The sequence below is a fragment of the Corallococcus sp. bb12-1 genome, assembly GCF_026626765.1.
Classification (GTDB): Bacteria; Myxococcota; Myxococcia; order Myxococcales; family Myxococcaceae; genus Corallococcus; species Corallococcus terminator.
Window position 1 is genome coordinate 230,340 of the sequence record NZ_JAPNJZ010000005.1, and the last position, 57,671, is coordinate 288,010.

3 protein-coding genes and 1 pseudogene (2 of these 4 cut by a window edge) are annotated in these 57,671 nt (G+C 71.0%); all 4 read right to left on the minus strand.

The window, feature by feature from the left end; translation table 11 throughout:
• Positions 1–11,872, minus strand: the 5' end (the start) of a protein-coding gene (locus tag OV208_RS10230) for a non-ribosomal peptide synthase/polyketide synthase (protein WP_267573649.1). 18,836 nt of this gene lie to the left of the window's left edge; the window shows 11,872 of its 30,708 coding nt (coding positions 1–11,872); it begins with the start codon at positions 11,870–11,872; its stop codon lies beyond the left edge, outside the window.
• A 338-nt stretch (positions 11,873–12,210) separates the two neighbouring features.
• The gene (locus tag OV208_RS10235; protein ID WP_267573650.1) at positions 12,211–57,300 is read right to left on the minus strand and encodes a non-ribosomal peptide synthase/polyketide synthase; all 45,090 of its coding nucleotides are present in this window, start codon (positions 57,298–57,300) and stop codon (positions 12,211–12,213) included.
• A gap of 121 nt (positions 57,301–57,421) precedes the next feature.
• Positions 57,422–57,553 (minus strand): annotated as a pseudogene (locus OV208_RS41230) (hypothetical protein); the annotation flags it as partial.
• A 23-nt stretch (positions 57,554–57,576) separates the two neighbouring features.
• On the minus strand, positions 57,577–57,671 hold the 3' portion of the coding sequence (locus OV208_RS10240) for a non-ribosomal peptide synthetase (protein ID WP_267573651.1). 1,300 nt of this gene lie beyond the right edge of the window; 95 of the gene's 1,395 nt are visible here — the last part of the coding sequence; its start codon lies off the right edge, out of view — the gene reads right to left on this strand; its stop codon occupies positions 57,577–57,579.

A 57,671-nucleotide genomic window follows, 5' to 3' on the forward strand; every position in this document is an offset into this window, starting at 1 on the left:
GCAGCTCCGTCAGCGAACGCGCGAGCCGGGCCGACGTGTGCATCAGCACCGCGCCGGACTGCTTCGCCAGCGCGAGCAGCCCCTCCACGCCCTGTTCGCCTTCCACCAGCACCTGCTCCTGGCGGGCGGCGCCCTCCGCCTCCATCCGCTCGCGCACCGTGGCCAGCCGGCGCAGCCCCTCCAGCACCACCGGGGTCTCCAGGCCGAAGTCGAGGAGCGCGGCCACCTCGTCCACGTCCGCCTCGCGCACCTCGCGCAGACGCGCCAGGCCGCTCTCCACCGTGCCGATGAGGCCCGTCGTCTTCGCGTGGTGCTCGAAGGTGTGCTCCAGCAGCGCGTTGATGTCGTCGGGGGACAGCTTGTCGATGTCGCCCTGGAAGCCCTGCGCCCGCAGCAGGGACGTGGAGATGTCCGCCGAGCTGCGGAAGTAGTCGAGCAGCGGCTGGCGCACCGTGCGCAGCACCTCCTGTTCGTCGTCGCCCAGGTACGTGTGCAGCATGCAGGTGATGTGGCCCCGGCCCGGGTGGCCGTTGCGGCGCCACGCGTCGCGGTAGAGGGCCACCTTCGACTTCAGCTCCTCCAGCGAGTGCGACATCAGGCCCGTGAGGACGCCCGCGCCCAGCTCGCCCGCGAGGCGGAAGGTGTCCGGGTTCACCGTGGCCGTGAGCCACACCGGCAGCTCCTTCTGCACCGGCTTCGGACGCAGCGACAGCTCCACCGTCGTGCCCGCGCCCGCCGGCCGCGTCACCTTCTCGCCGCGCCACAGCGCGCGCAGCGTCTTCAGGTTCTGCAGGAGGATGTCGCGACGGTTCTCGTAGTTGGCCGGCGCGAAGGTGAAGTCGTGCACGTGCCAGCCCGTCGCCACCGACAGGCCCACGCGGCCCTGCGACACGTTGTCCACCACGGACCACTGCTCCGCGATGAGCAACGGATCATGCAGGGGCAGCACCACGCTGCCGGAGCGCAGGCGCAGGTTCTTCGTGACGGCTGCGAGCGCGGCGGAGATCACCGCCGGCTGGGGGTAGAGGCCACCGAAGGAGTGGAAGTGCCGCTCCGGCGTCCACACGGCGGAGAAGCCGTTCGCGTCCGCGAACTTCGCGCCCTCCATCAACAGCTCGTACTTGGGCCCGGTGATCGAGTCCTCATCGTTGGCGAAGTAGATGAGGCTCAGGTCCATCGCCTTCGCGCGGGGACCGCCGCCTTGCAGGTTCACCAGCTTCGCGGTGACCTGCTCCGGTGGGAACACCACGCGCATCCCGCGTGAGAGCGCCCACAGCGCTTCCAGGTCCGGCCGGTCCGGTGCCGCCTCGCTCGCGGCCAGCCACGTGCCGCCGTCCGTGGGGGACAGCCGCGCGTCCAGGCCAGCGAAGAACTCCGACAGCTCGCGGTGACCCAGCGCCCACGCGGCCTGTCCCGCGCTCCGGGGCAACAGCCACGCCAGCGCGTCCGCGTTCGCGGCATCCTCTTGGGTGAGCGAAGGCTCCTCGGACGCGAGGACATCCTCCACGAACAACACGCGCGAGGACTCCACGCGCACGGAGGTGACGAGGTCGCGGGAGGTGATGAGCACCGGCACCCGCGCACCGTCGGTCGCGTACCCCGGCAGGCCGCCCAGGTCGGAGGGCCCCAGCGCGACCCCCGCGCCACCGGCCTCCAGCACGCCCCACAGCGCGGCCAACTTCTCTGGCGAGGAGCGCAGGCTCACGGCCACGGGGGTCCCCGCCTTCACGCCGAGCGACTTCAAGCGCGCGGCCAGGGTGCCTGCCCGGGCTCCCAGGGAGGCCCAGCTCCAATGCTGCTCGCCCCGTGACACCGCGACGGCGTCCGACTGACGGGCGCGCCGGTCCGCGAGGAGCGCGGGCACGGAGGTGAAGCCGGCCACGGTGCGGGGACGCGGCCATGCGCGTCGCTCGGCTTCCGTGGACAGGGGCAGGCGGGAGAGCAGGGTGTTGGGGTCGGCGATCGCCGCGGACAGCAGCACCTGGAAGTGCTCCATCAGGCGCTTCACGGTGCCCGTGTCGAAGAGCTCCGTCGCGTACTCCAACGCGCCGTGGAGGCGGCCGGTGGACTCGAAGAGCACCAGCGTGAGGTCGGCCAGCGTGGCGCCCCACTGGACGGGCGTGTCGGGCACCTCCACCAGCGAGCCGCGCATGCCCTTGAGTTCCAGCGTCGTCGCGCCCGCGCTGGCGCCGGAGTGGAAGACGAACACGGAGTCGGCCATGCGGCCCCGGCCAATGTCCTTGCCGGGGATGAGCGCTTCCACCAGGTATTCGAAGGGCACGTCCGGACGCGCCTGGGCGTCGTTCACCTCCTCGCGCACCTGGGCGAGCAGGTCGCGGAAGGTCAGGTCGGCCGAGAAGCGGGTGCGGAACGCGGCCGAGTGCGCCACGTAGCCGATGAGCGGGAACAGCTCCGGCCGGGTGCGGTTGGCGATGGGCGTGCCGACGATGAGGTCCGACTGCCCGCTGTAGCGGTGCAGCAGCGTCTGCCACGCCGCGAGCACGGTCATGTAGCCGGTGAAGCCCTCGCGCTTCGCGAAGGCGGACAGCTCCCGGGCGAGCGTCGACGGGAAGTCGAGGTCCAGGCGCGCGGAGGTGAGCGGGCTGTTCGCGGGCCGGGGCCGGTCGGTGGGCAGCTCAAGCTGCCGGGGCATGGCCGCCAGCCGCTGCCGCCACCACTGCTCCTGCTCGGGCAGGCGCGCTTCGGCGATGCTCTGGCGCTGCCAGGCACCGAAGTCCGCGTACTGGAGGGGCAGGGGCGCCAGGGGAGACGGACGGCCTTCGATGAAGGCGTCGTAGAGCTGGCCCAGCTCCTGGACGAAGAGCGCGATGGACAACGTGTCGCAGACGATGTGGTGGATGCCGGCCACCAGCAGGTGGTGCCGGGCGTCCAGGCGCACGAGCGCGGTGCGCATCACCGGGCCCTGCACGAGGTCGTACGGCGCGGCGGCGTCCTCGCGGGCGAAGCGAAGGGCCTCGGTCTCGCGCGTCTCCGACGGGCCCTGGAGTTCCACGCGCGTGAGCGGGACGCGCATCGTGGCGTGGAAGCGCTGCACGGGGCGGCCGTCCACCACATCGTACGTGGTGCGCAGGGCCTCGTGGCGCTGGACGATCTCCTGGATGCCACGCTCCAGCACGTCGGCGTCCACGACGCCTTCGAGCCGCAGGACGAACGGGATGGTGTACGCGGACAGGCCGGGCAGGTGCTGCTCCAGCCGCCAGACGCGCTCCTGCACGAAGGACAGGGGCAGGGGCTCCGTGCGCGAACGGGGCACCAGGGGCAGCTCCGCCGTGACGGGGGCCTGCGGGGCCTGAAGCAGCAGCGGCTCCAGGCGCAGGGCGATGCCGGCGACGGTGGGGGCCTCGAAGAGCGCGGCGAGCGGGAGTTGGACGCCGAACGTGTCCCGCAGTTGGTTGAGGAGCTGGGCGGCCGTCAGCGAGTTGCCGCCGATTTCGAGGAAGTTGTCGTCGCGGCCGACGAAGTCCATGCCCAGGCGCTCACGCCACAGCGCGGCCACGCGTTCTTCCAGCTCGCCGCGCGGAGCATCCTCACGGCCCGCGGGAACAGGGGCGGAGACCACCGCGGAGGACGTCGTGTGCGCGGTGAGACCCGGAAGAAGGGGACGTCCGCCAGAGGGCACGGCGCTGCCCGTTTGCACGGGGGACAGCGATTGCGACATTGCTGCACCGGATGCGGTGACAGCCAGGGGCTCCGGACGCGCTCCTTCCGACGCCACCACGCTGGAGGCAACGAAGGCCCCAGCCGCGTGGGCCGTCGCGTCCACACCCGCAACCGGCTGGAGGGTGCGCTGTCCCGGGGCCATGAACTGGGAGGGCAGGGCGCGGGCGCGCGACTCCACCCACGCGGCCTTCTCCTGGAACACATACGTCGGCAGGCGCAGCCGCAGTCGCTGCTCGTGCGCGTAGAACGCGCTCCAGTCCACGAGGGCGCCCGCGCTCCACAGCTCGCCCATGGCCTGGAGCCAGGACTGGGTCTCCGTCGTCTGCCCGCCCCGGCGCAGCGACGCCAGCGCACGGACGCGGTCGCTGTCCCGGGTCAGGTTCGAGCGGACCAACGGTGTCAGGTCCTGACCGGGACCCACTTCCAGCAGCACCGCGCAGCCCTCTTCCTGGAGCGCGCCCACCGCGTCGCTGAAGCGCACCGGCTGGCGCATCTGCTGCGCCCAGTAGTCGGGATCCGTCAGTTGCCCGGGCCGCGTCAGCGTGCCCGTGAGACCGGACACGTACCGCACAGCCGGCTCCGAACGGCGCAGGGAAGCCACCACCCGCGCCAGCTCCGGCATCAGCGGCTCCACGTCCGCCGAGTGGAACGCATGCGGCGCGGGCATGCGCACCGCCCCCGCCTTGCGCTGGCGCAGCTCCGCCTCCAGCCGCTCCACCTCCACCACCGGCCCGGACACCACGCACCGGTCCGGCGCGTTGACCGCCGCGATCGACAACCGCTCCGACAACAGGGGCAGCACCTGCTCCTGGGGCAGGGCCACCGCGAGCATCGCGCCCGGAGGCAGGTGGTGCATCCGTTCGCCCCGCGCGACCGCGAGGCGCATCGCATCCTCCAGGGACAGCACGGCCGCGACGCACGCCGCCGCGTACTCCCCGAAGCTGTGACCCAACACCGCGTGCGGTGTCACGCCCAGGTCCCGCCACAGCCACGCCAGGGACACCTGCACGCTGAACAGCGCGGGCAGCGCCACGCGCGTGTCCGCAAGCGCCGCCGTGGCCTCCGCCTCCGCACCCGTCGCGGGGGCCAGCAGGTTCGACACCCGCGCGCGCAGAGGTGCCTCCAAGAGCGCGAGGCACGCCTCCAGGTGCGCTCGGAACAACGGCGAGGCGGACGCCAGCTCGCGGCCCATGGCGACCTGCTGCGCGCCCTGACCGGAGAACACGAACGCCACGCGAGGCGCACGCGGTGCGCCCTTCACCGGCGCCGCCGGCTTGCGCAGTTGCCGAGCCAGGTCCTCCGCGTCCTTCGCCACCAGCGCGCGGCGGAACTCGAAGACCTTGCGGCCCATCGCGTGCGTGAAGGCCAGGTCCGCCAGGGACTGGCCCTCCATGCCCGCGAGCACATGTGCCTCCAACTGGCGCGCCGCCGCCTCCAGCGCCTCGGGCGTGCGCGCGGACAGCAGGACGAGCTGGTGGGAACGCGAGGTCGCACCGCTCCGCCGCAAGGGGGCTTCCCCGAGGACGGCGTGGGCGTTGGTGCCGCCAATGCCGAAGGAGCTGACCGCGGCGAAGCGGGGCGTCGCGCCCCGGGGCCACGGCCTCAAGGCGGTGTTGACGAAGAACGGGCCCGCCGCGAAGTCGATCTGCGGGTTGGGCTGTTCGAAGTGGAGGCTGGGTGGGATCTCGCCGTGGTGCAGCGCGAGCGCGGCCTTCATCAGGCCCGCCAGACCCGCGGCCGTGTCCAGGTGGCCGATGTTCGTCTTCAGCGATGCCAGCGCGATGGTGCCCTGGTGCTCGGGCCCCAGGCCGTAGGCGCGCGTCAGGGCCGCCACTTCAATCGGGTCGCCCAGGGTGGTGGCGGTGCCGTGGGCCTCCACGTAGCCGATGGCCTTCGGCGACACGCCCGCGTTGGTCAGGGCCTGCGTCACCACGGCCGCCTGTCCCTGCACGCTGGGCGCGGTGAAGCCGGATTTGTGCAGACCGTCGTTGTTGAGGGCCGAGCCTCGGATGACGGCGTAGATGGCGTCGCCATCCCGGACCGCGTCCTCCAGACGCTTGAGCACCACCGCGCCCACGCCGTTGCCCGACAGCGTGCCCTTGGCCTTCGCGTCGAACGCGCGGCAGTGGCCGTCCGGCGAGAAGATGAGCCCTTCCTGGTGCACGTAGCCCGTGCGCTGCGGCACCGCCAGGCGCGTCGCGCCCGCGAGCGCCACGTCGGATTCGCCCCCTCGGAGGCTCTTGCAGGCCAGGTGCACCGCGACGAGGCCGGTGGAGCACGCGGTGTACAGCAGCGTGCTCTCACCCCTCAGCCCCAGCTTGAAGGACGTCTTCGTCGCCAGGCTCTCGTGCGTGGCGGTGCCCTGCAGCTCCAGGAAGGACGCCGCATCCAGTGGCATCACCTGACGGACGGCCTCCGAGTAACCGGAACCGGAGGCCCCCGCGTACAGCGAGATGGCACCGGGGAAGCGCTCCGGATCCACGCCCGCGTCCTCCAGCGCGGTCCACGCCGTCTGGAGGAACAGCCGCTGCTGCGGATCCGTGAACTGGGCCTCGCGCAGGGACATGTTGAAGAAGGCATGGTCGAACTGCTCCACGCCCTCCAGGATGCCGGCGGCCGGGACGAACGCCGGGTGGTGCCACAGCTCCAGCCCTTCGGGCAGGCCCGGCATGTGCTCCAGCTCCTCCGGCGAGAAGCGCGAGATGGACTCCACGCCTCCGCGCAGGTTGCTCCAGAACTCCGCCACCGTGCGCGCGCCCGGGAAGCGGCCCGCCATGCCGATGATGGCGATGGCACCGGAGGCGCTGGCCTGCGGTGCCCCACGCGGGCGGTGACCCGTCGCAGGGGCCACAACGGACACCGAGCCCTGGGATTCGCGCTCCAGGCGCTGGGCGAGCGCCTCCACCGTCGGGTGTTCGAACAACCACACCACGGGCACGTCGCGCTGGAGTTCCTCGCTCAGACGCGCGGCGATGCGCACCACGGACAGCGACGTGCCGCCCAGGTCATCGAAGAGGTGGTCGTGCACACCCACACGGTCGGTGGACAGCTCACGGGCCCACACCGGGGCGATGCGCTGCTCCAACGGATGGGTGGGCTCCACGAAGCGCCCCTGCCGTCCGGTGGACGCGGCGTCCGGCGCGGGCAGGGCCTTCTTGTCCACCTTGCCGCTGGGATTCAGGGGCAGGGTGGGCAGCGTCACGAACACCGACGGCACCATGTACTCCGGCAGCCGCTGCCGCAGCGCCTCGCGCATCCGCGCGGCCTCCAGCGTGTGGCCTGCACGAGGCATCGCGTAGACGACGAGCCGCTTGTCTCCGGGCACGTCCTCGCGCACTACCGCCGCGACCTCCTGCACCTCGGACTGCTCGCGCAGCGCGGCCTCCACCTCCGCCAGCTCGATGCGGAAGCCTCGCACCTTCACCTGGTTGTCGATGCGTCCGAGGAACTCCAGCACCCCGGTGGGAAGCCAGCGGACCAGGTCGCCCGTGCGGTACAGCCGAGCCCCCGGCAGCGCACTGTTCGCGTCCGGCACGAAGCGCTCCGCCGTCAGATCCGGCCGCGACACGTAGCCTCGGGCCACGCCGTCCCCCCCGAGGAACAGCTCGCCCGGCACGCCCACGGGCACCGGCTCCAGCAGCGCGTCCAACACGTACACCGTCGTGTTGGCGAGCGGCGCTCCGATGGGCACCGAAGCACCCACCTGATCCGGCCGCTCCACCGTGAAGGTCGTGGCGACCACCGAGCACTCGGTGGGGCCATACGCATTGGTGAAGGGCCGTCCCAGCGTCTCCACCGCCTTGCGCACGTGCGGCACGGAGACGATGTCGCCGCCCGCGTGCAGCTCCCGCAGGCGCCCGAGGATGTCCGGCCGGTGCTCCATCAACTGCGAGAAGAGTCCGGACGGCAGGTGGGCGAAGGTGACGCCGTGGCGCTCCACCACGCGCGCGAGCGTGTCCATGTCTCCCGCGGGCACGTGGCCAGGGAAGATGACGAGCCGACCACCGTGCAGCAGCGGGGTCCACAGCTCCAGCACGGATCCGTCGAAGGACACGGGCGCGAAGAGCAGCCCCGTGTCGCGCGTGCCGTAGCGGGAGTAAGGCGACGCATGCGCGAGGCGCAGCAGGCCGCGTTGTTCGACGCCCACGCCCTTGGGGCGCCCACTGCTGCCGGAGGTGAAGATGACGTACGCCAGGTGGCGCGGTCCCACGTCGACCGCGAGCGCGGTGTGGGGCTGACCTTCGAGCGACAGGTCCTCCACGAAGTGGCACGGCAGGGACGCGTCGGGCAGTCGCAGCCGTGCGCGCAGCTCACGCGTGGTGAGCAGCAGGTGCGGTCGGGCATCCTCCAACATGAAGCCCAGCCGCTGCGCGGGATAGGACGCATCCAAAGGCACGTAGGCCCCGCCTGCCTTGACGATGGCGAGCACCGCGACGACGAAGCCCACCGAGCGCTCCAGGCACAGCGCCACCGGCACGTCCGGTCCCACGCCGTGGGCCCGGAGAACATGCGCGAGCTGGTTGGCCCGCGCGTCGAGCTGCGCGTAGGTCAACCGTTCGTCCTCGGACTCCACCGCGACGGCATCGGGCGTCCGCGCGGCTTGGAGCGCGAACGCTGCCGCGACGGTGCTGTCGGAGGGATAGGGGCGGGCGGTGTCATTCCACGCGACGAGCACCTGCTGGCGCTCATCGGACGTGAGCCACGGCAGACGGAAGAGCGGCGCGTCCGGTGCGTCGACCGCGGCCTCAAGCAGCACGCGCAGGTGCCCGGCGAGCCGGGTCGCGGTGTCCGCGTCGAACAGGTCGGTGGCGTACTCCAGCCAGCCCTCGAAGCCCCGCGCTGATTCAGCCAGGGACAGCGTCAGGTCGAACATGGCCGTGCCGGTGTGCACGTCCAGCAGGCGCGATTGGAGGCCCGGCAGAGAGGGCGCATCCACCTGCGCGCCCTGGAGGTTGAACATCACCTGGAACAGCGGCGTGTGCCCGCGATCGCGCGGAGGCTTGAGGGCCTCCACGACCTTCTCGAAGGGCACCTCCTGGTGCGCGTACGCGCCCAGGGCCGTGTCCCGCACCCGGCCCAGCAGCTCCCGGAAGGTGGGCGCACCGGACAGCCGGGTGCGCATCACCAGGGCGTTGACGAAGAAGCCCACCAGCCCCTGGAGCTCCGCGCGGCCCCGGCCCGCGATGGCCGTGCCCACGCTGATGTCGTCCTGTCCCGAGCGGCGCGCGAGCACCGTCTGGAAGGCCGCGAGCAGCACCATGAAGGGCGTCGCGCCCTCGCGCACCGCCAGCGTCCGCACCGAGGCCGAGAGTCCGGCCTCCAGCACCACGGGCACCCGCGCGCCCGTCATCCCGCGCGCGGCTGGACGCGGCCGGTCCGTGGCCAGTTCCAGCAGTCGGGGGGCTCCGGCGAGCTGCTGCCGCCAGTAGTCCAGTTGGGACTCCAGGCGGGCCCCGTCCAGCCATTCCCGCTGCCAGTCGGCATGGTCGGCGTAGCTCAGCGGCAGCGCGGGCAGGGGAGACGGCCGACCTTCGAGCCGTGCCGCGTAGAGCGCGGACAGCTCGCGCACGAGCACCGCCATGGAGGTGCCGTCCGACACGGTGTGGTGCATGACCAGCACCAGCACGTGCGTGCGTGCGTCCAGCGTGAGGAGCGTGGCGCGCACCAGCGGTCCTCGCGCCAGTTGGAACGGGCGGCGGGCCTCCTCGTGCGCGAGGCGGGAGGCTTCGGCCTCACGGGCTCCGGCTGGCAGCGATTCCAGCGACACGCGTGCGAGCGGCAACGTCAGGTCCGGAGCGATGACCTGCGACGGCCGTCCCCGCACCTCCCGGAAGGTGGTCCGCAGGGATTCATGGCGGGCCGCGAGCGCCGCGAGGCTGCCCTCCAGCGCGGCCACGTCCAGCGCACCCTCCAACCGGACCGCCGCGGGCAGGTTGTAGGTCGCATCCCCTGGGGCGTACTTGTCCAGGAACCACAGTCCCGCCTGGGCGAAGGACACCGCGCGTTCGCCTTGCACGTCGCGGCGGCGAGGCGCGTCAGGTACCGGACCCGCTTCCTCCCGGAGGGTCCACAGTCGCTGCGCCAGGGACGTGATGCTGGGTCCCTGGAGGAGCCACTCCATGGGGACGCTCAGCCCCGTGCCCGCGGACACCGCGTGCGCCAGCTCCACCGCGCCCAGGGAGTCCAGTCCGTAGCGCGTCACCGGCGCCGAGACGTCGATGTCCTCGGGGACCATGCGCACGTGCCGGGCGACCACGCCGCGCAGCCACGTCACCAGCTCCTGCTCGGAGACCGGGCCCGTCGCGTCCGTGCCGAACACCGCCGCCTGGGCTGAGGCCGTGCCGGACGCCTGTCCCGTCGATGTCACGTCGTGCTTGAGCGATACGGTGGCCGTGCCCCCGTCTTCCTTCGAGCCAGGGACCGACGAGGCGCCAGGCGCCTCCTGCCACTTCCTCACCTCCTGCAACGTCCCCGTGAGGAAGCCCGTGCGGCACGCGTACCGCTGCACCTTGCCGCTGGAGGTCTTGGGCAGGCTGCCCGGCTCGATGAGCATCACCGCGTGCGCCTGCACCTCGTGCGACTCCGCCAGCCGCTGACGGATGGCGCCGAGCGCCGCGTCCACCGCCTCGAACTGCTGGCGCAGACTCTCCAGCCGGCGCACGTCGATCTCCTGCACGACGACCGCGCGCTCCTCACCGCCCACGTCCACCGAGAACACCGCGCTCCCGCCGGGCCGCAGCGCCGGGTGCGCCGCCTCCACCGTCGCCTCCAGATCCTGCGGGTAGTGGTTGCGACCCCTGAGGATGATGAGGTCCTTGCGCCGCCCGGTGACGTACAGCTCACCCTCGGGCCGCAGGAAGCCCAGGTCGCCCGTGCGAAGGAACGGCCCGGAGTCCTCGTGCGCGATGCGCGCCTGGAACGTCTCGCGCGTCGCTTCCTCGCGACCCCAGTAGCCCCGCGCCACGCTCGCGCCCGTCACCCACACCTCGCCCACTTCGCCCGGTGCGCGCCGCTCCAGCGTGTCCGGATCCACGATGGCGATCCGCTGCTCCAACAGCGTCCGGCCGCAGCCCACCAGCGTCCTCGCGCCCGGTGCGTCCGTGCCCGCTTCCTCCGCGCGGTGATGCTCCAGCGCGCTCCCGGAGATCGTCACCGACACCGGCGGGGCCGACTTCTCGCCTCCGGAGACGATGAGCGTGCCTTCCGCCAGGCCGTAGCAGGGATAGAACGCCTCGCGCCGGAAGCCGCTCGGCCCGAACGCTTCCACGAAGCGATCCAACGTCTCCGGACGGATGGGCTCCGCGCCGCAGAACGCGACCTCCCAGCGGCTCAGGTCCAGCGCGCGTCGCTGCTCGGGCGTGCTCTTGCGCACGCACAGGTCGAACGCGAAGTTGGGCCCACCGCTGATGGTGCCCCCGAACCGCGACACCGCCTCCAGCCACGCCATGGGTCGCTTGAGGAAGGCCATGGGCGACATCAACGCCACCGGGAAGCCTCCGTGCAGGGGCTCCAGGATGCCGCCGATGAGGCCCATGTCGTGGTACGGCGGCAGCCAGATGACGCCCACGCTGTCCGCGCGCGCCTGGAACGCGTGGTGGATGAGCCCCAGGTTGTGCAGCAGGTTCGCGTGCGTGAGCATCACGCCCTTGGGCGTGCCCGTGCTCCCGGACGTGTACTGGAGGAACGCGAGCGACTGCGCGTCCACCTCCGGCGTGCGCCAGTCCCGCTCGCCGCCCTCCGGCAGCGTGTCCGTCGCCATCCAGTGCAGCGCGCGGAAGTCCGGCGCCTGTTCGAAGAGGAAGTCCGACAGCTCCAGGATGCCCGACGTGGTGAGCACCACCGACGCCTGCGCGTCCTGGATGATGGCCCGCAGGCGGGGCAGGGTGCGCTCCAGCCGCATCGGGTCCGGCGGATAGGCTGGCACCGCCACCGCGCCCGCGTACAGACACCCGAAGAAGCCCGCGATGTAGTCCAGGCCCGGCGGATACAGGAGCAGCACGCGCTCGCCCACCGCACCCCGTGCCTGCAACGCCGCGGCGATGCGTCTGGCGCGGACCTCCAGTTCGAACGCGCTGAGCACCGTCTCCTCACCGGCCTCTTCTCCGAGGAAGGTGTAGAGCGGAGCGTGGGCGGAGGGGCCCGCCGCGAGGTTCAACAGGACGCCAGGAAGGGTTCGCGAAAAATCAGGCACGGGGAGCCATCCGAAGTGTCGAAAAACGCTGACACTTCTTAGCAGCCCTTCCGCGTGTGCCTCAGGCACTCACGGTGCCAATGCTTGCTGATACGTACCTGTTGTCTCCAGCCCCATCGAGCCGCGAGCGACGGTGAGGCGGAAGATTCGTCACAGCCGAAAAATCATTTCAGCCAGATCAGGAAGTTCTGTTGCTTCAACACAACCGCGCATCCGGAAGCCCGACGGTGCGGTGAGGCAGGCCAACGTGTGTCACGCAGGGTGAAGGTGTTGCTCGATGATCCCTCGGCCCACGTGAGGCCCGCTCCCCAAAGCAGAGGGAGCGGGCTCGTGCGCCGTCAGCGCTTGCCTGGTTCGCGGAGGGCCTTCTTCAACAGGTCCGCCACGGTCCGCACGGTGGGCTCGCGCAACAGCGTGTAGTGGTTGCCAGGCAGGCGGTGCGACTCCAACCGCTCACCCACGAGCGCGGCCCAGCCGCCGTCGCTCGGACCCGTGTCCGCGAGTTCTTCCGCCTGCACGCGCAGCACCCGCTGCTCCATCGCGGGCGGGTGGTAGCGCCGAGCCGCTTCGAGGTTGGCCTCGAAGACGCGGAAGAGGGCGAGCGGGTTCGCGCTGTCCACTCCGGGCGGGAGCGCTCCGGCTCGCACCGCGGACTCCAGCACCCGGGTGAGCGCCGCTTCAGGCTCCAGCGTCGCCAGCTCCGCCGTGTCCAGCGCCAGCTCCGCCAGCGACACGCCCATCAAGTCTTGCGCGAACAAGCCCACGGCCAGCGTTCCATCCAGGGGCGGCTCGGAAGCCGCCACCGTCTCCGGAACGTACGAGTCGATGAGCGCGAGCAGCGCCACCTCCTCGCCCGCCGCGCGCAGTTGGTGCGCCATCTCGTACGCGATGACGCCGCCCAACGACCAGCCACCCAGGTGGTAGGGGCCGGCGGGCTGCACCGTGCGCAGCTCTCGCACGTAGTCAGTGGCCATTTCCTCCACGGTGCCTGCGGGGGTGCTCGTGCCGTCCAGGCCTCGGGCCTGGAGGCCGTAGAAGGGCTGCTCTGGACCCAACTGTCGCGCCAACTCCGCGTACGCGAGCACGTTGCCGCCCACCGGGTGGACGCAGAAGAACGGCGGGGCGGTGCCCGGGCCTTGCTTCGCGAAGGGCACCAACGGCGTGAAGGGCTTCGTGTCCTCCGCTTCGGCCATGAGTTGCGCGAACTGCTCCACACTGGGGGCCTGGAAGAGCGCCGACAGCGGGAGGCGGCGACCCGTCTCACGGTTCACCGCCGCGAGCAGGCGCACCGCGAGGAGTGAATGGCCACCCAGTTCGAAGAGGCTGGTGCGCACATCCACGGCGGACACGCCCAGCGTCTGGGCCCAGAGCCGCGCGAGCAACGCCTCGTTCGCGTCGCGCGGTCCCACCAGCGGGCCCGACGACGGGGCGTCGGTGGAGGGAGCGGGCAGGGCCTTGCGGTCCACCTTGCCATTGGCGTTGAGCGGCAGGGCCGACAGCGCGACGAAGGCGGACGGCACCATGTAGTCGGGCAGGGTGCGCAGCAGGTGGCCGCGCAGCGGAGTGGTGTCCACGGCGGGGGCCACGTAGGCCACGAGGCGCGGCAGGCCGGGCACGTCCTCGCGGACGAGGGCCACCGCGTCCCGGAGGCCCGGGTGCGAGCGCAGGGCGGCTTCGAGTTCACCCAGCTCGATGCGGTAGCCGCGCAGCTTCACCTGGAAGTCCAGCCGGCCCATGAAGTCCAGCGTCCCGTCCTGCCGCCACCGGGCCCGGTCTCCCGTGCGGTACAGCCGTGCTCCGGGCTTCGTGCTGAACGGATGCGGAATGAAGCGCTCCGCCGTGAGGTCCGCCCGGGCGCGGTAGCCGCGTGCGAGTCCCTCGCCGGAAATGAAGAGCTCTCCAGGCACTCCCACGGACACGGGGTTCAGGCTCGCATCGAGCACGAAGGCGCCCATGTTGACAAGCGGCCGGCCGATGACGGGCACCGGCTGCGTCGCGTCCTGGATGCACCACCACGTCGCGTACACCGTGCCCTCGGTGGGGCCGTACAGGTTGTAGGCCCGCGTGCGCTTCGTCGCGGAGAGGACTCGCCAGGTGGCTTCATCCACCGCCTCACCGGCGATGAGGAGCGTCTCCGGCACGTGCGTGCGCTCCAGCAGGCCCGCCTCCAGCAGGGGCTTGAGCTGCGACGGCGTGCAGTCCAGCACGTCCACGCGGTGCTGCTCCATCCACGCCAGCATCCGCTCCGGCTCCTGGCGCACTTCCTCGCGCACAAGGCACAGGCAGTGGCCGTCGAGCAGCAGGAGGAGTTGTCCCACGGAGATGTCGAAGTTGAGCGGCGCGTTGAGGCTGGCCCTCAGGACGCGCGGCACCGCGGAGAGCGGCACGTCGGCCATGGCGCGGTGCAGGTGGACGATGGAGCGGTGCTGCACCATCACGCCCTTGGGCATGCCCGTGGAGCCCGACGTGTAGAGGATGTACGCGACGTTTTCAGGCCGCACCTCCACGCGCGGGTTGCCCGGAGACAGCGCGTCGATGCGCCGGGCCTCCGCGTCGAGCCGCACCAGGTGGCGCACCGCCGGTTGCCACACTCCGGCCAGCGCCTGGGTGGTGAGGAGCACCGTGGCTCCGCTGTTCTCCAGGATGAAGTCCTTGCGCGCTTCGGGGGCCGACGGGTCCAGCGGCACGTAGGCCCCGCCCGCCTTGAGAATGCCCAGCAGCGCGACGATGGCCTCTGGCGAGCGCTCCAGGCTGAAGGCCACCGGCACGTCGGGGCCCACCCCCAACGTGCGCAGGTAGTGCGCCAATTGGTTGGCGCGCACGTTGAGCTGGTGGAAGGACACCGTAGCCTCCCCCATCACCAGGGCAGGGGCCTTGGGCGTGCGCGTCACCTGCTGCTCGAAGCGCGTGTGGTAGGGCACGTCGGCCGGGAAGTCGGCCGTCTCGCCGCTCCACTCCTCCAGCACCCACTGACGCTCGTCCGCCGACAGCAGGGGCAGCGTCTCCACGCCAGCGTCCGGCTGCGCGACGGCGCCTTCCAGCAACTGCACCAGGTGCTCCGTCAGCCTCCGGGCCGTGGCCGCCTCGAAGAGGTCCGTGCTGTAGAAGAGGGCGCCTTCGAAGCCCCCGGCCGTGCGGCCCAGGCTCAGGTCCAGGTCGAACTTCGTCGCGTTCGCCTCCACCTTCACCGGCCGCAGCGTGAGCTCCGGCAGACGCGCGTCCGAATCCGGCGTGTTCTGGAGCACGAATTGGGCCTGGATGAGCGGCGTGCGCGACAAGTCCCGCGCGGGCTGGAGTGCTTCCACCAGCCGCTCGAACGGGATGTCCTGGTGCTCGTACGCGCCCAGCGTGTTGGTGCGCACCTGCGCCAGCACCTGACGGAACGAGGGCCGCGCGTCGAAGCGGGCGCGCAGCACCAGCGTGTTGACGAAGAAGCCAATCAGGCCCTCCGTCTCCGCGTGGCGCCGGCCCGCGATGGACGTGCCCACCAAGAGGTCATCCTGACCGGAGCAGCGGTACAGCAGCGTCTGGAAGGCCGACAGCAGCACCATGAAGGGCGTGACGCCTTCCTTCTGCGCCAGGGCTTCCACCGCCTCACTCAGGACCGGAGGGATGCTCACCGGGAGCATGGCACCCCGTGCGGAGCGGCGCGGGGGACGGGGCTTGTCGGTGGGCAGGGCCAGCGCTTGCGGCGCACCGGCGAGCTGCCGCTTCCACCAGCCAAGCTGGGCCTCCAGCGCATCCCCCTGGAGCCAGGAGCGCTGCCACACGGCGTAGTCCGCGTACTGCACCGGAAGCGGAGGCAGCGGAGACGGCAGCCCCTGACGGAAGGCCTCGTAGAGGGCCACCACCTCGCGCACTAGCACGCCGATGGACCAACCATCGCCGATGCTGTGGTGGAGGCACAGGAGCAGCACGTGCTCGCTCGCGTCGAGCTTCAGCAGCGTGAGCCGCACCAGCGGTCCCGCAGCCAGGTCGAAGGGACGCAGGGCGTTCTCGCTCGCGAGCCGGAGCACCTCGGCTTCGCGCGCGTCCTGGGGCAGCGTGGTGAGGTCCACCACGAACAGGCTTTGCGCCGGGGCGGGGTGGATGCGCTGAAGGGGCTCGCCGTCGTGGGTCTCGAACGTGGTGCGCAGCGACTCATGCCGCTGGACCAGCGCGTCGAAGGCCTGCTGGAGCTCCGGCACCTCCACGGTGCCCGACAGACGCAGCGCGGTGGGCATGTTGTAGAGCGGGCTGCCGGGGTCCAGCTGATCGATGAACCACAACCGCTGCTGCGCGAAGGACAGCGGGTGCGGTCCGGGCGTTGAGGCCGGAACAAGCGGCGGCAGCACGGTGGCGGTCGGGGCCTCCGGCAGGCGCAGGGCGAGCGTCGCCACGGTGGGCGATTCGAACAGCGCGCGGACTGGCAGCTCCACACCGAAGCGGGTACGCACCCGGGCCACCAGCTGCGTGGCCAGCAGCGAGTGGCCGCCCAGCTCGAAGAAGTTGTCATGCCGTCCCACGGTGGGCACGCGCAGCACTTCACTCCACTGCGCGGCGAGGGCGATTTCCGTCGGCGTCTCCGGCGCCACATAGGTGCTCGCACCGAGCTGCGAGGCTTCCGGCGCGGGCAGCGCCTTGCGGTCCATCTTGCCGTTGGGCGTCAGCGGCAGGGTGGGCAGGGCAAGAATCGCGGCCGGGACCATGTACTCAGGCAGGTGCTTGCGCAGGTGTTCGCGCAAGGGCGCGGTGTCCACCTCCGGCACCACCCAGGCCACGAGGCGCGCATCGCCGGGCACGTCCTCGCGCACCGCCGCGACCGCGTCCCGGACGCTCGGGTGCGAGCGCAGCGTGGCTTCGACTTCGCCCAGCTCGATGCGGTAGCCGCGCAGCTTCACCTGGAAGTCCAGGCGGCCCATGAAGTCCAGCGTCCCGTCCGCGCGCCAGCGGGCCTTGTCGCCCGTGCGGTACAGGCGCGCGCCGGGCTCCGTGCTGAACGGATCCGGAACGAAGCGCTCCGCGGTGAGGTCCGGTCGGCCCAGGTAGCCGCGCGTGACGCCCTCGCCGGAGAAGCACAGCTCGCCCGGCAGACCGAAAGGCACCAGGCGCTGGCGCTCATCGAGCACGTAGGCGCGCAGGTTGTCCAGCGGCCGGCCGATGACGGGCCGAGGCAAGGCGGTGCCCTGGATGTCGAACGTCGTGACGGCGACGGTGGTCTCGGTGGGACCGTAGCCGTTGATGGCGCGCGTGCGGGCCGTCGTGGCCAGCAGTCGCCACGTCACCTCGTCCAGGGCTTCGCCGCCCAGCATGAGCTGCGACGGCACCCAGGCGCGCTCCATCATCCCCGCCTCCAGCAGCAGCTTGAGCTGCGCGGGAGTGCACATCAGCACGTCGATGCGGTGCCGCTCCAGCCACGTGAGCATCCGCTCCGGCTCCAGGCGGGTCTGCTCGGAGATGACGCAGAGGCAGTGACCATCGAGCAGCTTGATGAACGAATCGATGACCGCGTCGAAGTACAGCGGCGCGTTCAAGCTGAAGCGCAGCCGGTGCGGCGCCGTGAAGAGGTTGCGGGCCAGCGTGTGGTGCAGGTGGACGACGGAGCGGTGCTGCACCATCACGCCCTTGGGCGTGCCCGTGGAGCCCGACGTGTAGATGACGTAGGCCAGATTGTCCGGGCCCGCCGAGGCAGGCAGGGGCTCCTCGGGGAGTGTCGCCAGGCGCGCCGCTTCGGCATCCAGCTTCACCACGTGGGCGACGTCGGGCCGCCACGTTTCGGCCAGGGCCTGGGTGGTCAGCAGCACCGAGGCGCGGCTGTTCTCCAGGATGTAGGCCTTGCGCGCGTCAGGAGCCGCCGGGTCGAGCGGCACGAACGCGCCGCCCGCCTTGAGCACCGCGAGGAACGCGACGAGGGCGTCCGCGGAGCGCTCCAGGGCTAGGCCCACCGTGACTTCCGGCCCTACGCCCAGCGAGCGCAGGTGCCGGGCGAGCTGATTGGCCCGGGCGTCGAACTGACGGAAGGACAGCGTCGTCTCCTCGAACACCACGGCGTCCGCGTCCGGCGTGCGGGCCGCCTGCTGTTCGATGAGGCCGTGCACCGTGGTCCCCAGGTCGAAGTCCACGACGTCGCCGTGTCCGAGCGTGACGATCCGTGCCTGCGCCTCGGGTGTGTCGAGGACCAGATCGGCCAGCGAGGCATCGGGCCGCGCGACCACGGTCTCCAGCAGCACCCGCAGGTGCGTGGCGATCCGCTCGGCGGTGGCGGCCTCGAACAGGTCCGTCGCGTATTCGAGCCGGCCCGCGAAGCCGTCCGCGTCGCGACGCAGGTCCAGGCTCAGCTCGAACAGGGTGGTCCCACGGGTGCCGAACTCGGCGGGCCGCACGGCGAGGCCGGGCAGGGCCGCCGCCGACAGCGGCGCGTTCTGGAGCGCGAACAGCGCCTGGAACAGCGGCGTGCGGGACAGGTCGCGCGTCGTCTGGAGCTCTTCCACCAGCCGTTCGAACGGCAGGTCCTGGTGTTCGTACGCGCCCAGCGTCGTGGTGCGCACCTGCGCGACAAGCTGGTGGAACGAGGGACGCGCGCTGAAGCTGCCGCGCAAGACCAGCGTATTGACGAAGAAGCCGATCAGGCCCTCCGTCTCCGCATGGCCACGGTTCGCGATGGGGGAGCCCACCAGCACGTCGTCTTGACCGGAGTAGCGGTGCAGTACGGCCTGGAACGCCGCCAGCAGCACCATGAAGGGCGTGGCGCCTTGCTTCTGTGCCAGGGCCTCCACCTGTTCGGACAGCGCGCGCGACAGTCGCACGGACACTGAGGCGCCGCGCTGCGAGACAATCGCCGGACGCGGCTTGTCGGTGGGCAGGTCCAGCACGTGGGACGCACCCGCGAGCTGCTGCTTCCACCAGTCGATCTGCGCCTTCAGCACGTCGCCCTGGAGCCAGTTACGCTGCCACACGGCGTAGTCCGCGTACTGCACCGGCAGCTCCGGCAGGACCGGCGTCTGGCCGTGGAGGAAGGCCTCGTAGAGGGCCGTCGTCTCGCGCACCAGCACACCCAGCGACCAGCCGTCGGACACGATGTGGTGCAGGTGCAGCACCAGCACATGCTCTTCCGCGTCCAGCTTCATGAGCAGGGCGCGAATCACCGGGCCCTGCGCCAGGTTGAACGGACGGCGGGATTCCGCGAGGCCGCGCCGCGTTGCTTCAGTCTGACGCTCCGCCGGGTCCGTGATGCTCGTGAGGTCCACGGACTCGAAGGGCACGGTGGCCTCCGAGTGGATGTGCTGCACGGGCTGGCCCGCTTCCACGCGGAACGTGGTGCGCAGCGATTCGTGCCGCGCCATCAGCGCGTCCAGGCTCTTGCGCAACGCCCCTTCGTCCAATGCGCCGGTGAGGCGCAGCGGCAGCGGCATGTTGTACAGGCTGGTGCCCGGCTCCAACTGGTCGATGAACCACAACCGCTGCTGCGCGAATGACAGCGGCGGCGCGGTGGTCCGCTCGGTGCGAACCAGCGGGGGGGCCTGCGTGCGGCTGGCGTTGGCCAGCTTCTGGGCCAGGGTGGCCACGGTGGGAGCGCTGAAGAGGTCTCCCAGAGGCAGCTCCACCCCCAGCGTCGAACGGATGCGCGACACCACCTGCGTGGCCAACAGCGAGTGACCACCCAGTTCAAAGAAGTCGTCGTGGATGCCGACGGCTTCCAGGTGCAGCACTTCCGCCCAGATGGCGACGAGTGCTGTTTCCATCGCATTGCGAGGCGCGGCCACCTCCGCATCGGAGACCTTCGGCGCCTCCGGGGCGGGCAGGGCCTTGCGGTCCACCTTGCCGTTGGCGTTGAGCGGCAGGGAGGGCAGGGTGACGAACGCGGACGGCACCATGTAGTCGGGCAGCAGCTTCTGAGCGAACGACTTGAGCTGCGCCACATCGCCCGCGTCAGCAGCGGCCACGATGTACGCGACGAGTCGCTTGTCTCCGGGCACATCCTCGCGCGCCAGGACCACCGCCTCGCGCACCTGGGACGACTGGCGCAGCACGGCCTCGACTTCGCCGGTCTCGATGCGGAAACCGCGGATCTTCACCTGGAAGTCCGTGCGGCCCAGGAACTCCAAAGTCCCGTCCGCCTGCCAGCGCACCCGGTCGCCCGTGCTGTAGAGGCGCGCTCCCGGCTCCGTCGCGAAGGGGTGGGGGATGAAGCGCTCGGCGCTCAGGTCCGGACGGTTCAGATAGCCCCACGCGAGGCCATCGCCTCCGACGTAGAGCGAACCCGGCACGCCCACCGGCACGGGCTGGAAGGCCGCATCCAGCACCCACGCGGTGGACTGCGCCAGTGGACGACCGATGGGCACCGACCGGCCGACGCTGTCTCCCACGCGCAACGTGTGCGTGGCGGAGAACGTGGTGTTCTCCGTGGGGCCGTAGCCGTTGACGAGCACGGAGCCCGACGGAATCCGCGCCAGGTGCTCGCGCACGCGCTCCACCGGCAGCACGTCGCCGCCCGCCAGCACCTGCCGTACGCCCGCCAGCGCTTCGCCCTGATGGATGACCATCTGCTCGAAGAGCGCCGCGGTCAGCCACAACGTGGTGATGCCTTCGGTGCGCAGCAGCGCCCCCGTCTCCTCGAAGGACAGCGCCTTCGCTGGCGCCAGCACCAGCTTCGCTCCGTTGAGCAGCGCGCCCCACACTTCCAGCGTCGAGGCGTCGAACGCCACCGGCGCCAGTTGCAGGAAGACCTCCTCCGGCCCGAAGTGGATGAAGTCGTTGCCTCGCACCAGCCGCACGATGCCGCGCTGGGGCACGCTAACGCCCTTGGGACGCCCCGTGCTGCCTGACGTGAACATCACGTACGCCAATGCTTCGGCCGGCACCTCCAGGCCCAGCCCCGTCTCCGACTGCCGGGCAATCTCCGCCGCATCCGCGTCCATGAGGACCTGGAGGTCGGCCACGGCGGGCAGCTCATCCGCCAGCGACTCCTGCGTCACCAGCACGCTGACGCCCGCCTCCTGCAACATCCAACTGATGCGGTCGGCCGGATACTTCGCCTCCACCGGTACGTAGGCCGCTCCGGCCTTCAGGATGCCCAGCATGCCGACGATGAGTTCGAACGAGCGCTCCAGGCACAGGCCCACCCGGTCCCCGGGCCTTACGCCGGATCGGCGCAGGTGGTGCGCCAGTTGGTTGGAGGCGCGATCCAGCGCCGCGTAGCTCAGCGTCTTCTCTCCGGACTTCAGCGCGAGCGCATTCGGCGTCCTTGCGGCCTGGGCGCTGAAGAGCCCGGCCACGGAGGCATCACGCGGGTACTCGCGCGACGTGCGGTTCCACCCGACCAGCAGCTTCTGGCGTTCCTCGGGCGTGAGCAGCGGGAGCCGAGCCACGGGGACATCGGGCGAAGCCAGGACGACGTCCAGCAGGACCTGGAAGCGGTGGACCAGGCCGGCCATCGTCTCGGGTGAGAACAACGCGGTGTTGTAGAGCAGCGTTCCGCCGAAGCCGTCGGGGCCGCGGCGGATCAGCAACTGCAGGTCGAAGAGGCTGAACCGCAGCGCGCCGCCCATCGGCCGGAGCGTCAACTCCGGAAGCACCAGCTCCGGCATCGGCGCGTTCTGCAGGGTGAACGTCACCTGGAAGAACGGCGTGCGGCTCAGGTCGCGCTCGGGCTTCAGGACCTCCACCAGCTTCTCGAACGGGAGGTCCTGGTGCTCATAGGCCCCCAGCGTGGTGGTCCGCACCTGCGCGAGCAGCTCGCGGAAGGTGAGCGTGTCCTTCACCTGCGTGCGCACGACCACCGTGTTGGCGAAGTAGCCGATGAGGTCTTCGGACTCGGCGTGGCGGCGGCCCGCGATGGGCGAACCGATGAGCACGTCCTCCTGACCCGAATACCGGTGCATCAGCAGCTTGAAGGCCGCCAGCAGCAACATGTACGGCGTCGCGGACTCGCGCTTCGCCATCGCCTCCACGGCTTCGCTCAGCGCGAGCGGCAGAAGCATGGGTTGGTCCGCGCCCTGGAAGGACTGCCGCGCCGGACGCGGATGGTCCGTGGGCAAGTCCAGATACGGCGCCGCGTCGTCCAACTGAGCCCTCCAGTAGCCGAGCTGCTTCTCCAGCACCTCTCCCTGGAGCCAGCCGCGCTGCCAGAGCGAGTGGTCGGCGTACTGCACCGCCAGCTCCGGAAGCGGAGAGGGCAGGCCCTTGGAGAAGGCCGCGTAGAGCGCACCCATCTCCCGTACCAGGACGCCCGAGGACCAGCCGTCGGAGATGATGTGGTGCTGCGTCAGCACCAGCCCGTGCTCCGCCGGGCCCAGCTTCAACACGAGCACCCGAACCAGCGGGCCCTCTTCCAGGTTGAACGGGACGCGGCCCTCTTCGGCGGCGATCCGCAAGGCTTCCGCCTGACGCGCTTCGGGCGCTTCGATGGACGTGAGATCCACGTGCCGCAGGGGCATCGGGAAGGGCGGGTGGATGACCTGCGACGGTGTCCCTTCGTGTGGACGGAAGGTGGTGCGCAGTGCTTCGTGACGGCGCACCAGCTCATCGAACGCGTGCTGGAGCACGGTCGTGTCCAGCCTGCCTTCGAGCTTCAACGACACCGGGATGCTGTACGCGGTGCCCGCCGTGCCGAGCTGCTCGATGAACCACAACCGCTGCTGGGCGAACGAGAGGGGAATCACCTCCGGACGCTCCGCCCGGACCAGCGCAGGCAGGGACGCTCCCGTGCCGTCCGGGCCCTGGAACGAATCAATCAGCGCGGCCAGCGCGGCCACGGTGGGCCGTTCGAAGAACGCGCGCAGGGGCAGTTCCACCTTGAAGTGGACACGCACGCGGGAGACCAGCTGCGTGGCCAGCAGCGAGTGGCCGCCCAGCTCGAAGAAGTTGTCGTGCCGTCCCACGGCGGGGATGCGCAACACCTCGCTCCACAGCGCGGCCAGGGCGGTTTCCGTCGGCGTCTGCGGCGATTCGGAGACGTGCGATGCGAGCTGCGAGGCCTCCGGCGCGGGCAGCGCCTTGCGGTCCACCTTGCCGTTAGGCGTCAGCGGCAGGGCGGGCAGGGCGATGAACGCGGCCGGGACCATGTAGTCGGGCAGGTGCTTGCGCAGGTGTTCGCGCAAGGGAGCGGTGTCCACCTCCGGCGCGACGTACGCGACAAGGCGCGCATCGCCCGGCACGTCCTCGCGCACCAGCGCCACCGCGTCCCGGATGCCCGGGTGCGAGCGCAGCGTGGCTTCGACTTCTCCCAGCTCGATGCGGTAGCCGCGCAGCTTCACCTGGAAGTCCAGGCGGCCCAGGAAGTCGAGCGTGCCGTCCTCGCGCCAGCGGGCCTTGTCGCCCGTGCGGTACAGCCGCGCACCGGGCTCCGTGCTGAACGGATCCGGAACGAAGCGCTCGGCTGTGAGCTCCGGACGGCCCAGGTAGCCGCGCGTGATGCCGGCGCCGGAGAAGCACAGCTCACCCGGCAGGCCGAAGGGCACCAGGCGCTGGTGCTGGTCGACCACGTGGGCGCGCAGGTTGTCCAGCGGCCGGCCGATGACGGGCCGGGGCAGGGCGGTGCCCTGGATGTCGAACGTCGTGACGATGACGGTGGTCTCGGTGGGACCGTAGCCATTGATGGCGCGCGTGCGAGTCGTCCCCGCCAGCAGGCGCCAGAGGGCTTCGTCAATGGCCTCGCCGCCCACCAGGACCTGCGACGGCACCCGGGCGCGCTCCAGCAGTCCCGCTTCCAGCAGCAGCTTGAGCTGCGACGGGGTGCTGAGCTGCACATCGATGCGTCGGGATTCCATCCACGTGAGCATCCGCTCCGGATCACGCCGCGTGTCCTCGGGGATGATGCAGAGGCAGTGACCGTCGAGCAGCTTGATGAACGCCTCGATGACCGCGTCGAAGTACAGCGGCGAGTTCAGGTTGACGCGCAACGGACCCTGCTGCGGGTAGATGTTGCGGGCCAGGGTGTGGTGCAGGTGGACGACGGAGCGGTGCTGCACCATCACGCCCTTGGGCGTGCCCGTGGAGCCGGACGTGTAGATGACGTAGGCCAGATTGTCCGGGCCCGCCGAGGGAGGCAGGGGCTCCTCGGAGAGCGCCGCCAGCCAGGTCTGTTCGACATCCAGCTTCACCACGTGGGCGATGTCGGGCTGCCACGCGTCGGCCAGGGCCCGGGTGGTGAGCAGCACGGAGGCGCCGCAGTCGCGCAGGAGGAGGTCCTTGCGCGCGGCGGGAGCCGCCGGATCGAACGGCACGAACGCGCCGCCCGCCTTGAGCACCGCGAGGAACGCGATGATGGCGTCAGCGGAGCGCTCCAGGGCCAGGGCCACCGTGACTTCCGGCCCCACGCCCAACGAGCGCAGGTGCCGGGCGAGCTGATTGGCTCGGGCGTCGAACTGACGGAAGGACAGCGTCATCCCTTCGAACTCCAGGGCATCCGCGTCCGGCGTGCGAGCCACCTGCGCTTCGATGCGCCCGTGCAGCGTGGACTCCACGTTGAAGTCCACGACGTCCCCGCGCCCGATGCCCAGGAGCCGGGCGTGCTCTTCCGCCGAGCTGAGGGGCACGTCGGCCAACGGCACATCGGGCCGCACGAGCACGGTCTCCAGCAGCACCCGCAGGTGCGTGGCGAGCCGCTCGATGGTCGCGGGCTCGAACAGGTCCGTCGCGTATTCGAGCATGCCCACGAAGCCGTCCGCGTCCCGATTCAGGTTCAGGATCAGTTCGAACAGGGACAGGTTCCGGCTGCCGAAGTGCGCTCCCGTCACGGACAGGCCGGGCAGCGCCAACTCCGGGACAGGCGCGTTCTGGAGCACGAACATCACCTGGAAGAGCGGCGTGCGGGACAGGTCCCGCATGGTTTGCAGCGACTCCACCAGCCGCTCGAACGGGAGGTCCTGGTGTTCGTACGCGCCCAGCGTCGTGGTGCGCACCTGCGCGACAAGTTGCCGGAAGGAGGGCCGCGCGCTGAAGCTGCCGCGCAGCACCAGCGTGTTGACGAAGAAGCCGATGAGGCCCTCCGTCTCCGCGCGGCTCCGGTTCGCGATGGGGGAGCCCACCAGCACGTCGTCTTGAGCGGAGTAGCGGTGCAGCACGGACTGGAAGGCCGCGAGCAGCACCATGAAGGGCGTGGCACCTTCCTTCTGCGCCAGCGCCTCCACCTGTTCGGAGAGGGCACGCGGCAGTCGCACGGGCACTGAGGCGCCGCGCTGCGAGACGACCGCCGGACGCGGCTTGTCGGTGGGCAGCTCCAGCACGTGGGAAGCCCCCGCGAGCTGCTGCTTCCACCAGTCGAGCTGCGCTTCCAGCACCTCCCCCTGGAGCCAGCCGCGCTGCCAGACGGCGTAGTCCGCGTACTGCACGGGCAACTCCGGCAGGGCAGGGGTCCGGCCGTGGCGGAAGGCCTCGTAGAGCGCCGTCATCTCACGCACCAGCACGCCCAACGACCAGCCGTCAGACACGATGTGGTGCAGGTGCAGCACCAGCACGTGCTCTTCCGCGTCCAACTTCAGGAGCAGGGCGCGAATCACCGGGCCCTGCGCCAGGTTGAACGGACGGCGCGATTCCGCGAAGCCGCGCCGCGTTGCTTCAGCCTGCCGTTCCGTGTCGTCCGCGATGCCGGTGAGGTCCACGGATTCGAAGGGCACGGTGGCCTCCGAGTGGATGTGCTGCACGGGCTGGCCCGCTTCCACGCGGAACGTGGTGCGCAGCGACTCATGCCGCGCCATCAGCGCGTCCAGGCTCTTGCGCAACGCGCCTTCGTCCAGCGCGCCAGTGAGGCGCAGCGGCAGAGGCATGTTGTACAGGCTGGTGCCCGGCTCCAGTTGGTCGATAAACCAGAGCCGCTGCTGCGCGAACGACAGCGGCGGCGCGGTGGTCCGCTCGGTGCGAACCAGCGGGGGCGCCTGCGTGCGGCTGGCGCTGCCCAGCTTCTCGGCCAGGGTGGCCACGGAGGGAGCGCTGAAGAGGTCTCCCAGCGGCAGCTCCACGCCCAGCGTGGACCGGATGCGCGACACCACCTGCGTGGCCAGCAGCGAGTGGCCGCCCAGTTCGAAGAAGTCGTCGTGAATGCCGACGGACTCCAGATTCAGCACCTCCGCCCAGATGGCGACGAGCGCCGTCTCCATCGCGTTACGCGGCGCGGCCACCTCCTCAGTGGAGACGCGCGGCGCCTCCGGGGCGGGCAGGGCCTTGCGATCCACCTTGCCGTTGGCATTGAGCGGCAGGGCGGACAGCTCCACCCAGGCCGTGGGGACCATGTATTCGGGCAACTGCTTCTGGATGAGCGCCTTCAGGGCGCCGGGCTCGAAACCCTCGCCCGTGGACACGACGTAGGCGACGAGTCGCTTGTCTCCGGGCACATCCTCGCGCGCCAGGACCACCGCCTCGCGCACCAGGGACGACTGGCGCAGCACCGCTTCGACTTCGCCCGGTTCGATGCGGAAGCCACGGATCTTCACCTGGAAGTCCGTGCGGCCCAGGAACTCCAACGTCCCATCCGCCTGCCAGCGCACCCGGTCGCCCGTGCTGTACAGACGCGCTCCTGGCTCCGTCGCGAAGGGGTGGGGGATGAAGCGTTCGGCTGTCAGGTCCGGGCGCTTCAGGTAGCCCCACGCCAGACCATCGCCTCCGACGTACAGCGCACCCGGCACGCCCACCGGCACGGGCTGGAGGGCCGCATCCAGGACCCACGCGGTGGACTGCGCCAGCGGTCGGCCGATGGGCACGGAGCGGCCCACGGTGTCACCGGCACCCAGTGCGTACGTGGCGGAGAACGTTGTGTTCTCCGTGGGGCCGTAGCCGTTGACGAGCACGGAGCCCGACGGAATCCGCGCCAGGTGCTCGCGCACGCGCTCCACCGGCAGCACGTCGCCGCCCGCCAGCACCTGCCGTACGCCCGCCAGCGCTTCGCCCTGATGGATGACCATCTGCTCGAAGAGCGCCGCGGTCAGCCACAGCGTGGTGATGCCTTCGGTGCGCAGCAGCGCCCCCGTCTCCTCGAAGGACAGCGCCTTCGCTGGCGCTAGCACCAGCTTCGCGCCGTTGAGCAGCGCGCCCCACACTTCCAGCGTCGACGCGTCGAACGCCACCGGCGCCAGTTGCAGGAAGACCTCCTCCGGCCCGAAGTGGATGAAGTCGTTGCCTCGCACCAGCCGCACGATGCCGCGCTGGGGCACGCTGACGCCCTTCGGACGCCCCGTGCTGCCCGACGTGAACATCACATACGCCAGCGCTTCGGCCGGCACCTCCACCTCCAGCGCGGTCTCCGGCTGCTTCGCAATCACCGCCGCATCCGCGTCCAGGAGGACCTGGAGGTCCGCCACGGCCGGCAACTCATCCGCCAGCGACTCCTGTGTCACCAGCACGCTGACGCCCGTCTCCTGGAGCATCCAACTGATGCGGTCGGCCGGATACTTCGCCTCCACCGGCACGTAGGCCGCGCCGGCCTTGAGGATGCCGAGCATGCCCACGATGAGCTCGAACGAGCGCTCCAGGCACAGGCCCACCCGGTCCCCGGGCCTCACGCCGGAGCGGCGCAGGTGGTGCGCCAGTTGGTTGGAGGCTCGCTCCAGAGCCGCGTAGCTCAGCGTCTTCTCCCCGAACTTCAGCGCGGGCGCATTCGGAGTGCGCGCCGCCTGGGCGGAGAAGAGCCCGGCCACGGACGCGTCGCGCGGGTACTCGCGCGACGTGCGGTTCCATTCGACGAGGACCTGTCGGCGCTCTTCGGGGGCGAGCAGTGACAGCTCGGACAGCCGCGTGTCCGGTGCGCGGACGGCGGCCTCCAGCAGCATCCGCAGGCGCTGGACCATGCCAGCCGCGGTCTCGGGGACAAACAGATGCGTGTTGTAGCGCAGCGAGCCCGCGAACCCGGCGGGCCCCCGGCTCATCACGAGTTGCAGGTCGAAGAGGATGCTGCCCGGATCCATGTCCAATCCCCGGAGCGTCAACTCCGGAAGCACCAGCTCCGGCATTGGCGCGTTCTGCAGGGTGAACGTCACCTGGAAGAACGGCGTGCGGCGCAGGTCACGCTCGGGCTTCAGGACCTCCACCAGCTTCTCGAACGGCAGGTCCTGGTGCTCGTACGCGCCCAGCGTCGTGGTGCGCACCTGCGCCAGCAGCTCGCGGAAGGTGAGGGTGTCCTCCACCTGCGTGCGGATGACGACGGTGTTGGCGAAGTAGCCGATGAGGGCCTCGGCTTCGGCGTGACGGCGGCCCGCGATGGGCGAACCGATGAGCACGTCCTCCTGGCCCGAGTACCGGTGCAGCAGCAGCTTGAAGCCCGCCAGCAGCAGCATGTAGGGCGTCGCGGACGCCTGCTTCGCCAGGGTCTCCAACGCTTCGCTCAGCTCACGCGACAGCTCCACGCGCTCGTCCGCCGCCTGGAAGGACTGCCGCACGGGACGCGGGTGGTCCGTGGGCAGGTCCAGGTACGCAGCGGCACCGTCGAGCTGCCCACGCCAGTAGCCGAGCTGCTGCTCCAGCACCTCTCCCTGGAGCCAGCCGCGCTGCCAGAGCGAATGGTCGGCGTACTGCACCGCCAGCTCCGGCAGCGGCGAGGGCCGGCCCTTGGAGAAGGCCGCGTAGAGCGCGCCCATCTCCCGCACCAGGACGCCCGTGGACCAACCGTCGGAGATGATGTGGTGCTGCGTCAGCACCAGCACGTGTTCCGTGGGGGCCAGCTTCAACAGGAGCACGCGCAGTAGCGGGCCCTGCTCCAGGTCGAACGGAGTCCGAGCCTCCTTCATCGCGAGCCGATGGGCCTCGGCTTCACGCTCGTCCCGCGACGCCATGACCGTGAGGTCCACGTGTCGCAGGGGCATCGGGAAGGGCGGGTGGATGACCTGCGAAGGCGCGCCCTCATCCGAATGGAAGGTGGTGCGCAGGACTTCGTGACGGCGCACCAGTTCGTCGAACGCCGCCAGGAGCACGATGGTGTCCAGCGAGCCTTCGAGCTTCAGCGTGATCGGAACGATGTACGCGGTGCCCGCCGTGCCGAGCTGCTCGATGAACCACAGCCGCTGCTGGGCGAACGACAGCGGGAGCACGTCCGGACGCTCCGCCCGGACCAGCGCAGGCAGGGACGCGCCCGTGCCGTCCGGGCCCTGGTACGAATCGATCAACGCGGCCAGCGCGGCCACGGTGGGCCGCTCGAAGAACGCGCGCAGGGGCAGCTCCACCCGGAAGTGGACACGCACGCGGGAGACCAGCTGGGTGGCCAGGAGTGAATGGCCACCCAGTTCGAAGAAGTTGTCGTGCCGTCCCACGGTGGGCACCCGCAGCACTTCACTCCACAGCGCGGCCAGGGCGATTTCCGTCGGCGTCTCCGGCGCCACGTAGGTGCTCGCGGCGACCTGTGAGGCCTCCGGCACGGGCAGCGCCTTGCGATCCACCTTGCCGTTGGGTGTCAGCGGCAAGGAGGGCAGGACCATGAAGGCGGCCGGGACCATGTACTCGGGCAGGTGCTTGCGCAGGTGCTCGCGCAAGGGCGCGGTGTCCACCTCCGGCGCGACGTAGGCCACCAGCCTCGAATCGCCCGGCACGTCCTCGCGTACCAGCACCACCGCGTCCCGGAGGCCCGGGTGCGAGCGCAGCGTGGCTTCGATTTCACCCAGCTCGATGCGGTAGCCGCGCAGCTTCACCTGGAAGTCCAGGCGGCCCATGAAGTCCAGCGTCCCATCCTCACGCCAGCGCGCCTTGTCGCCCGTGCGGTACAGGCGGGCACCCGGCTCCGTGTTGAACGGATTCGGAACGAAGCGCTCCGCCGTGAGGTCCGGCCGGCCCAGGTAGCCACGCGCCAGGCCTTCACCCGCGAGGCACAGCTCGCCCTGCATGCCGAAGGGCAGCAAGCGCTGCTGCTCGTCGAGCACGTACGCCCGCACGTTGTCCAGCGGCCGACCGATGACGGGCAGCACCTGGGTTGCATCCTGGAGCGACCAGGCCGTCGCATTGACCGTGTTCTCGGTGGGGCCGTACACGTTGAAGGCGCGCGTGCGCTTCGTCGTCGCCAGCCGCTGCCACGTCACCGCGTCCAGCGCCTCACCGCCGATGAGGAGCAGCGCCGGCACGTGCTCCCGCTCCAGCAGCCCCGCGTTCAGCAGCAGCTTCAGCAACGAGGGCGTGCAGTCCAGCGCGTCGATGCGCTGGGCTTCCAGCCACGCAAGCATCGCCTCCGGGTCCTTGCGCGTGTCGCCGGGGACGACGCACAGGCAGTACCCATTGAGGAGCTGGATGACCTGCTTGATGGACCCGTCGAAGAAGAGCGGCGCATTCACGCTGACGCGCAGGCCACGCTGCGGCTGCACGTAGATGTCCCGTGACAAGGCCTGATGCAGATGGAGCACGGAGCGGTGCCGCACCGCCACGCCCTTGGGCATGCCGGTGGAGCCCGACGTGTAGAGCACGTACGCCAGATTCTCCGGCCCCGCTTCGGAAGCCAGTGCTTCCGCGGGCAGCTGCGCCCAGGGCTTCTGCTCGCCATCGAGGCACACGACGGTGCCCACCTCCGGCGTCCACGCCTCCGCCAGCCCCTGCGTGGTCAGCAGTACTGAGGCGCGGCTGTCCTCCAGGATGAAGGAGCGGCGCGCGGCGGGAGCCTCGGGATCGAGCGGAACGAACGCGCCGCCCGCCTTGAGGACCGCCAGCAACGCGACGATGGCTTCGGCCGAGCGCTCCAGGCACAGGCCCACCGTCACTTCAGGGCCCACGCCCAGAGAGCGCAGGTGCCGGGCGAGCTGGTTGGCTCGGGCATCGAGCTGCCGGAAGGACAGCGTCGTGCCTTCGAACGCCACGGCGTCCGCGTTCGGCGTACGGGCTGCCTGCGCTTCGATGCGCCCATGCAGCGTGGACTCGCGGTCGAAGGCCGCGACGGTGCCACTCAGGTCGCCCAGCAGTCGCTGACGCTCCTCGGGGCCTACGAAGGACAGGTCCGCGAGCGGCGCGTCGGGCCGCTCCAGCGCGGCCTCCAGCAGCACTCGCAGGTGCGTCATCATGCGTTCGATGGTGGACTGCTCGAACAGGTCCATCGCGTAGTCGATGCGACCGACGAAACCCTCCGCCGCACGGTCGAAGCTCAGGCTCAGCTCGAACTGCGACGTGCCACGTGCCCCGATGTCAGCGGCCTTCAAGGCCAGACCGGGCAGCACCAGTTCTGTGCGAGGCGTATTCTGGAGCACGAACAGCACCTGGAACAGGGGCGTACGAGACAGGTCGCGCGTGGTTTGCAGCGACTCCACCAGCTTCTCGAACGGCAGGTCCTGGTGTTCGTACGCGCCCAGCGTCGTGGTGCGCACCTGCGCGACCAACTGTCGGAACGACGGTCGAGCGCCGAAGCTGCCGCGCAGCACCAGCGTGTTGACGAAGAAGCCGATGAGGCCCTCCGTCTCCGCATGATGACGGTTCGCGATGGGCGAACCCACCAGCACGTCGTCCTGAGCGGAGTAGCGGTGCAGCACCGTCTGGAAGGCCGCCAGCAGCACCATGAAGGGCGTGGCGCCTTCACGCTGGGCCAGGGCCTCCACCTGTTCGGAGAGCGCGCGCGGCAGTTGCACGGGCACCGTGCCACCACGCCGGGTGGCGACGGCCGGACGGGGCTTGTCGGTGGGCAACTCCAGCACGTGGGAAGCCCCCGCGAGCTGCTGCTTCCACCAGTCGATCTGCGCCTCCAGGGCCTCGCCCTGGAGCCAGTTGCGCTGCCACACCGCGTAGTCCGCGTACTGCACCGGCAGTTCCGGAAGGGCCGGCGTCTGCCCCTGGCGGAAGGCCTCGTAGAGCGCCGTCATCTCACGCACCAGCACGCCCAACGACCAGCCGTCGGACACGATGTGGTGCAGGTGCAGCACCAACACGTGTTCTTCCGCGTCCAGCTTCAGGAGCAGGGCGCGAATCACCGGGCCCTGCTCCAGGTTGAACGGACGGCGGGATTCCGCGCTGCCACGCCGCTCGGCTTCAGCCTGGCGCTCATTCGCGTCGGCGATGTCCGTGAGGTCCACGGATTCGAAGGGCACGGTGGACTCGGAGTGGATGTGCTGCACGGGCTGGCCCGCTTCCACTCGGAACGTGGTGCGCAGCGACTCATGCCGCGCCATCAGCGCGTCCAGGCTCTTGCGCAACGCGCCTTCGTCCACCGCTCCGGTGAACCGCAGCGGCAGTGGCATGTTGTACAGGCTGCTGCCCGGCTCCAACTGATCGATGAACCACAACCGCTGCTGCGCGAATGACAGCGGCGGCGCCGACGTCCGGTCCGCCCGGGTGAGCGGAGGCGTCCCGGAGCGGGCGGCATGGGTAATCCGCCCAGCCAACTCCGCCACGGTGGGCGCTCTGAAGAGGTCTCCCAGCGGCAGCTCCACGCCCAGGGTGGAGCGGATGCGCGACACCACCTGCGTGGCCAGCAGGGAGTGGCCCCCCAACTCGAAGAAGTTGTCGTGCCGTCCCACGGTGGGCACGCGCAACACCTCACTCCACAGCGCGGCCAGGGCGACTTCCGTCGGTGTCTCCGGCGCTGCATAGGTGCGTGCGCCGACTTGCGAGGCTTCCGGCGCGGGCAGCGCCTTGCGGTCCACCTTGCCGTTGGGCGTCAGCGGCAGGGCGGGCAGGGCCATGAAGGCAGCCGGCACCATGTACTCGGGCAGGTGCTTGCGCAGATGCTCACGCAGGGCAGAGGTGTCCACCTCCGGCGCGATGTACGCGACGAGCCGCGCATCGCCCGGCACGTCCTCGCGTACCAGCACCACCGCGTCCCGGAGGCCCGGGTGCGAGCGCAGGGTGGCTTCGATTTCCCCCAACTCGATGCGGTAGCCGCGCAGCTTCACCTGGAAGTCCAGGCGGCCCATGAAGTCCAGCGTCCCATCCTCACGCCAGCGCGCCTTGTCGCCCGTGCGGTACAGGCGGGCACCCGGCTGCGTGCTGAACGGATTCGGAACGAAGCGCTCCGCCGTGAGGTCCGGCCGGCCCAGGTAGCCACGCGCCAGGCCTTCACCCGCGAGGCACAGCTCGCCCTGCATGCCGAAGGGCAGCAGGCGCTGCTGCTCGTCGAGCACGTACGCCCGCACGTTGTCCAGCGGCCGACCGATGACGGGCAGCACCTGGGGTGCATCCTTTAGGGACCAGGCCGTCGCATTGACCGTGTTCTCGGTGGGGCCGTACACGTTGAAGGCGCGCGTGCGCTTCGTCGTGGAGAGCCGCTGCCACGTCACCGCGTCCAGCGCCTCACCGCCGATGAGGATCAGCGCCGGCACGTGCTCCCGCTCCAGTAGCCCCGCGTCCAGCAGCAGCTTCAGCAACGAGGGCGTGCAGTCCAGCGCGTCGATGCGCTGCGCTTCCAGCCACGTGAGCATCGCCTCCGGGTCCTTGCGCGTGTCGCCGGGGACGACGCACAGGCAGTACCCATTGAGGAGCTGGATGACCTGCTTGATGGACCCGTCGAAGAAGAGCGGCGCGTTCACGCTGACGCGCAGGCCACGCTGCGGCTGCACGTAGATGTCCCGTGACAAGGCCTGGTGCAGGTGGAGCACGGAGCGGTGCCGCACCGCCACGCCCTTGGGCATGCCGGTGGAGCCCGACGTGTAGAGCACGTACGCCAGATTCTCCGGCCCCGCTTCGGAAGCCAGTGCTTCCGCGGGCAGCTGCGCCCAGGGCTTCTGCTCACCGTCGAGGCACACGACGGTGCCCACCTCCGGCGTCCACGCCTCCGCCAGGGCCTGCGTGGTCAGCAGCACCGACGCGCGGCTGTCCTCCAGGATGAACGAGCGACGCGCAGCGGGCGCCTCGGGATCGAGCGGAACGAAGGCGCCGCCCGCCTTGAGGACCGCCAGCAGCGCGACGATGGCTTCGGCCGAGCGCTCCAGGCACAGGCCCACCGTCACTTCAGGACCCACGCCCAACGAGCGCAGGTGCCGGGCGAGCTGGTTGGCTCGGGCGTCGAGCTGCCGGAAGGACAACGTCGTGCCCTCGAACGCCACGGCGTCCGCGTCCGGCGTGCGGGCTGCCTGCGCTTCGATGCGCCCATGCAGCGTGGACTCGCGGTCGAAGTCCGCGACGGTGCCACTCAGGTCGCCCAGCAGTCGCTGGCGCTCCTCGGGACCCACGAACGACAGGTCCGCGAGCGGCGCGTCGGGCCGCTCCAGCGCGGCCTCCAGCAGCACTCGCAGGTGCGTCATCATGCGTTCGACGGTGGACCGTTCGAACAGGTCCATCGCGTAGTCGATGGATCCGATGAAGCCGTCGGACTCGCGGTCGAGGTTCAGGCTCAACTCGAACTGCGACGTGCCACGGTCCCCGATGTCAGCGGCCTTCAAGGCCAGACCGGGCAGCACCAGCTCCGGGAGGGGCGCGTTCTGGAGCACGAACAGCACCTGGAACAGGGGCGTACGTGACAGGTCGCGTGTCGTCTGAAGCGACTCCACCAGCCGTTCGAACGGGAGGTCCTGATGTTCGTACGCGCCCAGCGTCGTGGCGCGCACCTGCGAGAGGAGCTGTCGGAACGAGGGACGCGCGCCGAAGCTTCCGCGCAGCACCAGCGTGTTGACGAAGAAGCCGATGAGGCCCTCCGTCTCCGCGTGGTGACGGTTCGCGATGGGAGAGCCCACCAGCACGTCATCCTGTGCGGAGTAGCGGTGCAGCACCGTCTGGAAGGCCGCCAGCAGCACCATGAAGGGCGTGGCGCCTTCCTTCAGTGCCAGGGCCTCCACCTGTTCGGAGAGAACGCGCGGCAGTTGCACGGGTACCGTACCGCCACGTCGGGAGGCGACGGCCGGACGGGGCTTGTCGGTGGGCAGATCCAGTGCCTGTGGCGCGCCCGCCAGTTGCTGCTTCCACCAGCCGAGTTGCGCCTCCAACGCGTCACCCTGGAGCCAGCCACGCTGCCAGACGGCGTAGTCCGCGTACTGCACCGGCAGCTCCGGAAGGGTAGGCGTCTGCCCCTGGCGGAAGGCCTCGTAGAGCACCGTCATCTCACGCACCAGCACGCCCAACGACCAGCCGTCCGACACGATGTGGTGCAGGTGCAGCACCAACACGTGCTCCTGGGCGTCCAGCTTCAGGAGCAGGGCGCGAATCACCGGGCCCTGCGCCAGGTTGAACGGACGGCGGGATTCCGCGCTGCCACGCCGCTCGGCTTCAGCCTGGCGCTCGTTCGCGTCAGCGATGTCCGTGAGATCCACGGACTCGAAGGGCACGGTCGCCTCGGCGTGGATGTGCTGCACGGGCTGGCCCGCTTCCACGCGGAACGTGGTGCGCAGGACCTCATGCCGCGCCATCAGCGCATCCAGGCTCTTGCGCAACGCGCCTTCGTCCACCGCTCCGGTGAACCGCAGCGGCAGTGGCATGTTGTACAGGCTGCTGCCCGGCTCCAACTGATCGATGAACCACAGCCGCTGCTGCGCGAACGACAGCGGCGGCGCCGACGTCCGGTCCGCCCGGGTGAGCGGAGGCGTCCCGGAGCGGGCGGCATGGGTAATCCGCCCAGCCAACTCCGCCACGGTGGGCGCTCTGAAGAGGTCTCCCAGCGGCAGCTCCACGCCCAGGGTGGAGCGGATGCGCGACACCACCTGCGTGGCCAGCAGGGAGTGGCCCCCCAACTCGAAGAAGTTGTCGTGCCGTCCCACGGTGGGCACGCGCAACACCTCACTCCACAGCGCGGCCAGGGCGACTTCCGTCGGTGTCTCCGGCGCTGCATAGGTGCGTGCGCCGACTTGCGAGGCTTCCGGCGCGGGCAGCGCCTTGCGGTCCACCTTGCCGTTGGGCGTCAGCGGCAGGGCGGGCAGGGCCATGAAGGCAGCCGGCACCATGTACTCGGGCAGGTGCTTGCGCAGATGCTCACGCAGGGCAGAGGTGTCCACCTCCGGCGCGATGTACGCGACGAGCCGCGCATCGCCCGGCACGTCCTCGCGCACCAGCACCACCGCGTCCCGGAGTCCCGGGTGCGAGCGCAGCGTGGCTTCGATTTCCCCCAACTCGATTCGGTAGCCGCGCAGCTTCACCTGGAAGTCCAGGCGGCCCATGAAGTCCAGCGTCCCATCCTCACGCCAGCGCGCCTTGTCGCCCGTGCGGTACAGGCGGGCACCCGGCTGCGTGCTGAACGGATTCGGAACGAAGCGCTCCGCCGTGAGTTCCGGCCGGCCCAGGTAGCCACGCGCCAGGCCTTCGCCCGCGAGGCACAGCTCGCCCTGCATGCCGAAGGGCAGCAAGCGCTGATGCTCATCGAGCACGTACGCCCGCACGTTGTCCAGCGGCCGACCGATGACGGGCAGCACCTGGGACGCGTCCTGGATAGACCAGGCCGTGGCGTTGACCGTCGTCTCTGTCGGTCCGTACACGTTGAAGGCGCGGGTGCGCTTCGTCGTCGCCAGCCGCTGCCACGTCACCGCGTCCAGCGCCTCACCGCCCACGATGAGCAGCGCCGGGACATGGGCGCGCTCCAGCAGCCCCGCGTCCAGCAGGAGTTTCAGCTGCGAGGGCGTGCAGTCCAATGCGTCGATGCGCTGCGCTTCCAGCCACGTGAGCATCGCCTCCGGATCCTTGCGCGTGTCGCCGGGGACGATGCACAGGCAGTACCCATGGATGAGCTGGATGACCTGCTCCATGGATGCGTCGAAGAAGAGCGGCGCGTTCACGCTGACGCGCAGGCCACGCTGCGGCTGCACGTAGATGTCGCGCGCCATCGCCTGATGCAGATGGAGCACGGAGCGGTGCCGCACCGCCACGCCCTTGGGCATGCCGGTGGAGCCCGACGTGTAGAGCACGTACGCCAGATTCTCCGGCCCCGCGCCGGAAGCCGGTGCTTCCGGTGACAGCTCCGCCCAGGGCTTCTGCTCGCCATCAAGGCACACGATGGTGCCCACCTCCGGCGTCCACGCCTCCGTCAGGGCCTGCGTGGTCAGCAGCACCGACGCACCGCTGTCTCCCAGGATGAACGAGCGACGCGCGACGGGCGCCTCGGGATCGAGCGGAACGAACGCGCCGCCGGCCTTGAGGACCGCCAGCAGCGCGACGATGGCTTCGGCCGAGCGCTCCAGGCACAGGCCCACCGTCACTTCAGGACCCACGCCCAACGAGCGCAGGTGCCGGGCGAGCTGGTTGGCTCGGGCGTCGAGCTGCCGGAAGGACAACGTCGTGCCCTCGAACGCCACGGCGTCCGCGTCCGGCGTGCGGGCTGCCTGCGCTTCGATGCGCCCATGCAGCGTGGACTCGCGGTCGAAGTCCGCGACGGTGCCACTCAGGTCGCCCAGCAGTCGCTGGCGCTCCTCGGGACCCACGAACGACAGGTCCGCGAGCGGCGCGTCGGGCCGCTCCAGCGCGGACTCCAGCAGCACCCGCAGGTGCGTCATCATGCGTTCGACGGTGGAGCGCTCGAACAAGTCCGTCGCGTAGCGGATGAGTCCGACGAAGCCGTCCGCCTCCCGGTCGAGGTCCAGGCCTAGCTCGAACTGGGTGGTGCCACGGTCCCCGATGTCCGCGGTCTGCACCGACAAGCCGGGCAGCACCAGCTCCGGGAGGGGTGCGTTCTGCAACACGAACATCACCTGGAACAGGGGCGTACGAGACAGGTCGCGTGTCGTCTGAAGCGACTCCACCAGCCGCTCGAACGGAATGTCCTGGTGCTCATAGGCACCCAGCGTCATGGCGCGCACCTGCGCGACCAACTGTCGGAACGAAGGCCGCGTGCCGAAGCTGCCGCGCAGCACCAGCGTGTTGACGAAGAAGCCGATGAGGCCCTCCGTCTCCGCGTGACGACGGTTCGCGATGGGAGAGCCCACCAGCACGTCGTCCTGGCCGGAGTAGCAGTGCAGCACCGTCTGGAAGGTCGCCAGCAACACCATGAAGGGCGTCGCACCCTCCATGCGCGCCAGGGCCTCCACCTGTTCGGAGAGGGCGCGCGGCAGGTGCACGGGCACCGCGTCGCCGCGCCGGGAGGCGACGGCCGGACGCGGCTTGTCGGTGGGCAGGTCCAGCACGTGGGGAGCACCCGCCAGTTGCTGCTTCCACCAACCGAGCTGCGCCTCCAGCGCCTCACCCTGGAGCCAGTCGCGCTGCCACGCGGCGTAGTCCGCGTACTGCACCGGCAGCTCCGGCAGGGCAGGAGCACGGCCGGAGCGGAAGGCCTCGTAGAGGGCCGTCATCTCGCGCACGAGCACGCCCAAGGACCAGCCGTCGGACACGATGTGGTGCACGTGCAGCACCAGCACGTGCTCTTCCGCCCCCAGCTTCAGGAGCAGGGCACGAATCACCGGGCCCTGCTCCAGGTTGAACGGACGGCGGGATTCCGCGATGGCGCGACGCTTCGCCTCGGACTGGCGCTCCGTCTCATCCGGGAGGTCCGTCAGGTCCACGGACTCGAAGGGCACGGTGGCCCCGTCCTGGATGTGCTGCACGGGCTGACCGGCTTCCACTCGGAACGTGGTGCGCAGGACTTCGTGCCGGGCGATCAGCGCATCCAGGCTCTTGCGCAGCGCGGCTTCGTCCACCGCGCCGATGAAGCGCAGCGGCAGCGGCATGTTGTAGAGCGTGGTGCCCGGCTCCAACTGGTCGATGAACCACAGGCGCTGCTGGGCGAACGACAGCGGCGGGGCCGACGTCCGATCCGCCCGGGTGAGCTTCGGCGTCCTGGCACGAGCCGCATGGGTCAGACGCGCGGCCAGCTCCGCCACGGTGGGTGCGCGGAAGAGATCTCCCAGCGGGAGCTCCACGCCCAGCGTCGACCGGATGCGCGACACCACCTGCGTGGCCAGCAGCGAGTGGCCCCCCAGTTCGAAGAAGTTGTCGTGCCGGCCCACCGCGGGCACGCGCAACAGCTCGCCCCACAGCGCGGCCAGGGCGACCTCGGTGGGCGTCTGGGGCGCCACGTAGGTGCTCGCGCCGAGCTGCGAGGCTTCCGGCGCGGGCAGCACCTTGCGGTCCACCTTGCCATTGGGCGTCAGCGGCAGGACGGGCAGGGCGACGAAGGCCGACGGCACCATGTATTCGGGCAGGTGCTTGCGCAGGTGTTCGCGCAGGGGAGAAGTGTCCACCTCCGGCGCGACCCAGGCCACGAGGCGCGCATCGCCGGGCACGTCCTCACGCACCAACGCCACCGCATCCCGAATGCCCGGGTGCGAGCGCAGGGTGGCTTCGATTTCCCCCAGCTCGATGCGGAAGCCGCGCAGCTTCACCTGGAAGTCCAGGCGGCCCATGAACTCCAACGTCCCGTCCTCGCGCCAGCGGGCCTTGTCGCCCGTGCGGTAGAGGCGCGCTCCTGGCTCCGGGCTGAACGGGTCGGGGAGGAAGCGCTCCGCCGTGAGATCCGGCCGGCCCAGATAGCCGCGCGCGACGCCTTCACCGGAGATGCACAGCTCGCCCGACATGCCGAAGGGCACCAGGCGCTGCCGTTCGTCGAGGACGTAGGCGCGCAGGTTGTGGACGGGCCTGCCGATGACGGGGACCGTCTGGGGGGCGTCCTGGAGGGGGAACGTCGTGGCGTTGACGGTGCACTCGGTGGGGCCGTAGGCGTTGAAGGCCCGTGTGCGCTTCGTCGCGACCAACAGCCGCCAGGTCACCTCATCCAGCGCCTCACCGCCCACCGACAACACGGTCGGCACATGCGCGCGCTCCAACAGCCCCGCGGCCAGCAGGAGTTTGAGCTGCGAGGGCGTGCAATCCAGCGCGTCGATGCGCCGCTGCTCCAGCCACGCAAGCATCCGCTCCGGATCCAGGCGCACGTCCTCGGGGACGACCACCAGGCAGTGGCCGTCCAGGAGCTGGAGGACCTGCTCGATGGAGGCGTCGAAGTACAGCGGCGCGTTGACCGTGATGCGCTGGCCGGGCGGCAGCCCCCCGTAGATGGTCCGCGTGAGCGAACGGTGCAGGTTGAGCACGGAGCGGTGCTGCACCATCACGCCCTTGGGCGTGCCGGTGGAGCCCGACGTGTAGATGACGTACGCGAGACCCTCCGGCCGGGCCGAAGGAGGAAGCGCCTCTTTGGAGAGCGACGCGAGGTGCGCCTGCTCCTGCTCGGAGTCCAGGAGCACCACGTGCGCCACGGCGGGCTTCCACGCGTCCGCCAGAGCGCGCGAAGTGAGCAGCACGGACGCACCGCAGTCCTTCAGCAGGAACGACTTGCGCGCGGCCGGAGCGGTCGGGTCGAGCGGGACGAAGCCGCCCCCAGCCTTGAGCACGGCGAGCAGCGCGACGATGGCCTCCGCCGAACGCTCCAGGCACAGGCCCACCGTCACCTCGGGGCCCACGCCCAGCGAGCGCAGGTGCCGGGCCAGTTGGTTGGCGCGGGCGTCGAGCTGACGGAAGGACAGCGTCGTGTCCTCGAACACCACGGCGTCCGCGTCTGGCGTGCGAGCCACCTGCGCTTCGATGAGGCCGTGCAGCGTAGCGTCGCGCTCGAAGTCCAGGGCTTCGCCGGACAGCTCACCCAGCAACTGCTCACGCTCGCCGGACGCGAGGAGCGACACGTCGGACAGGCGGCCTTCCGCGTGGGCCAGCGATTCCAGCGCCAGGCGCCAGTGACCCAGCACGCGCTTCACCGCGTCTCGCGAGAAGCGGCGCGAGTCGTAGGCCAGCTCCAGTTGGAGCCGACCGCCGGGCAGCACCGAGGCCGAGAGGGGGTAGTGGGTGCCCTCCTCGGCTCGCAGGTCGCGGACGTCGAGTTCCGTGGAGCGCCTCAACAGCGACTCATCGAGGGGGAAGTTCTCGAAGACGAGCAGGGTGTTGAAGAGCGCCGTGCCGCGCGGCATGTCGCTCCAGCCCGCAGCGGTGACCAGCGGCGTGTGCTGGTGCTGCTGGAGGGCCAGTTGCTGCGCCTGGAGCGACTGGAGCCAGGGCAGCAGGGGCGCGTGCTCATCGGGCAGCTGGATGCGGACCGGCAGCGTGGTGATGAGCATGCCCAGCATGGACTCCGCGCCCGGAAGCTCCGGGGGACGGCCTGCCAGCGTGGTGCCAAAGAGGACATCCTGCGTGCCTGCGTAGCACGCGAGCACCAGGCCCCATGCCGCCTGCGCCAAGGTGTTCAGCGTCAACTGGTGCTGACGCGCGAACGCCTGGAGGGTGGCGGTGTCCTCCGGTGACAGGGACAGCCTGGTGCTGTCCCTCCGCGCGGGCTCGCCGGGCCGGGCGGCCCCGGGCTGTTCGGCGGGCACGGGCGTGGGGGCGGACAGGCCGGCGAGCTGGGCGCGCCAGAAGCGCTCGTCCGAGGCGGCGTCGGTCCGCTGCAACCACGCGATGTAGTCCCGGAACGGAGGCCGCATCGAAGGCGCGGGCGTCGCTCCCGAACGGAAGGTGTCGTAGAGCGCGAAGACCTCCTGGAAGAACAGGCCGGAGCTCCAGCCGTCCAACAACAGGTGGTGATGGCCCCAGACGAAGCGCCAGTGCAGCTCCGCCAGGCGCACGCACACCATCCTCATCAACGGGGCCCGCGCCATGTCGAAGCCGCGCGCCCGTTCGTCCTCCGCCAGCCGCGCCAACCCGGCCTGCTGCTCCTCCGGGGACAGGTGCCGCCAGTCGTGCTGCTCGAACGGCAACTCCGCGTGCGAGTGCACCACCTGGAGGGGGGCCTCCAGGTCCTGCCACACGAAGCTGGTGCGCAGGATGGGGTTGCGGTCCACCGCCGCCTGCCACGTCTTCTGGAACAGCGCGATGTCCACGTGCGAGTGGATCGACCAGGAGCGCTGCTCGAAATAGAAGGCAGCATCCGGGCTGTGGAGGGCATGGAACAACATGCCCTGCTGGAGCGCGGAGAGCGGGTAGAGGTCCTCCACGGAGGAGCCCTGCGAGGCCAGCAGCCTGTCGAGCGCGGGCTGGGAGATGCGCGCCAGGGGGAAGTCGCCCGGCGTCATCCGGCGCGAGTCCTCGGAGTGCCGCTGCGCGATGAGCGTGCGCAGGGATGAAACGAAGCGCTGCGCCAGGGCCTCGACGGTGGAGGCATGGTGCAGGTGGTGGCTGAAGCCGAAGTCCATCCCCAGCCGGCCATCCCGCACCGAGCCATTGACGAGCAGCAGGTGCGGACGGAGGGCCTGGGGCGCCACCGCCGTGCCGACGGGTTCATCCCCCAGCGTGAAGAGGGTGCTGGCGTCGGATGCGCCGTCGAGCTGGCCCAGGTAGTTGAACGCCACCTGCGCCCTGGGGAAGGCCGCCATCCGCTGACGGACTTCCGCGGGCCCCATGAAGCGCAGCAACCCGAAGCCGATGCCCTGGTCGGGCCACTGGCTCAGCGTATCGCGCACCGCGCGCAGGCTGTCGCCCGGGGTGCCCCCGGGGGGCAACCGCAGCAGCGCGGGCGTCAGCGACGTGAACCAGCCCACCGTGCGCGACACGTCCGCGTCCGCGAACAGCTCCTGACGGCCATGGCCCTCCAGGTCGATGAGCATGCGCGACTGACCAGTCCACTCGCGCAACGCGAGCGCCAGCGCCGTCAACAGCACGTCGTTGATCCGCGCCCGCCAGCCCGTCGGCGTCTCCTGGAGCAGCAGCCGGGTCTCCTCCGCGTCCAGTTGAACGGAGATTGCCCGCTGCGATTCGTGGGTGTTGGCACCCGAAGCGTCGACGGGGAGCGGGACGACGTCGCGGCGCGCTTCGTCCAGCCACAGCGCCGTCTGGGCGTGCAGCGCATCGGAGAGGGCGTGGGTTCCCAACCGGCGCGCCCAGGACAGGAAGGACGTCGTCTTGCCGGGAAGCACCGCGGGACGCCGCGCGAGCAGTTGCAGGTACGCGGCCTCCAGGTCCTCGATGAGCACGCGCCAGGAGACGGCATCCACCACGAGGTGGTGGACGATGAGCAGCAGCCGCTGGGCCGCGTCCGGGCCGAAGTGGAAGAGGGCGGCGCGCACCAGCGGAGGCTGGGCCAGCTCGAAGCTCGCCTGGAGCCGGTTCGCCTGCTCCTCCATGACACGAGGACGGGCCTCCGGCGGGAGTTCGGAGAGATCCACCTGGAGCAACCGGAAGGGCGCGTCCTCGGGCGAGGTGTTGTGCTGGCGCCAGGAGTCACCCTCGCGGCTGAAGCGCAGGCGCAGGGCATCGTGGTGGGCAAGCAACGCCTGGAGCGCCTGCTCCAGGGCCGCCGGCTGGAGCGGCTGACGGGCACGCAACAACAACGGCTGGTTGGAGTGGTGGGCGTGCTCGGGATCGCCCTCCAACAGTTCGAGCTGGATGGGCGTGAGGGGCACCTCGCCCACCACGGGGCCCTGCTCCGCCAGGCTGCCCGCGCCGACCTTCGCCACGGACGAGAGCGCGCCCAGGGTGGGGTGCTGGAAGAGGTCGCGCACGGACAGGTGCACGCCGGCCTGACGCGCGCGCGCGACCACCTGGAGGCTGATGATGGAGTCGCCGCCCAGCTCGAAGAAGTCGTCGTCCACGCCCACGCGCTCGACGCGCAGCACCTGGGCCCAGACCGCGGCCAGCCGCTGCTCCATCTGCGTGCGGGGCGCGACGTACTCCCGCTTCGTGTTGCGCAGGCCCTCGGGGGCCGGCAGGGCCTTGCGGTCCACCTTCGCGTTCGCCGTCAGCGGCAGTGCCTTGAGGGACACGAACGCCGACGGCAGCATGTACTCCGGCAGCCGCTGCGACAGGAACGCGCGCAACGAGGCCGGGTCCAGGTCCTGGTTCGCGACGAAGTAGACGACCAGTCGCTTGTCGCCGGGCACGTCCTCGCGCACCACCGCGACGGCCTCACGCACCTCCGCGTGGGCCCGCAGCGCGGCTTCCACTTCCGCCAGCTCGATGCGGTAGCCACGCACCTTCACCTGGTGGTCCGCGCGGCCCAGGAACTCCATCACCCCGTCCGGCTTCCAGCGCGCGAGGTCTCCCGTGCGGTAGAGGCGTTCGCCCGGCGTGGGGGAGAAGGGGTTCGGCACGAAGCGCTCGGCGGTCAGGTCCGGGCGCGACAGGTAGCCGCGCGCGAGGCCGTCACCGCCGATGAAGAGCTCACCGGGAACGCCCGGGGGCACCGGCTGCCCCCGCGCATCCAGCACGTAGAGCTGCGTGTCCGAGATGGGCCGGCCAATGGGGATGGTGGTCCCCACCCGGGCCGCGTCCGTCATCCGGTGCGTGGACGCGAAGAGCGTCGTCTCCGTCGGGCCGTAGCAGGCGGTGACGGGGATGCCCAGCTGCTGCACCACGCGGCGCACGTGGGGCGCGGAGACGACGTCGCCGCCCGTGAGCACCTGCCGGACGCCCTGGAGGGCTTCGGACTTGAGGTCCACCACCTGCGCGAAGAGGCCCGCCGTCAGGTGCAGCGTGGTGACGCGGTGGTGCTGGAGGACGTGGGCCAGCAGGTCCACGTCCGAAGGGGACCGGGGCGGGAAGACGACGAGGCGGCCGCCGAAGAGCAGCGGTCCCCAGATCTCCAGCGTGGAGGCGTCGAAGGAGATGGGCGCGATGAGGAGGAAGGTCTCCTCCGGGCCCAGGTGCGCGTAGGGCGCGTTGTGCAGGAGCCGCAGCACGCCTCGGTGCTCCACCGCGACGCCCTTGGGGCGGCCGGTGCTTCCGGACGTGAAGTCCACGTACGCCAGGTGGCGCGAATGCGTCCCCGCCTTCACGGGCGTCAGGGGCTGCTGCTCCAGACGCAGTTCCTCCACGAAGAGGCAGGGCAGGGCGTCGTCCACCGCCAGGCCCGTGCGCACGGCGCGCGTGGTGAGCAGCAGCTTCGGCGGCGCGTCCTCCAGCATCGCGGCCAGCCGGGGCGCCGGGTACGTGGCATCCAGCGGCAGGTATGCGCCCCCGGCCTTGAGGATGGCGAGTAGCGCGACGATGAGTTCGATGGAGCGATCCAGGCACACCGCCACCAGGACATCCGGGCCCACGCCGTGCTCACGCAGCAGGTGCGCCCACTGGTTCGTGCGTGCGTCCAGCTGCGCGTACGTCAGGCGCGTGTCCCCGAACTCCAGCGCGATGGCGTCCGGACGCTGCGCGGCCTGCGCCACGAAGAGGTCCTGGAGGCACGCCTCACGCGGGTACTCGCCCCGCGTGTCGTTCCACGCGACGAGGATCTGCTGATGCTCGGCCGCGCTCAACAGCGGCAGGCGTCCGAGCGGCATCTCCGGGGCCGCGACGGCCTCCCGCGCGAGGCCGATGAGGTGCGCCGCCATGCGCGCGATGGTGGCTTCGTCGAAGAGGGCCGTGGAGTACTCGAAGCGGCAGGAGAGGCCCGTGCGGCTCTCCCAGATCTCCAGGCCCAGGTCGAACTTGGCCGCGTCCAGGGGGACCTCCACCGGGCTCAGCTCCAGCGACGGCAGTTGGGCCTTGGCCTCCGGCGTGTTGAGCACGTTGAGGATGGCCTGGAACAGCGGCGTGCGGCTGAGGTCGCGCGGCAACTGGAGCGTGTCCAGGATCTTCTCGAACGGCGCGTCCTGGCGCGCGTAGGCCTCCAGCGCCTGGGTGCGCACGCGGCCCAGCAGCGTGTTGAACGACGGAGAGCCCTCCAGCTTCGAGCGGAAGGCGAGGGTGTTGAGGAAGCAGCCCAGCAACCCTTCCACCTCGGGACGCGTGCGGCCCGCGATGGGCGTGCCCACGACGAAGTCGTCCTGCCCCGAGTAGCGCGACAGCAGCGTCTGGAAGAGCGCCATCATCACCATGAACGACGTGGCGCCCTGCTTGCGGCTGAGCGCGAGCAGGGGCTCCGCCACGTCGGCCGGGAACTGGAAGCGGTACAGCGAGCCCGCGAAGGACTGCACCGCCGGACGCGGCCGGTCCGTGGGCAGCTCCAGCGCCGGCGCGCCCAGCAGGCGCTGCTTCCACCACGCGACCTGCTCCTCCATCACGCCAGCTTCCAGCCACTGGCGCTGCCACACCGCGTAGTCCGCGTACTGCACCGGCAGCGGCGGAAGCGGCGACGGCATCCCCGCGGTGAACGACGCGTAGAGCACCGTCAGCTCGCGCGCGAGCACCATGGTGCACCACGCGTCGGACACCGCGTGGTGGAGCACCATCGCCAGCACGTGCACCTTCGGCTCCACGCGCAACAACAGCGCGCGGATCACGACCTTCTCCAGATCGAAGGGGAGCACGGCGTGGGCCTGGCACAGGCGCACCCGCTCCGCCTCGCGGGCCTCGGGCGTCTCCCCGGCCACGTCCACTCGCGCCAGGGGCAGGCCGCGCGCCGGGTGGATGAGCTGCACCGCGCTCTCACCCTCCAGCGAGTACGTGGTGCGCAGCACTTCGTGCCGGGCCACCAGTTCGTCCAGCGCCGCCTGGAGCGCGGCGACGTCCAGGTCGCCCGTCAGGCGGAACGTGGTCGCGTTGTTGTAGGCGCCGCTCTGGGGATCCAACTGCTGGATGTACCAGAGCCGCTGCTGGGCGAAGGACAGCGGTAGCGGCTGATTCCGAGGCACCCGGGGGATGGGCGGCGGGCCCCCAGGCACGGCCTGGGCCACGGGGTGCGCGACGGGGCGGGGTGCTTCCACCGGGGGGCGCGCCGCGGGCGCGGGCGCGGGCAGGCGGGAGGGCAGCGTCACCGGCTCCACGCGGCCATCCTCGCGCAGGCGGGCATGGCGACCGGTGCGGTACAGCCGCGCGGAGGCTTCCGTCGGGTGAGGCACCAGCCGGCGGTGCGCCTCCGCGCCGGCCTTCCAGAAGGCTCCGGGCAGACCCGCGCCCGCCAGGGCCAGCTCTCCCACCACGCCAACGGGCACCGGCTGTCCCGCCGTGTCCAGCACCCACGTCTGGAGGCTGGCCGGGATGCGCTCGCCCGGGGCCCGGGGCAGCAGTGCGCCCTCCACGGCGCCACCGGACAGCCACACGTCCACGCCCGAGGCCTGGCGCAGCGCGGAGGCCAACTCCGACGATGCGTCCTCCAGCACCAGCGAGCCCACCGCGCCCAGGGCGTCACGCGCTCCGGGCAACTCCGTCAGCGAGCGCGCGAGGCGGGCCGACGTGTGCACCAGCACCGCGCCGGACTGCTTCGCCAGCGCGAGCAGCCCCTCCACGCCCTGGCCGCCCTCCACCAGCACCTGCTCCTGGCGCGCGACACTTTCGTGCTCCAGCAGTTCGCGCACGCGGGCCAGCCGACGCAGGCCCTCCAGCACCACCGGCGTTTCGAGGCCGAAGTCGATGAGGGCCGCCACCTCATCCACGTCCGCGCCCTGCACATCGCGCAGGCGCTTCAGGCCGCTCTCCATGGAGCCGACGAGGCCCGTCATCCGCGCGTGGTTCTCGAAGGTGTGCTCCAAGAGCGCGTTGATGTCGTCGGGCGACAGCTTGTTGACTTCACCCTGGTAGCCCTGGGCCACCAGCAGTGACGTGACGATGTCCGTGGAGCCCCGGAAGTAGCCCAGCAGCGGCTCCCGCACGATGCGCCACACCTCCGCCTCGTCGTCGCCCAGGTACGTGTGCAGCATCACCGTGATGTGGCCGCGTCCCGGGTGGCCGTTGCGGCGCCAGGCCTCGCGGTAGAGGGCCACCTTCGGCTTCAGCTCCTCCAGCGAGTGCGCCATCAGGCCCGTCAGCACGCCCGCGCCCAGCTCGCCCGCCAGCCGGAACGTCTCCGGGTTCGCCGTGGCGGTGAGCCACACCGGCAGCTCCTTCTGCACGGGCTTCGGACGCAGCGCCAGCTCCACCGTCGTGCCCGCGCCCGCCGGACGCGTCACCTTCTCGCCGCGCCACAGCGCGCGCAGCGTCTTCAGGTTCTTGAGCAGGATGTTGCGTCGGTCCTCGTAGTTGCCCGGCGCGAAGGTGAAGTCGTGCACGTGCCAGCCCGTCGCCACCGACATGCCCACGCGGCCCTGCGACAGGTTGTCCACCACGGACCACTGCTCCGCGATGAGCAGCGGATCATGCAGCGGCAGCACCACGCTGCCCGAGCGCAGGCGCAGGTGCTTCGTGACGGTGGCGATGCCCGCGGCCACCACGGCCGGCTGCGGGTAGAGACCGCCGAAGGAAGCGAAGTGCCGCTCCGGCGTCCACACGGCGGAGAAGCCGTTGACGTCCGCGAACTTCGAGCCTTCGATGAGCAGCTCGTACTTCGGGCCGGTGAGGGTGTCCTCGTCGTTGGCGAAGTAGATGAGGCTCAGGTCCATGGCCTTCGCCCGGCGCCCCGCGCCTCCCACGTTCACCAGCCGCGCCGTCACCTGCTCGGACGGGAACACCACGCGCAGCCCGCGTGAGAGGGCCCACAGCGCTTCCAGATCCGGACGGTCCGCCGCGGCCTCGCCCGCGGACAGCCAGGCACCGCCGGCCGTGGGGGCCAGCCGCGCATCCATCGCGAGGAAGAACTCCGCCAGCTCCAGGTGGCCCAGGGCCCACGCGGGCTGACCCGCCCCCATGGGAAGCAGCCACGCCAGGGTGTCGGCGCCGCCCGCCCCCAGGTCCTCCGAAAGCGTCACCCCGGCCACGGCGGACGCGTCGACGTCCTCCACGAACAGCGTGCGGGAGGGCTCCACGCGCACGGAGGCGACGAGCTCGCGCGAGGTGACGAGCACTGGCACGCGCGCGCCCTCGGGGGCGTAGAGGGACACGCCGCCCAGGTCGGTGGGACCCAGCGCGACCACCGCGCCGCCGGCCTCCAGCACGGCCCACAGCGCGACCAGTTTCTCCGGGGACGGACGCAGCGTCACCGCGACCGGCGCGCCATCCCGCACCCCCAGCGACCGCAGCTTCGAAGCCAGGGTCCGCACCCGGGCTCCCACCCGGGCCCAGGTCCAGGCCTCATCCCCTCGGGACAGGGCGACGACGTCGGGCTGACGGGCGCGCCGGTCCGCCAGGAGGGTGGTCACGGAGGTGAAGCCGGACACGGTGTGGGGACGCGGCCACGCACGGCGCTCCGCCTCCGTGGCCAGGGGCAGGAGGGAGACCTGCGTGTCGGGCTGGGAAAGCGCCGCGGACAGCAGCACCTGGAAGTGCTCCACCAGACGCGTCGCGGTGCCCGCGTCGAAGAGCTCCATCGCGTACTCCAGCACGCCGTGGAGGCGGCCGGGGGACTCGGAGAGGATCAGCGCCAGGTCCGCCAGCGTGGCGCCCCACTGCACGGGCGTGCCGGGCACCTCCACCAGCGAGCCGCGCAGGCCCTGGAGCTCCAGCGTCATCGCGCCGGCGCTGACGCCGGAGTGGAAGATGAAGACGGAGTCCGTCATGCGGCCCCGGCCAATGTCCTTGCCGGGCACGAGCGCTTCCACCAGGTATTCGAAGGGCACGTCCGGCCGCGCCTGGGCGTCCGCCACCTCCTCGCGCACCTGGGTCAGCAGATCGCGGAAGGTCGGGTCGCCCGCGAAGCGGGTGCGGAACGCGGCCGAGTGCGCCACGTAGCCGATGAGCGGGAAGAGCTCCGGCCGGGTGCGGTTGGCGATGGGCGTGCCGACGACGAGGTCCGTCTGGCCGCTGTAGCGGTGCAGCAGCGTCTGCCACACCGTGAGCACGGTCATGTACGCGGTGAAGCCTTCGCGCCGGGAGAAGGCCGACAGCTCCCGGGCAAGCGCGGACGGGAAGTCCACATCCATGCGCGCGGAGGTGAGCGGGCTGTGAGTGGGGCGGGGCCGGTCGGTGGGCAGGTCGATCTGCCGGGGCATGCCGGCCAGCCGCTGACGCCACCACTGCTCCTGCTCCGGCAGGCGCGCCTGCGCGATGCCCTGGCGCTGCCAGTGTCCGAAGTCCGCGTACTGCACGGGCAGCGGGGGAAGGGGAGACGGGCGACCCTGGAGGAAGGCGTCGTAGAGCTGGCCCAGCTCCTGGACGAAGAGGGCCACGGACAGCGTGTCGCAGACGATGTGGTGGATGCAGACCACCAGCATGTGCACGCGCGGCTCCAGGCGCACGAGCGTGGTGCGCAGCACGGGGCCGCGGACCAGATCGAACGGAAGGCCCGCGTCCTCACGGGCGATGCGCAGGGCCTCCGGCTCGCGCGTGTCCACCGGCCCCCGCAGCTCCACGCGCGTCAGCGGGATGCGGACGTGCGGGTGGAAGCGCTGCACGGGGCGCCCGTCCACCACGTCGTAGGTGGTGCGCAGGGCTTCGTGGCGCTGGACGATCTCCTGGAGGCCGCGCTCCAGGACGTTGGCGTCCACGTCGCCTTCGAGCCGCAGCACGAACGGGATGTTGTACGCGGACAGGCCGGGCAGGTGCTGCTCCAGTCGCCAGACGCGCTCCTGCACATAGGACAGGGCCAGCTCCCCGGTGCGCTCCAGTGGCACCAGGGGCAGCTCCACGGACACCTGGGCCTGGGGGGCCTGGAGCAGCAGCGGCTCCAGGCGCTGGGCGATGCCCGCGACGGTGGGGGCTTCGAAGAGCGCGGCCAGCGGCAACTGCACGCCAAAGGTGTCACGCACCTGGTTGAGCAGCTGGGCGGCCGTCAGCGAGTTGCCGCCGATCTCGAGGAAGTTCTCCTCCCGGCCGACGAAGTCCAGGCCCAGGCGCTCGCGCCACAGCGCGGCCACGCGTTCCTCGACGTCGCCTCGCGGAGCGTCCTCGCGGCCCGCGGGGATGGCGACCACGGCCAGGGGTTCGGAGGCCGTGTGCGCGGAGAGTCCCGGCAGCAGGGGACGCGCGGCGGCGGACGCCCCTGGGGACAGGGCCGCGCCTTCACGGAGCGATTGCGCGATGCTGGGAATGGCCAGCGGGGGCGGGACGCTCCGCGACGCCGGCTCTGCCGGCTCCGTCACGGTCGATGCAGGGACCTCCGGCGGTGCACGCACGGCGGACGGTGCCAGAAACACGGACGGGGAGGGCAGCGCGCCCGCACGCGACTCCACCCACACCGACTTCTCCTGGAACGCATACGTCGGCAGGTGCAGCCGCAACCGCTGCTCATGCGCGTAGAACGCACGCCAGTCCACGGCGACACCCGCGGTCCACAGCTCGCCCACGGCCTGGAGCCAACCCTGAGGCTCCGTCGTCGTCCCACCCCGGCGCAGCGACGCCAGCGCGCGGACGCGGTCGCGGTCCTGCCCCAGGCTCGCGCGCACCAGCGGCGTCAGGTCCTGACCGGGCCCCACCTCCAGCAGCACCTCGCAGCCCTCTTCCAGCAGCGCGCCCACCGCGTCACTGAAGCGCACTGGCCGGCGCATCTGGTCCGCCCAGTAGCCCGGCTCCGTCAATTGCCCCGGACGAGCGAACGTCCCGGTGAGGCCGGACACGTAACGCACCGCTGGCTCCGAGCGGCGCAGCGAAGCCACCACTCGCGCCAGCTCCGGCATCAGCGGCTCCACGTCCGCCGAGTGGAACGCATGCGGCGCGGGCATCCGCACCGCCCCTGCCTTGCGCTGGCGCAGCTCCGCCTCCAGCCGCTCCACTTCCACCACCGGCCCGGACGCCACGCACCGGTCCGGCGCGTTCACCGCCGCGAGCGTCAGCCGCCCGAACAGCAGCGGCGCCACCTGCGTCTCCGGCAGCGCCACCGCGAGCATCGCGCCCGGTGGCAGTCGGTGCATCAGCTCCCCGCGCGCGACCGCGAGGCGCATCCCGTCCTCCAGGGACAGCACGCCCGCGACGCACGCCGCCGCGTACTCCCCGAAGCTGTGTCCCAACACCGCGTGCGGCGTGACGCCCAGCTCCCGCCACAGCCCCGCCAGCGACACCTGCACGCTGAACAACGCGGGCAGCGCCACGCGCGTGTCCGAGAGACGCGCCGAGACCTCCGCGCCCTCCACCGGCCGCAGCAGGGCCGACACCTGTTCCCGCAACGGCGCGGTCAGCAGCGCGAGGCACGCCTCCAGATGCGCGCGGAACAGTGGCGAGGCCTCCGCCAGCTCGCGCCCCATGCCCACCTGCTGAGAGCCCTGACCGGAGAACACGAACGCCACGCGAGGGGCGCGGTTCGTGCCCTTCGTCGCGGCCGCCGGCTTCTGGAGCTGCTTCGCCAGGTCCGCCGCGTCCTTCACCACCAGCGCGCGGCGGTACTCGAACACCTTGCGACCCACCGCGTGGGTGAAGGCCAGATCCGCCAGGGACAGTTCGGCCCCGGAGGCCTGTGCGTGCGCGTCGAGTTGGCGGGACGCCGCCTCCAGCGCCTCGGGCGTGCGCGCGGACAGCAGGACGAGCTGGTGGGAACGCGTGGTGGAGCCGCTCTGTCGCATGGGTGCTTCCTCGAGGATGGCGTGAGCATTGGTGCCACCAATGCCGAACGAGCTGACGGCGGCGAAGCGGGGACGCTCGCCCCGGGGCCACGAACGCAGCTGGGTGTTGACGAAGAAGGGGCCCGCGGCGAAGGGGATCTGCGGGTTGGCCTTCTCGAAGTGGAGGCTCGGGGGAATCTCCCCGTGGTGCAGCGACAGCGCGACCTTGATGAGCCCCGCCAGGCCCGCCACCGTGTCCAGGTGGCCCACGTTCGTCTTCAGCGAGGCGAGTGCGATGCGGCCCTGATGCTCCGCACCCAACCCGTACGCGCGCGTCAGCGCCGCCACTTCAATCGGATCGCCCAGGGGCGTCGCGGTGCCGTGGGTCTCCACGTAGCCAATGGACTCCGGTGACACACCGGCCCGGGCCAGCGCCCGCGACACCACGGACGCCTGCCCCAGCACGCTGGGCGCGGTGAAGCCGGACTTGTGCCGCCCGTCGTTGTTGATGGCTGACCCGCGAATGACGGCATAGATGGCGTCGCCATCCCGCACCGCGTCCTCCAGGCGCTTGAGCACCACCGCGCCCACGCCGTTGGACGCGAGCGTGCCCTGCGCCTTCTCATCGAACGCGCGGCAGTGCCCGTCCGGGGAGAAGATCATCCCCTCCTGGTACACGTAGCCCGTGCGCTGCGGCACCGACAGGCGCGTCGCGCCGGCGAGGGCCACGTCGGACTGACCCACCTGGAGGCTCTGGCAGGCCAGATGGACCGCGACGAGCCCCGTGGAGCACGCGGTGTAGACGAGCGTGCTCTCACCCGTCAGCCCCAACTTGAAGGATGCCTTCGTCGCCAGGCTCTCGTGCGTGGCGGTGCCGTGCAGCTCCAGGAAGGATGCGGCGTCCAGCGGCATCGCCTGCCGCACGGCGTCCGAGTAGCCGGAGTTGGAGGCGCCCGCGTACAGCGAGATCGCGCCCGGGAAGCGGTCCGGATCCACGCCTGCGTCCTCCAGGGCGGCCCAAGCCGCCTGGAGGAACAGCCGCTGCTGCGGATCCGTGAACTGCGCCTCGCGCAGGGACATGTCGAAGAAGGCGTGGTCGAAGTTCTCCATGCCCTCCAGGATGCCGCCCGCCGCGACGAAGGACGGGTGCTGCCAAAGCTCCAGCCCCTCCGGCAGGCCCGCCAGGTGCTCCAGCTCCTCCGGTGTGAAGTGGCGGATGGACTCCACGCCGCCGCGCAGGTTCTTCCAGAAGTCCGCCACCGACCCCGCGCCGGGGAAGCGGCCCGCCATGCCGATGATGGCGATGTCGGCGAAGCCGGACGCGGGGGTGACCTTCTCGCGCGCGGGGGCCGCGGGCGTGGGCGGAAGCGCGGCCCCGCTGCTCCCCAGGGCTCCGCCCGACTCACGCTCCAGGCGCTGGGCGAGGCCGTGGACGGTGGGGTGCTCGAAGAGCCACACCACGGGCAGTTCGTGCTTCAGCTCTTCACGCAGCCGCGTGGAGACGCGCACCACGGACAGGGACGTGCCGGCCAGGTCGTCGAAGAAGTGGTCGTGCACACCGACGCGCTCCAGCCCCAACTCGCGCGCCCAGAGGGCCGCGATCTTCTGCTCCAGCGGGCTGGTGGGCTCCATGAAGCGGCCTGGAACGGGGGTGGCCCCCGGTGCGGGCAGGGCCTTGCGGTCCAGCTTGCCGTTCGGATTCAGGGGCAGCGCGGGCAGCACGACGAAGGCCGTCGGCACCATGTACTCGGGCAGCCGCTGCCGCACGTGCTCGCGAAGCTCCGCGGGGGAGACGGTCTTCCCCGCCGCGGCGTCCGACAGCGCGGGCACTGCGTAGGCGACGAGCCGCTTGTCGCCGGGCATGTCCTCGCGCACCAGGACGGCGACTTCGCGCACGCCGGGCGAGGACATGACGGCGGCCTCGACCTCCGCCAGCTCGATGCGGAAGCCGCGCACCTTCACCTGCGTGTCGATGCGGCCCAGGAAGTCCACCGAGCCGTCGGCGCGCCAGCGCGCCAGGTCGCCCGTGCGATAGAGCCGTTCGCCGGGACGTCCGCTGAAGTCGTCCGGCACGAAGCGCTCGGCCGTCAGGTCCGCGCGGGACAGGTAGCCGCGCGCGACGCCGTCGCCGCCGATGAACAGCTCACCGGGCACGCCCACCGGGACGGGCCGCAGGTGCGCGTCCAGCAGGTACAGTTGCGTGTTGTCGAAGGGCGGACCAATGGGGACGCTGGTGCCCACCGTCTCCGCCCGCGTCATCCGCAGCGCGGTGGCGTAGATGGTGGTCTCGGTGGGGCCGTAGGCGTTGACGACGGGGATGCGCAGCGTCTCCAGCGCCTTGCGCGTGTGCGCGGGGGACAGGATGTCGCCGGCCACGATGACCTGCCGCAGGCCGCGCAGCATCTCCAGGCCCACGTCCACCACCTGGGAGAAGAGCCCGGTGGACACGTGGAGCGTGGTGACGGCGTGGCGCCGCAGCACGCGCCCCAGCAGCTCCAGGTCCGTGGGGGGCCTGGGCGGGAAGACGGCCAGCTTGCTGCCCGTCAGCAACGCGCCCCACAGCTCGATGCCGGAGACGTCGAAGGAGATGGGCGACATGAGGATGAGCGTCTCCTCGGGCCCCAGGTCCATGGACTTCACCCCGAAGAGCATGCGCAGCACGCCCCGGTGCTCCACCGCCACGCCCTTGGGCCGGCCGGTGCTCCCGGAGGTGAAGACCACATACGCCAGGTTGCGCGAATGCGGCCGGACGCCCGTCGGCGTCACGGGCTGCGCGTCCAGGCGCAGCTCCTCCACGAAGAGGCATGGCACCGTGTCGGACACCGGAAGGCGCGGCCGCATCACCCGCGAGGTGAGCAAGAGCCGGGGCGGTGCGTCCTCCAGCATGGAGGTCAGCCGCTGCATCGGGTACGCGGCATCCAGCGGCACGTAGGCGCCACCGGCCTTGAGGATGGCCAGCAGCGAGATGACGAGCTCGGAGGAGCGGTCCAGACACACGGCCACCAGCGAGTCGAGTCCCACGCCGTTCGCACGCAAGAGGTGCGCGAGCTGGTTCGTGCGCGCGTCGAGCTGCGCGTAGGTGAATCTCTCGTCCTCGAACTCGAGCGCCGTCGCGTCCGGACGCAGGGCCACCTGTCGCGCGAAGAGCTCCGGGATGGAGGCGTCGCTCGGGTAGTCCACCCGGGTGTCGTTCCAGTCCACCAGCAACTGCTGGCGCTCGGAGGGCGTCAGCCACTCCAGCGAGGCCAGGGGCGCGTCCGGAGACGCGACCACGGACTCCAGCAGCACGCGCAGGTGACCGGCCATGCGCGCCACCGTGGCGGGCTCGAACAGGTCGGTGCTGTATTCGAGCATGCCACGCAGGCCGTCCGGGGACTCGGAGAGCATCAGGCCCAGGTCGAACCGGGCGGTGGCGTTGTCCACCTCCACTGGGCGCAGCGTGAGGCCTGGGGCCTTCCATTCACCCTGGGGCGCGTTCTGGAGCGCGAGGAGGACCTGCACCAGCGGGTTGCGACCCAGGTCGCGCTGGGGCTGGAGCGCCTCGACGAGCTTCTCGAAGGGGACATCCTGGTGCTCGTACGCGGCCAGGGTGGTGTCGCGCACCCGGGCGAGCAGCTCGCGGAACGACTCCTGTCCGCGCACGCGCCCGCGCAGCACCAGCGTGTTGACGAAGAAGCCGACCAGTCCCTCCAGCTCACCGTGGTTGCGGCCCGCGATGGGCACGCCCACCAACAGGTCCTCCTGCCGGCTGTAGCGCGCCAGAAGCACCTGCCACACCGCCAGGAGCGCCATGAACGGCGTGGCGCCCTCCTGCCGCGCGAGCGCGCCCAGGCGTTCACCCAGGAGGCGGGGCAGGTGCACGGGCAGGTTGGCACCGCGAGGCGAGCGCTGCGTCGGCCGGGGCTTGTCGACGGGCAGCTCCAGGACGTGCGGCGCTCCGGCAAGCTGCTGCTTCCACCACGCCAGCTGCTGCTGGAGCACCTCGCCCTGGAGCCAGTCACGCTGCCACACGGCGAAGTCCACGTACTGCACCGGCAGGGCCGGAAGGTCGTGCGGCTTCCCGGAAGTGAAGGCCGCGTAGCCGGCGGCCACCTCGCGCACCATCACGCCCACGGACCAGCCGTCGGACACGATGTGGTGCATGCCCAGCACCAGCACGTGATGCTCCGGGGCCAGCCGGTACAGCCGCGAGCGCAGCAGCGGTCCCGCTTCCAGGTCGAAGGGACGACCCGCTTCCTCCAGCGACAGCTGCTGCACCGCCGCCTCGCGGTCCCCGGCCGGAAGGTCGCCCAGGTCCGTCACCGGCAGCGTCCACGCGGACGGAGGATGGATGACCTGAACGGGCTCGCCGCCCTTCAGCGCGAACGTGGTGCGCAGGGCCTCATGGCGTTCGACCAGCAGCTCCAGCGCGCGACGCAGGGCCTCCATGTCCAGCGGCCCCTCCAAGCGCACGGCCCCGAGCAGGACGTACGGCGTGGCCCCTGACTGGAGCTGCTCCAGCACCCACAACCGCTGCTGGGAGAAGGACAGCGGCAGCGTGCCCTCGCGCGACACGCGACGGAGCACGGGCACGCGCGGCCCCTCCGAGCGCACCAGCAACTGCTCTTCCACCAGCTCCGTGACGCGGGCCACGGTGGCCGCGGTGAAGAGGCCGCGCAGGGGCAGCTCCACCTGGAAGGTGGTGCGCAGTCGGGAGATGAGCTGCGTGGCCAGCAGTGAGTGGCCGCCCAGCGCGAAGAAGTCATCGTGCAGGCCCACGCGCTCCACGCGCAGCACGTCGCGGAAGAGGCCAGCCACGCGCTGCTGGAAGGGCGTCAGGTGTTCCGGGACGGCGGGGAGCGAGGCCGCGGGGGACTGCTCCGGGACGGGCAGGGCCTTGCGGTCCAGCTTGCCACCGGGCGTCAGCGGCAGCGCCGCCATGGGCACGAGCGCGGACGGCACCAGGTGCGCGGGCAGCCGCTCGGTGAGGAAGGCGCGCAGCACGGAGGCATCCAGCGTGGGGTGGCCCACGACGTAGGCCACCAGCCGCTTGTCCCCGGGCACGTCCTCGCGGACCACCACCACCGCCTCACGCACGGACGGGTGCGAGTGCAGCACGGACTCCACCTCACCCGGCTCGATGCGGAAGCCCCGCACCTTCACCTGCGCATCCACGCGGCCGACGAAGTCCAGCGTCCCGTCCTGCCGCCACCGCGCCCGGTCCCCCGTGCGGTACAGCCGCGCGCCGGGCACGCCACTGAAGGCGTCCGGCACGAAGCGCTGCGCCGTCGTCGCGGGGTGGCCAGGGTAGCCGCGCCCCACGCCCGCGCCGCCGATGAAGACTTCTCCCGGCACCCCGGGCGCTACGGGCTCCCCGTGCGCATCCAGCACATACAGCCGGGCACGGGCCACGGGCCGGCCAATGGGCACGGCGGTGGCGTCCGGCGCCAGCGATTCCACGGAGTGGAAGGTGGCGCAGACGGTGGCCTCGGTAGGGCCGTAGAGGTTGGTGAGCTGGCCCTTCGGGCCCGCCGCGAGCACATTGCGCACGGCGCGCGGGTCCGCGCGGTCCCCACCGAAGAAGGTATTGCGCAGGGCCTGCCAGCGCGCCGGGCTCCTCGCGCGCCATCTCGTGGAAGAGGGCGGTGGTGAGCAGCACCGTGGTGGCGCCCACGTCGCGCAGCTTCCGCGCGAGGTGCGGCGGAGACAACGTCACGTCACGGGGGATGATGACGAGCCGCGTGCCGTTGAGCAGGGCGCCCCAGACTTCGAAGGTGGCCGCGTCGAAGGATGGCGTGGACACCTGCGCGATGCAGTCTTGCGGCGTCAGGACGCACGAAGTTCGTGTCCCGCACCAGGATGGACGATGGAGCGGTGCTCCACGCCCGCGCCCTTCGGCGTCCCGGTGGAGCCCGACGTGT